This window comes from Enterococcus sp. ZQ21 (genome assembly GCF_030053755.1).
Lineage (GTDB): Bacteria > Bacillota > Bacilli > Lactobacillales > Enterococcaceae > Enterococcus_B > Enterococcus_B lactis.
Map to the genome: position 1 here is coordinate 1,276,889 of NZ_CP125658.1, position 57,671 is coordinate 1,334,559.

58 protein-coding genes, 2 pseudogenes and 1 riboswitch (2 of these 61 running past the window's edge) are annotated in these 57,671 nt (G+C 36.9%); of the genes and pseudogenes, 43 read left to right on the forward strand and 17 right to left on the reverse strand.

The features are described 5' to 3' along the window. The 8 genes from QK255_RS06190 to QK255_RS06225 all read left to right on the forward strand — a co-directional run. Positions 1-839: the 3' portion of a glycosyltransferase family 8 protein gene (locus tag QK255_RS06190; protein ID WP_002291262.1), read on the forward strand. Its footprint begins 64 nt before the window's first position; the window shows 839 of its 903 coding nt (coding positions 65-903); the start codon falls outside the window, past its left edge; the stop codon is at positions 837-839. A 32-nt stretch (positions 840-871) separates the two neighbouring features. Beyond that, on the forward strand, positions 872-1,222 hold the full coding sequence (locus QK255_RS06195; protein ID WP_002291264.1) for an iron-sulfur cluster biosynthesis family protein: 351 nt from the start codon (positions 872-874) through the stop codon (positions 1,220-1,222). Between the two features lie 48 nt (positions 1,223-1,270). Then, positions 1,271-2,194, forward strand: coding sequence for a magnesium transporter CorA family protein (locus QK255_RS06200; RefSeq protein WP_185953552.1), 924 nt, complete (start codon positions 1,271-1,273; stop codon positions 2,192-2,194). Between the two features lie 79 nt (positions 2,195-2,273). Beyond that, entirely contained in the window at positions 2,274-3,167 is an 894-nt protein-coding gene (locus QK255_RS06205) for an SDR family oxidoreductase (protein WP_002291266.1), read from the forward strand. A gap of 37 nt (positions 3,168-3,204) precedes the next feature. After that, the gene (amaP, locus tag QK255_RS06210; protein WP_002291268.1) at positions 3,205-3,768 is read left to right on the forward strand and encodes an alkaline shock response membrane anchor protein AmaP; all 564 of its coding nucleotides are present in this window, start codon (positions 3,205-3,207) and stop codon (positions 3,766-3,768) included. A gap of 13 nt (positions 3,769-3,781) precedes the next feature. Further along, positions 3,782-3,970, forward strand: coding sequence for a DUF2273 domain-containing protein (locus QK255_RS06215; RefSeq protein WP_002291274.1), 189 nt, complete (start codon positions 3,782-3,784; stop codon positions 3,968-3,970). A 12-nt stretch (positions 3,971-3,982) separates the two neighbouring features. Beyond that, positions 3,983-4,888, forward strand: a complete 906-nt coding sequence (locus QK255_RS06220) for an Asp23/Gls24 family envelope stress response protein (RefSeq protein ID WP_002291276.1) — start codon at positions 3,983-3,985, stop codon at positions 4,886-4,888. Between the two features lie 31 nt (positions 4,889-4,919). Next, complete coding sequence (locus QK255_RS06225) at positions 4,920-5,162, forward strand: GlsB/YeaQ/YmgE family stress response membrane protein (RefSeq protein ID WP_002291278.1); 243 nt, start codon at positions 4,920-4,922, stop codon at positions 5,160-5,162. Positions 5,163-5,425: 263 nt separating this feature from the next. Here the strand turns inward: QK255_RS06225 and QK255_RS06230 are convergent, their stop codons facing one another. Then, complete coding sequence (locus tag QK255_RS06230) at positions 5,426-5,797, reverse strand: hypothetical protein (RefSeq protein WP_002342189.1); 372 nt, start codon at positions 5,795-5,797, stop codon at positions 5,426-5,428. Between the two features lie 610 nt (positions 5,798-6,407). Here QK255_RS06230 and QK255_RS13425 point away from each other — a divergent pair. From QK255_RS13425 to QK255_RS06245, 4 genes are all read left to right on the forward strand, one after another. Next, positions 6,408-7,931 carry a hypothetical protein gene (locus QK255_RS13425; protein ID WP_002342190.1) on the forward strand — a complete coding sequence of 508 codons (1,524 nt, stop codon included), beginning with the start codon at positions 6,408-6,410 and terminating at the stop codon, positions 7,929-7,931. Next, positions 7,925-10,948 (forward strand): LPXTG cell wall anchor domain-containing protein, encoded by a 3,024-nt coding sequence (locus tag QK255_RS06235; RefSeq protein ID WP_193809834.1) that lies wholly within the window; start codon positions 7,925-7,927, stop codon positions 10,946-10,948. The genes QK255_RS13425 and QK255_RS06235 overlap by 7 nt, the downstream gene beginning before the upstream one ends. A gap of 168 nt (positions 10,949-11,116) precedes the next feature. Next, complete coding sequence (locus QK255_RS06240; protein WP_260651069.1) at positions 11,117-12,022, forward strand: helix-turn-helix domain-containing protein; 906 nt, start codon at positions 11,117-11,119, stop codon at positions 12,020-12,022. Next, a complete protein-coding gene (locus tag QK255_RS06245) occupies positions 11,998-12,579 on the forward strand; it encodes a hypothetical protein (RefSeq protein WP_258076337.1) in 582 nt (193 codons plus the stop codon). The genes QK255_RS06240 and QK255_RS06245 overlap by 25 nt, the downstream gene beginning before the upstream one ends. A 129-nt stretch (positions 12,580-12,708) precedes the next feature. Here the strand turns inward: QK255_RS06245 and QK255_RS06250 are convergent, their stop codons facing one another. Both QK255_RS06250 and QK255_RS06255 read right to left on the reverse strand, forming a co-directional pair. Then, positions 12,709-12,936, reverse strand: coding sequence for a helix-turn-helix domain-containing protein (locus QK255_RS06250; protein ID WP_002291287.1), 228 nt, complete (start codon positions 12,934-12,936; stop codon positions 12,709-12,711). 8 nt (positions 12,937-12,944) lie between these two features. Next, positions 12,945-13,418, reverse strand: a complete 474-nt coding sequence (locus QK255_RS06255; RefSeq protein WP_002306633.1) for a DUF2975 domain-containing protein — start codon at positions 13,416-13,418, stop codon at positions 12,945-12,947. Between the two features lie 309 nt (positions 13,419-13,727). On the opposite strand from QK255_RS06255, the gene QK255_RS06260 reads away from it, so the two are divergent. The 4 genes from QK255_RS06260 to QK255_RS06275 all read left to right on the forward strand — a co-directional run bounded on the left by QK255_RS06260 (position 13,728) and on the right by QK255_RS06275 (position 16,653). After that, entirely contained in the window at positions 13,728-15,005 is a 1,278-nt protein-coding gene (locus QK255_RS06260; protein ID WP_002342192.1) for a GHKL domain-containing protein, read from the forward strand. A gap of 7 nt (positions 15,006-15,012) precedes the next feature. Continuing rightward, positions 15,013-15,753, forward strand: coding sequence for a LytR/AlgR family response regulator transcription factor (locus tag QK255_RS06265; RefSeq protein ID WP_002291293.1), 741 nt, complete (start codon positions 15,013-15,015; stop codon positions 15,751-15,753). Positions 15,754-15,919: 166 nt separating this feature from the next. Then, positions 15,920-16,501 carry an accessory gene regulator B family protein gene (locus QK255_RS06270; RefSeq protein WP_002291295.1) on the forward strand — a complete coding sequence of 194 codons (582 nt, stop codon included), beginning with the start codon at positions 15,920-15,922 and terminating at the stop codon, positions 16,499-16,501. Then, a complete protein-coding gene (locus QK255_RS06275) occupies positions 16,498-16,653 on the forward strand; it encodes a cyclic lactone autoinducer peptide (RefSeq protein ID WP_002291297.1) in 156 nt (51 codons plus the stop codon). Before QK255_RS06270 ends, QK255_RS06275 begins: the two co-directional genes overlap by 4 nt. A gap of 76 nt (positions 16,654-16,729) precedes the next feature. Here the strand turns inward: QK255_RS06275 and QK255_RS06280 are convergent, their stop codons facing one another. Then, a complete protein-coding gene (locus QK255_RS06280; RefSeq protein WP_002291299.1) occupies positions 16,730-16,903 on the reverse strand; it encodes a hypothetical protein in 174 nt (57 codons plus the stop codon). Positions 16,904-16,934: 31 nt separating this feature from the next. Then, the gene (locus QK255_RS06285; RefSeq protein ID WP_002293280.1) at positions 16,935-17,894 is read right to left on the reverse strand and encodes an IS30-like element IS6770 family transposase; all 960 of its coding nucleotides are present in this window, start codon (positions 17,892-17,894) and stop codon (positions 16,935-16,937) included. Positions 17,895-18,388: 494 nt separating this feature from the next. On the opposite strand from QK255_RS06285, the gene amaP (QK255_RS06290) reads away from it, so the two are divergent. The 14 genes and pseudogenes from amaP (QK255_RS06290) (at position 18,389) to pbp4 (ending at position 30,291) form a co-directional block, all read left to right on the forward strand. Beyond that, entirely contained in the window at positions 18,389-18,955 is a 567-nt protein-coding gene (amaP, locus tag QK255_RS06290) for an alkaline shock response membrane anchor protein AmaP (RefSeq protein WP_002290680.1), read from the forward strand. Between the two features lie 12 nt (positions 18,956-18,967). Then, positions 18,968-19,156 carry a DUF2273 domain-containing protein gene (locus tag QK255_RS06295; RefSeq protein WP_002290682.1) on the forward strand — a complete coding sequence of 63 codons (189 nt, stop codon included), beginning with the start codon at positions 18,968-18,970 and terminating at the stop codon, positions 19,154-19,156. A 12-nt stretch (positions 19,157-19,168) separates the two neighbouring features. Further along, positions 19,169-19,726, forward strand: a complete 558-nt coding sequence (locus QK255_RS06300) for an Asp23/Gls24 family envelope stress response protein (RefSeq protein ID WP_002290684.1) — start codon at positions 19,169-19,171, stop codon at positions 19,724-19,726. A 31-nt stretch (positions 19,727-19,757) separates the two neighbouring features. Beyond that, the gene (locus QK255_RS06305; protein WP_002290686.1) at positions 19,758-20,000 is read left to right on the forward strand and encodes a GlsB/YeaQ/YmgE family stress response membrane protein; all 243 of its coding nucleotides are present in this window, start codon (positions 19,758-19,760) and stop codon (positions 19,998-20,000) included. Positions 20,001-20,340: 340 nt separating this feature from the next. Continuing rightward, positions 20,341-21,555 carry an ammonium transporter gene (locus QK255_RS06310; protein WP_047937253.1) on the forward strand — a complete coding sequence of 405 codons (1,215 nt, stop codon included), beginning with the start codon at positions 20,341-20,343 and terminating at the stop codon, positions 21,553-21,555. Between the two features lie 30 nt (positions 21,556-21,585). Next, complete coding sequence (locus tag QK255_RS13345; RefSeq protein ID WP_002290689.1) at positions 21,586-21,756, forward strand: hypothetical protein; 171 nt, start codon at positions 21,586-21,588, stop codon at positions 21,754-21,756. Beyond that, positions 21,729-23,144 (forward strand): annotated as a pseudogene (locus tag QK255_RS06315) (1-deoxy-D-xylulose-5-phosphate synthase); the annotation flags it as partial. The gene QK255_RS13345 and the pseudogene QK255_RS06315, both read left to right, overlap by 28 nt. An 85-nt stretch (positions 23,145-23,229) precedes the next feature. Beyond that, a complete protein-coding gene (locus QK255_RS06320; RefSeq protein WP_002290693.1) occupies positions 23,230-23,688 on the forward strand; it encodes an ASCH domain-containing protein in 459 nt (152 codons plus the stop codon). Between the two features lie 114 nt (positions 23,689-23,802). Continuing rightward, positions 23,803-24,486, forward strand: a complete 684-nt coding sequence (locus tag QK255_RS06325; RefSeq protein ID WP_002290694.1) for an N-acetylmannosamine-6-phosphate 2-epimerase — start codon at positions 23,803-23,805, stop codon at positions 24,484-24,486. A gap of 147 nt (positions 24,487-24,633) precedes the next feature. After that, the gene (locus tag QK255_RS06330) at positions 24,634-25,248 is read left to right on the forward strand and encodes a flavin reductase family protein (protein WP_002290695.1); all 615 of its coding nucleotides are present in this window, start codon (positions 24,634-24,636) and stop codon (positions 25,246-25,248) included. Between the two features lie 15 nt (positions 25,249-25,263). After that, the gene (locus QK255_RS06335; protein WP_002290696.1) at positions 25,264-25,470 is read left to right on the forward strand and encodes a DUF4649 family protein; all 207 of its coding nucleotides are present in this window, start codon (positions 25,264-25,266) and stop codon (positions 25,468-25,470) included. 222 nt (positions 25,471-25,692) lie between these two features. Then, positions 25,693-25,859, forward strand: a riboswitch (M-box (ykoK) riboswitch). A 124-nt stretch (positions 25,860-25,983) separates the two neighbouring features. After that, positions 25,984-27,147, forward strand: a complete 1,164-nt coding sequence (locus QK255_RS06340; RefSeq protein WP_002290697.1) for an FtsW/RodA/SpoVE family cell cycle protein — start codon at positions 25,984-25,986, stop codon at positions 27,145-27,147. A 92-nt stretch (positions 27,148-27,239) separates the two neighbouring features. Continuing rightward, positions 27,240-28,124 (forward strand): LCP family protein, encoded by an 885-nt coding sequence (locus QK255_RS06345; RefSeq protein ID WP_002290698.1) that lies wholly within the window; start codon positions 27,240-27,242, stop codon positions 28,122-28,124. A gap of 130 nt (positions 28,125-28,254) precedes the next feature. Then, the gene (gene pbp4, locus QK255_RS06350; RefSeq protein ID WP_086285992.1) at positions 28,255-30,291 is read left to right on the forward strand and encodes a penicillin-binding protein PBP4(5); all 2,037 of its coding nucleotides are present in this window, start codon (positions 28,255-28,257) and stop codon (positions 30,289-30,291) included. Positions 30,292-30,388: 97 nt separating this feature from the next. Here pbp4 and QK255_RS06355 read toward each other — a convergent pair whose 3' ends face one another. Next, positions 30,389-31,540: a cation:proton antiporter gene (locus QK255_RS06355; RefSeq protein ID WP_002319954.1), complete on the reverse strand. Its 1,152-nt coding sequence runs from the start codon at positions 31,538-31,540 to the stop codon at positions 30,389-30,391. A 211-nt stretch (positions 31,541-31,751) separates the two neighbouring features. On the opposite strand from QK255_RS06355, the gene QK255_RS06360 reads away from it, so the two are divergent. After that, positions 31,752-33,038, forward strand: a complete 1,287-nt coding sequence (locus QK255_RS06360) for a hypothetical protein (RefSeq protein ID WP_002290702.1) — start codon at positions 31,752-31,754, stop codon at positions 33,036-33,038. 303 nt (positions 33,039-33,341) lie between these two features. Here QK255_RS06360 and QK255_RS06365 read toward each other — a convergent pair whose 3' ends face one another. The 5 genes and pseudogenes from QK255_RS06365 to QK255_RS06385 form a co-directional block, all read right to left on the reverse strand. Continuing rightward, on the reverse strand, positions 33,342-33,863 hold the full coding sequence (locus QK255_RS06365) for an HdeD family acid-resistance protein (protein ID WP_002290703.1): 522 nt from the start codon (positions 33,861-33,863) through the stop codon (positions 33,342-33,344). 98 nt (positions 33,864-33,961) lie between these two features. Then, positions 33,962-34,311: pseudogene (locus tag QK255_RS06370) on the reverse strand (DUF2200 domain-containing protein). Between the two features lie 279 nt (positions 34,312-34,590). Next, positions 34,591-36,120 carry an alkyl hydroperoxide reductase subunit F gene (gene ahpF / locus QK255_RS06375; RefSeq protein ID WP_002290707.1) on the reverse strand — a complete coding sequence of 510 codons (1,530 nt, stop codon included), beginning with the start codon at positions 36,118-36,120 and terminating at the stop codon, positions 34,591-34,593. A 9-nt stretch (positions 36,121-36,129) separates the two neighbouring features. Next, a complete protein-coding gene (gene ahpC, locus QK255_RS06380; RefSeq protein ID WP_002290708.1) occupies positions 36,130-36,693 on the reverse strand; it encodes an alkyl hydroperoxide reductase subunit C in 564 nt (187 codons plus the stop codon). 144 nt (positions 36,694-36,837) lie between these two features. Then, the gene (locus tag QK255_RS06385) at positions 36,838-37,497 is read right to left on the reverse strand and encodes a GntR family transcriptional regulator (RefSeq protein ID WP_002290709.1); all 660 of its coding nucleotides are present in this window, start codon (positions 37,495-37,497) and stop codon (positions 36,838-36,840) included. Between the two features lie 183 nt (positions 37,498-37,680). Between QK255_RS06385 and QK255_RS06390 the strand changes: the two genes are divergently transcribed. After that, positions 37,681-39,318, forward strand: a complete 1,638-nt coding sequence (locus tag QK255_RS06390) for a mannitol dehydrogenase family protein (protein WP_283341513.1) — start codon at positions 37,681-37,683, stop codon at positions 39,316-39,318. Next, entirely contained in the window at positions 39,318-40,403 is a 1,086-nt protein-coding gene (gene uxuA, locus QK255_RS06395; RefSeq protein WP_002290711.1) for a mannonate dehydratase, read from the forward strand. Before QK255_RS06390 ends, uxuA begins: the two co-directional genes overlap by 1 nt. 110 nt (positions 40,404-40,513) lie before the next feature. Here the strand turns inward: uxuA and QK255_RS06400 are convergent, their stop codons facing one another. Continuing rightward, positions 40,514-42,067, reverse strand: a complete 1,554-nt coding sequence (locus QK255_RS06400; protein ID WP_002290713.1) for a helix-turn-helix domain-containing protein — start codon at positions 42,065-42,067, stop codon at positions 40,514-40,516. Between the two features lie 147 nt (positions 42,068-42,214). Here QK255_RS06400 and QK255_RS06405 point away from each other — a divergent pair, with 147 nt between their 5' ends. Next, positions 42,215-43,447 carry an LPXTG cell wall anchor domain-containing protein gene (locus tag QK255_RS06405; protein WP_283341514.1) on the forward strand — a complete coding sequence of 411 codons (1,233 nt, stop codon included), beginning with the start codon at positions 42,215-42,217 and terminating at the stop codon, positions 43,445-43,447. A 134-nt stretch (positions 43,448-43,581) separates the two neighbouring features. On the opposite strand, the gene QK255_RS06410 is transcribed toward QK255_RS06405, so the two are convergent. From QK255_RS06410 to QK255_RS06430, 5 genes are all read right to left on the reverse strand, one after another. After that, positions 43,582-44,619, reverse strand: coding sequence for an AI-2E family transporter (locus QK255_RS06410; RefSeq protein ID WP_002290717.1), 1,038 nt, complete (start codon positions 44,617-44,619; stop codon positions 43,582-43,584). Positions 44,620-44,768: 149 nt separating this feature from the next. Beyond that, on the reverse strand, positions 44,769-45,209 hold the full coding sequence (locus QK255_RS06415; protein WP_002290718.1) for a MarR family winged helix-turn-helix transcriptional regulator: 441 nt from the start codon (positions 45,207-45,209) through the stop codon (positions 44,769-44,771). 56 nt (positions 45,210-45,265) lie between these two features. Then, a complete protein-coding gene (locus tag QK255_RS06420; protein WP_002290719.1) occupies positions 45,266-45,676 on the reverse strand; it encodes an organic hydroperoxide resistance protein in 411 nt (136 codons plus the stop codon). Positions 45,677-45,852: 176 nt separating this feature from the next. Beyond that, a complete protein-coding gene (locus QK255_RS06425; protein WP_002290721.1) occupies positions 45,853-46,287 on the reverse strand; it encodes a VOC family protein in 435 nt (144 codons plus the stop codon). Positions 46,288-46,390: 103 nt separating this feature from the next. Beyond that, positions 46,391-47,239 (reverse strand): YitT family protein, encoded by an 849-nt coding sequence (locus tag QK255_RS06430; RefSeq protein ID WP_002290725.1) that lies wholly within the window; start codon positions 47,237-47,239, stop codon positions 46,391-46,393. A 406-nt stretch (positions 47,240-47,645) separates the two neighbouring features. Here QK255_RS06430 and QK255_RS06435 point away from each other — a divergent pair, with 406 nt between their 5' ends. From QK255_RS06435 to QK255_RS06475, 9 genes are all read left to right on the forward strand, one after another. After that, positions 47,646-49,412: a glycoside hydrolase family 13 protein gene (locus tag QK255_RS06435; protein WP_002290726.1), complete on the forward strand. Its 1,767-nt coding sequence runs from the start codon at positions 47,646-47,648 to the stop codon at positions 49,410-49,412. A 102-nt stretch (positions 49,413-49,514) separates the two neighbouring features. After that, positions 49,515-50,774, forward strand: coding sequence for an extracellular solute-binding protein (locus QK255_RS06440; protein WP_002290727.1), 1,260 nt, complete (start codon positions 49,515-49,517; stop codon positions 50,772-50,774). Between the two features lie 146 nt (positions 50,775-50,920). Next, the gene (locus tag QK255_RS06445) at positions 50,921-52,222 is read left to right on the forward strand and encodes a carbohydrate ABC transporter permease (protein WP_002290728.1); all 1,302 of its coding nucleotides are present in this window, start codon (positions 50,921-50,923) and stop codon (positions 52,220-52,222) included. Positions 52,223-52,225: 3 nt separating this feature from the next. Further along, positions 52,226-53,077, forward strand: a complete 852-nt coding sequence (locus tag QK255_RS06450; protein WP_002290731.1) for a sugar ABC transporter permease — start codon at positions 52,226-52,228, stop codon at positions 53,075-53,077. Between the two features lie 12 nt (positions 53,078-53,089). Continuing rightward, a complete protein-coding gene (locus QK255_RS06455; protein WP_002290733.1) occupies positions 53,090-53,905 on the forward strand; it encodes a maltodextrose utilization protein MalA in 816 nt (271 codons plus the stop codon). A 150-nt stretch (positions 53,906-54,055) separates the two neighbouring features. Next, positions 54,056-55,222: an SAM-dependent methyltransferase gene (locus QK255_RS06460; protein WP_002290735.1), complete on the forward strand. Its 1,167-nt coding sequence runs from the start codon at positions 54,056-54,058 to the stop codon at positions 55,220-55,222. Positions 55,223-55,455: 233 nt separating this feature from the next. Further along, positions 55,456-56,103 carry a PepSY domain-containing protein gene (locus tag QK255_RS06465; RefSeq protein WP_002290737.1) on the forward strand — a complete coding sequence of 216 codons (648 nt, stop codon included), beginning with the start codon at positions 55,456-55,458 and terminating at the stop codon, positions 56,101-56,103. Between the two features lie 83 nt (positions 56,104-56,186). Next, the gene (locus QK255_RS06470; protein ID WP_002290739.1) at positions 56,187-57,131 is read left to right on the forward strand and encodes a dihydroorotate oxidase; all 945 of its coding nucleotides are present in this window, start codon (positions 56,187-56,189) and stop codon (positions 57,129-57,131) included. Positions 57,132-57,266: 135 nt separating this feature from the next. After that, a protein-coding gene (locus QK255_RS06475) for an amidase (protein WP_002290740.1) crosses the window boundary here: on the forward strand, positions 57,267-57,671 show its start. The gene runs 1,047 nt beyond the window's last position; only the first 405 of its 1,452 coding nucleotides appear in the window; the start codon lies at positions 57,267-57,269; the stop codon falls past the right edge of the window.

Here is a 57,671-nt window from a genome sequence, read left to right on the forward strand (position 1 = left end):
CATTATTTGTCTCAGTATTAGATAATTGCAACCCGTCTAAGTTTGTTCGGTTCTATGTGATTGACGACGATATCGATTTTGAAAGCAAACAGCTTTTACGCTTCTCAGTGAAAAATGCACGAATGAATTCAGATGTAGAATTTTTGAAAATCAATAAAGAATTCTTTACAAATGTAGTAATCAGCGATCGTATTCCAGAAACAGCTTATTACCGCATAGCGATTCCAGAATTGTTCCGCGGCACGGAAGTCGAACGTATCTTATATATGGATTGCGACATGATCGCTTTACAAGATATCTCTAAATTATGGCGTCTTGACTTCGGTGATTCAATCGTAGCAGCTGTTGAAGACGCTGGGTTCCATCAAAGATTAGAAAAAATGGAGATTCCAGCTAAATCAATGCGTTACTTCAACTCAGGATTGATGCTGATCAATGTAAAAAAATGGTTAGATGAAAATATTACGCAAAAAGTATTAGACTTCATCGAACATAATCCAGAAAAATTAAGATTCCATGACCAAGATGCATTAAATGCAATCTTACATGATCGTTGGCTTCCGCTTCATCCGCGTTGGAATGCACAAGGCTATATCATGGCTAAAGCAAAGAAACATCCAACAGCAGCAGGTGAACGTGAATACGAAGAAACACGCAACAATCCTTATATTATCCATTTCTCAGGACATGTGAAACCTTGGAGCAAGGATTTTGAAGGACCAACGAAGAAATATTACGAAAAATATGCAGGGATGACGGCGTTCCGTTGTGTGGCTAAATTCCCTAAATATCCAAAATATGCAAAAGTTCAACAAAAAACAGACGTAGTTGTTAAATAATACAAGACTACAACTGAACAGGGGGAGTAGGAATGGAAATTACACTGTCTAAAAATGCAGTAGAGACGTTAATCGAAAAAGTGGGGGAAAATACAAAAATTGCACTCGCTCTCATCAATGATTCCGATCCATTTTTAAGGGATAAAGGTGCTTTTGCAAAAGGCAGCTTTTTCCAAATCATTCCTTTTGTTTCGGAATTCGGAGAGTATGCTACAAAAATCGAGCATCCTTTACTGGAAATCTATACATCTAAAGTAGAACAAAGTTATTTCGGTAAACGACTGAACATGGACTTTAATAAACAGCTTGACAGCTTCTCATTAGAAAATGAAAGTGCAGTACTCGATTATAATATCAAATTAAAGAACTGCTTCTTCAGCTAATCGTTTTTGAAAAGTCCAGAAAGGAGGTATACATTGAGATACTACTTTGTGGATGATGAAAAGAAAGTCACAGAAACAGATGAAAACAAATACAACTGGCTTATTCTCGATAATACAAAGCCAGAAGAGATCCAGCAGGCAATTAAAGAATTCGAGCTTCCAGATGACATTTTCGTAGGCACGGAATATCCGGAAGAAGTTTCTCGGATGGAACGCCTTTATGAGACCAAATTAGCGCATCCATTTTCTTTAGTTGTGATCAATCTGGATCAGTCAGATAATCGTATCGAAAAAAAATTGACACCAATATCTTTTGTACTTTCCGATAATCTCTTGATTACATGTATCGATAGAAAAACCGAGTTCGTGGATCGCTTACTGACAAAGCATGGAGATCATTTAAACTCGTTTGAAAAGATCATCACGTATACATTACTGGATATTTATACCCATTACGTGAAAGAACTAAGAGAAATGAAGCATAGAATTGATGCTTTGGATAAAGCAGCTCGTAAAACGACGGAGAATGAGGAATTGTATAAACAGGCAGATCTTGAAAGAGACATAGTGTATATCGATCATACCTTAAGAGATCAGCGAGAAACAATGAATCAATTATGGAATTCTGAAACGTTCATCAAACGGTTAGACGATGAACAGTTGCTTTATGATGTTCATTTGAGACAGCGACAAACAGAAAAAATGATCGAGATCTATCGAGACTTATTGGAGAGTATTGGTGATTTATTCAATGGGATGATGGATAATAACCTAAACCATATCATGAAGTACCTAGATTCAGCTGCACTGATCATCTCCGTACCTGCGTTGTTTGCAGGGATTTGGGGAATGAATACAGGAGGATTGCCGGGTAAAAGCTCTGCTTTAGGATTTATTCTCGTAGTATTCGGCTCTTTGATAGCAGCGGCGGTTTTAGGCTACCATCTATACCGAAAAGATTATACGAATTAAACAAACTATTTAAAACAGGTATCAAACAAAGAAATTTGTTTTGGCAATACAATTTAGAAAAACTAGGAGGAATACAGCAATGACAGAACCAAAATTAATCGATCCGCGAAATCTGTACCATACGGAGAAATTTCCTAAGCAAGATCAGGATACACCAGCTTTACAGCAGAACATGATTCCTGTTCCTGATTGCGGAGAAGAATCCTATGAGGGTAATAATCAGCTGGAAAACCGCCGTGTACTCATCACTGGTGGAGACTCAGGGATCGGTCGTGCAGCAGCGATTGCATTTGCTAGAGAAGGTGCAGATATCGCTCTTCAATTCTTCCCAGGAGAAGAAAAAGATGCAGAAGAAGTAGCTAAATACGTCAAAGATGCTGGACGTAAAATCGTCTTACTACCATTTGATCTTCGTGATGAACAAGCACCTAAAGAAATCATTGAAAAAGCAGTAAGTGAGCTTGGTGGGCTAGATACGATGGTATTGAATGCAGGACAGCAAATTTCTTGCCAGTCCATTACTGAACTGCCACTTGAACAAATCAAAGACACATTCATGGTCAACATCATCGCTATGTTTGCTTTAGTGAAAGAAGCTGTTCCGCATATCCCTGCAGGAGGAGCGATTGTTACAACAACTTCTGTCCAAGCCTTCAATCCAAGTGAACATTTGTTGGATTATGCAGCAACAAAAGCTTCAATTGCTAACTTTACGATTGGCTTAGCAAAACAACTTGCTCCTAAGGGAATCCGTGTAAATGGCGTAGCACCTGGGCCAATCTGGACACCGCTACAACTAGACGAAGGTCAGCCTTCTGATTCGATTCCTGAATTTGGTCAGCAAAGTTTACTAGAACGTGCAGGTCAACCAGGAGAATTAGCACCGGTCTATGTCTTCTTAGCATCGAATAAAGCAAGTTATGTCACAGCTCAAATTTACGGAGTAACTGGTGGAGAAGCGATCAACTTATAAAAAGTTGATCGTTTCACCCCTATGAGGAGGTGCGAAAATGAATAAAGGAGTAAAAACGCTTGGAGTGATCGGAACGTTACTTTTGCTATCTATACTCTTGTTTGCGATACTATTAAGTGCAGCCTATCCACTGCCTTTTCAATTAGAGAAGTTTCGATTCTTTTCCATCACTAATTCATATGTGCAACAATATGTATTCTGGCTTGCTGTTGCATTTGCTATTTTGACGATTATCACATTGCTTGTTTTCTTGTTTTATCCAAAAACGATCGGAACCTTTTTACTGAAACATGGTGATGGGGAGTTGACGTTGGATAAAAAAGCAATCGAAGGAATGGTTCGTTCTCACTTGCATGAAGATGAATTTATCCATTCACCAAAAGTAAATGTCAAAGCAACGAAAAACAAGATCGCCGTCAATGTAAAAGGGGAGTTGAAACGAACTTCAGCACTCATTGGTAAAACTGGAACATTGATGAAAGAAATCGAAAACGAAGTGCAACACATATTAGGCACAAAAGAGTCAGTGAAAGTATCGGTGAAATACACAGGCTTTGAAGAACCAGCTAAACGAAGCAATGACCGCAAACGAGTAGAATAGGGGGGGACCAAAAATGAAAGAACTATTTTCGACATACAAGCTCCCTATCATCTTTGGGGTACTTGGGTTGATACTAGCCGTTTTATGGATTACCGTCGGCTTTTTCAAGACTTTATTGATCTTGATCATGGCAGCTATCGGTGTCGCTATCGGTTTTTATTTGAAACAAACGAAAATTTTAGATCACTATTTTAAATCTTAGGAGGAAACATCCATGAATAACAATAACAAAAATAATAACAACAATAAAATGAACAACCAAAAACCAGTGTCTGCACATCCAGACCCAACGACACCAAACCAATCAAATGGTGTGAACGATGAAAAGAACAAAACAGCACCAGTATCTGCACATCCAGATCCAGTCGTGCCAAATGTTCAACAAGGTGTAGAAAAAAAGAAACATGACGCAGAAAAACATGCGCCTCATCATCCCGGCTCTCCAGAATCTAAAGTTCCAGAACAACATGATGCAATCGATCCTTCTAAACCATTAGAGGAACAAAAGCATCCTTCTGATCATGCGAAAGCACAAGAAAAACTTGGTTCTGAACACTCAAACGGACAAGGAAAACTTGGTTCACAACATACAAACGACCAAGAAAACCATGGCTCTGAGCAAGAAGATTCGATGCGCGGTGAGTTGAATTATGAAGATAAAGTGGTGCAAAAAATCATTGGAATCGCAATTGAACAAGTAGACGGCTTATTATCTGTAAACGGTGGTTTCTTCTCTAATGTGGCAGGAAAACTTGTGAATACAGATAATGTAACGGCTGGAATCGAAACAGAAGTCGGTAAAAAACAAGTAGCAGTTGACATGGATATCATTGTGGAATATGGCAAAGATATCGAAAAAATCTTTGAAGAAATGCAAGAAGTAATCGGCAAAGAAGTAAAAAATATGACACACTTAGATGTGATCGAAGTCAACGCTAACGTAGTGGACATCAAAACAAAAGAAGAATTTGAAAAAGATCAAGAAACGGTGCAAGACAAAGTAACTGACGCAGCGAAAAAAACCGGTGAATTTGCTTCCAATCAAACAGATAAAGTAAAATCAGCAGCTGGAAGCGGCGTTGAAAAAGTAAAAGAAAATACAGAACCACGCGTTCAGTAATAAGGAAGCAAAACATTAGGAGGAACGAAACATGGGATTTATTTGGTCACTTATCGTCGGAGGAATTATCGGAGCAATTGCAGGAGCAATCACGAATAAAGGTTCTTCGATGGGGATTATTGCAAATGTCGTAGCAGGTTTAGTTGGATCAGCACTTGGTCAAGCATTATTAGGTTCTTGGGGACCAAGTATTGCAGGAATGGCAATTGTGCCATCATTGATTGGGGCCATCATTTTAGTACTGATTGTCTCATTCTTTGCTAGAAAACTGTAAAAAGACTTTTAATAAAGAGGTCGTGAATAAGCTGTTCTGCCTCAAGTAATAAGAACAGCCAAACAAAAATAGTTCGACATGGTTTGCCGTTTATACGTGTTTAGAGCGTGAGACAAAAGTGTTCTTTACTTTTGTCTCACGCTCTATTTGTGTAGGCAAATTCCCAATTAGATTTTTAAAAGTTTTTAAGGGGAAACCAATATATTGACCAATTTTCCTTAAATGTGTCTTTATTGATACAGAGAAGCTTTCCCCACCTTTTTTTAACAAAACAATGTCTCCCTAAATTTTCTTGAGAGAGGAAAGGTGAACATACAGAATAGTACGACCACTTGAAAGACCCAGATGATCCACAAATGGATCGTATGATACTGATGAAGTAAAAAGCAATGGATCAGAAACTCAAAGAGATTGAAAAAGACAAGGAAGAAATAATATCTCTTTTTTACTCTTGTCTGTTTTAGCCAATAATAGCTCGTAAAGTAATCTAGACAAACAAATAGAAGTAAACAAAGTTTCGTTAGAGCAGTAATCGTATCATGTTGCTCTGCTAGACGATTGACGAGCAGGAAAAATGTAGGTAATGGGATATAGATCACGAGTAATGAAAGAAAAAAGTAAACGATGAATGGCATACTATTCCTCCTAAATGTGTGAGTTCGCCCTCATTTTAAAATAACGATATTTGTTTGTGAAGCTTTTTCGTGTCGTAACAAATGTTATCTAATATATTTTTAAATAAATAATCATTATTATCAAATTGACGATAAAAAGAAAAAAGAGTAGTGGATCGTTGTTATTCGAAATATTCTGTCAAAAACTCCATATTAAATGGGAAAAAGTGGCATTACATAATAGAAAGAACCCCTTTACAGTATAAATGTGGGAGTTTGCTCCCGCATAAAACCAAAAAGAAAGGAGTGGGAGACACCCAGTTACGATTATTGGGGAGAGAACTACATATTCAAAGATCGTAAGAGGGGGAACAGTAGCAATTCACGTACAATGCTGACCGTCAAGTTTGTCACAACAAATGATCGTTAGGTGTTTAGCAAAATCAATACTATTTGATCGATTCGATTTGTGACAAATGAGCAAAAGCTACGGAGGTTGGAAACAAGCAAAACTATTTTTTACACTATTTATTTATGTTTAAGACAAGAAAATAGCATACCTTCTTTGCTGACGGTTTAAAGCAGATCGCTTTTGATCTGTATAGGAAAAATAAAGGAGGTAAAACGTTCATTGAAAAAAATAAAAAAGCTATTAACTAGTACACTCTCCTTAGGACTGGTTCTAGGGAATATGGGCGGTACCGTAGTAGAAGCTACCTCTGCTTTACGCGACATGGAAGTCCCAGTATTGAGGCAGCTGGAAAAACAGAGCAAGAAAAAAGAAAAACTAGAAGAACAAACATTGAAAGAGAAGACAGAAGATAGTTTGTCTACTTCTGCATTAGGATTAGGACAAAGCGCTATGTTAACCGCGGGTGCAAGGATAAAAAAAATACAAGAAAATACTCCAGTATTGACTGATTATTCTAGTGCATTCGATTCTGCCGAAAGGAATAGAGAAGAAATTCGAATTGCTGTTGGAAATCAAATACAACGTAGTCTCGACCGAGCTATGTCAAATACATCAGCGTCCCAATTTAAGGATACCGAAATCACTTTCGAACGTATCACTCAGAGAGGATGGAATTTTGATTATGAGGATACGGATATTGCGCCTAGTGTGGGAGAATTTGTTCAGCATAACCTTCTTTTTCTTTATTCTGATCGTGATGGTTTGGGCTCGGGGTTGTGGTCGGTTACAACAGATTCAACTTGTGGAAACTGGCGTTTAAGAGTATATGCCGCAAGAGAAGGGACCTCCGTTGACCACATATTTGCTAGGATTACAAGAGTGAGATGGGGAAGTCTAAATACAACGAAAGTAGACTTTAATTTACCGATATTGCTTTCTTACGGTGAATGGTTTAGCTCTCCACCATATTTCAGAGATGTTACGCTAAGTGGTACTACACGTCCAATCAGTATCGAGATTCCGGGGACTTTACAATCACATGGGGTAATTACAGCTACTGCAAAAACTAGCCCGCATGTGATTACTCAAAATGATACATTACCTGCCCCTTCAACATATATCACTACAGGGAATACTGTAGGACGTGTCACGATTGACTGGAAAGATGGAAAAGTCCCAAATACGTCATCAGTAGGACAGATAAATGGGGAGATAACAGTCACTGATGAGACGGGACGAACGGCTAATGTGTCAGTGCCGATTACTGTTCAACCAGCACCTCTACAAGTGACACCAAAAGCTGGGACGAATGAAATCTATCAATATTCAAAGTTACCAACACCAGAAGATTATTTTGAAGTAATAAATTTTCATGGTACGCATAGGCTTGAGTGGATTGAGGCAAGTACGCAAGTACCTGGTACTTATACGTGGCGAGTAAAAGCTACGACGAGCGATGGAAGAGAAGCAACCAGTTCAACTACCATGGAAGTCTTGCCACATTCAGGAATAGAACTAAAATTAAAAGATATAGAAGATCGCAATCTTGGTATGAATTATGATTCATTAGCAAGTAATTTCAGAGAATATATCGAAGAAGCGTCCATGTTTGGTGAAGCAATTGACTTTGATCAATTAGAATTTGTTGCGGCGGAATCAACAGAGCCAGACTATTCTACAGTCGGCAAACAAAAGGTGAGAATAACAGTGCAAAAAAACATCCAGATAGTGATGTCATGGTAAAAGGTACTGCCGAAACGTCCATCAACATCCGTTGGGGCGACACGTTCTTATTGAAAGCCCATGATGGACGATCAGCGGGCGCATACGCCTTCCAGTTGAGAAATGGGAATAATGCTCGAATCGTGGCAACTCGAGGATTAGATTCTCCTCTTGATGAACGGATTGGTCTGGAAGATTCGTTGTATTACTCTATTGAGGTGCTACGAAATGACCAACAAGCTTATTACCATGAAGTGCCGGGGAGAGCTACTCTACAGCAAGTAATCACGACATTCGGAAATGGAAATGGATACCTTGATGTACAGTTGGGCGATATCATTAATATTCACCATCCGCAAAGGAGTGCAGGAAGCTCAGTTTTGATGGTGGAAGAAAAAGAGCAGGATTTCACTTACGGGACAGATAATGCCTATTATCGTGTCACGGCTTTTGGATTTGAACCACTTCCTGTACTACCTGATCCGGCAATCCAGCTGAAATTGAAGCCAATGGAAGACCGTACATTAGGAGAAACTTCTGCGTCACTTGCAAGTACGTTTAAAAATTACATCGAAGAAGCCACTTTTGAAGGGGAATCGGTTGCGATCGATGATCTAGAATTCGTCGCAGCAGAATCGACAGAGCCGACGAATACAATCGCTGGCAAACAAGATATTCGAATCACGGTACAAGCGAAACACCCGATTTCAGGGGAGACGATCAAAGGAACAGCCGAAACATCAGTCAATTATCTTTGGGGAGATACGTTCATGATCAAGTCAAGCGAAGGTGGTTCAGCAGGAGCTTATTCCCTGCATCTGAGAAGTGGGAATGCAGCTAGATTAACCGTTACCAGTGGGTTGCCTTCAGCATTAGATGAACGGGTCGGTACGGAAGAATCGATGCACGCCTTGTATTACTCTTTGGAAGTCCTGAGAAACAATCAGTCGGTTTACAATTATGAAGTGCTTGGTAGGGATACCTTAAGACAAGTGATCGCTAACTTTGGGAACGGGAATGGTTACTATGATGTACGATTGGATGATGTGATCAAGATCTATCATCCGCAGAAATCGCCAAACAGTTCAATTGTCATGATTGATGAAGAAGAACGGGATTTCACTTATGATTCCGAATATGCTTATTACAGAGTAACTGCATTCGGACTAGAACCGATTCCAGTGATGGAAGCAGAAGGGACTTCGCAAATGTTCTCTTTGATGGATGACGTCAGCACATTAGATGTCAAAGAACTAGTCAAAGATGTCACGATCAATCATCAAAGTATCTCAGAGGATCGTTACACGATTGAACAATTGTCAGAGATTGACACAAGTACAACTGGAAAACGAACGACAAAAGTAAAGATTACGATGAATGATGGGTTAGCTGAAACCGAAATCGAAGTGCCTTATGAAGTACAGTGGGGAAGTACATTCGTTCTTCGAGGACTGGAAGAAATGACCGTCGGTGCGTTTAGTTTATTAAAAGAAGGCGATCAGTTAGCAATCCATGCTTCTCCTGGTTCAAGTAACACGGACTTGAATCGTCCAGTGAACAATCCGTTCGGCAGAGGAATCTATTATGCTATCGAAGTACTGGAAAACGACACGCGAAAATACAACTATGAAGTGACAGGGAATACCTTGATCCGTCAAGCAGTGAATGGATTCAACAGTGGGCAGCCGTTAGCAGTCAATGTAGGAGATACCATCAAAGTCTATCATGCGGAGACACAAGGAAGAAATCTTCTGATGATGGATGAAATGGTCAGAGATTACACTGGGGGTTCTAATTATGCCTATTATAAAGTAACAGAAGAAGGGTTTGAGCCGTTTACAGATATCAAGGCAGATCCGATTTCACAAGAACTGCTGTTAGGGCATGAGACGAATACAGTGAACCCGGCAGAATTGATCCAAAATGTGACTTTCAACGGACGTCCGCTAACGAGTGATCTTTATACGGTGGAACAATTGTCTAACTTTGATACAACAACTGTGGGAGAAAAAGGGGTTCGTGTGAGAGTAAGCACGACTGATGGTACTGGATTCACAGAAGTGAAGATCCCTTATGTAGTGAAATGGGGAAGCACGATCCGAGTCAAAAACAATGATGGAGCAACGATTGGCGCATTCAGTCTAATTAAACAGACAAATCCGAACACTCAGAATACACAAATGATCATCCGAGCATCTCAAGGTGTGGCAAATACAGAGTTGTCCAAAGTAGTGCATGATTATTCCGATCGCTCGATTTATTATCAATTCGATGTGATGAACAAAGATAATACCACTAGCAGATTCACATATGATGTAACAGGAAACCGGACGATCGAACAAGCATTGTCTCGATTCAATAGTGGACAGCCATTGAATGTCAACATAGGAGACATTGTCAGGATCTATCATACGAAAGAGTTTAGACGAAATATGTTGATGGAAGATGAGCAGGAGAAGAACTTCACTTACGGTTCTCAATATGCTTATTATGAAGTCACAGAATATGGGTTCGAACCAAGCGGGAAAATTGATGTAGAAGCTAATAAAGTAGAAATCCCACGAGGTGCAACGGATCTCGATCTTAAATCATTTATCAAAAATGTAAAAGTAAATGACAAGGTCATTCCAGAAAATCTTTATACAGTCTCTTTAAATTCTGAAATCGACACATCGACTCCTGGTCGGAACAATGCCGCAGTCAACGTGACGACTGACAGTTCTTATGGCGGTTTTTCAACAGAATTGAATATGCCGTATGAAGTACGTGATCACACAACGAATTCCAGTACGAATGAATCACAAAATAATCATACAAATAATGAAGATACAAGCGGCAGTACGGAACGAAATGAAGGAACGACGCCAAGCATCCAAGATGATCCAACAACAAGTGCAGATAATGAATCTTCACTGAATATGCCACAAACCAATGCAACTAGGAATACTGCATGGACATTGATTGGTATCGCGTTAGTAGCAGGCATAGGGGCGATTGTTATGAGAAGAAAAACAAAAGAGAAAGCTGAAAATCAATAACCGATTTTTGCTTAAGTAAGAAAAAATAGTTCTCAAAGCTCCAATTTCCAAAGCAGATACACGATATAATATAATCACAAGCACTCAATAAGGGAAACCGACATTGAGTGCTTTTACATTTATCTATCAGGATGTATCAAAAGACTTTTGTTAGAAAGGGGTGAAAACATGTTGAATCTTCTCTCAAAAAAATTACAACGTCAGTTGAATCTGTTAGAAATACTATTCGAGGGGGAACGTTGCCGTCTTAGTCAATTAGAAAAAAGATTGGCAAGTTCTGGAAAAACATTGCGGAACGATTTTATAGAAATCAATACATATTCTTCCGATATCCAAATCGTCACTGATCGGGATGCTGGTGTGACAGCTATATTTTCACCTGCCTTCACAAAAGATCATATTTATCAGATCGTAATCTCTCAATCTACTGAATATAAATATTTAGAAACCATACTGCTACATCCAAAAGAGAATTATTTAGAATTAGCAGAGTATCTGTTTATTTCAGAAAGTACATTGCGAAGAATCGTAAAGAAAATCCAATCAAAAATAAAAAAATACGATTTGAGGATCAAAGGGTTGACACGGATTGTCGGAGAGGGTCAGGTGATCGACGGTCTTACAGCTCGTTTGTTGATGGAAAAATATCCTTCTCCTGCTAGTATTTTTAATCGTTCTTTTAGCGAGGCAATTTATGATGCGGTTATCCTATTTTTAAAAGAAAATCAACTATATGAGGTAGCAAAAAATGATCCGAAAACCTTATGTTTTTTACATTTTTTTATTGCTTGTCGTATACAACGATTCAACAAAAATAAAATGGGAATGGAGCAAAAGAAAATCAGCTGTTTCACCTTTTCATTCTTGGAGAAAAATCACTTGAGCCATTTTTCTTTGCCACGGGAAGAAAAAATCTGGCAGTGGATATTTGATACAGAAGTCATTTATACTGCTTTGAAAATAAGGAATGCAAGCGAGCAAAGAGAGTATCATTTTTGTATCAGTAATTGTTTAATGACATGGATGGATTGCTTGGAAAAAAATATCAGTTGGAATGTGAGAACAAAGATCTGATCGTTCAACGATGTAAAGAGATACTGACACAACCACGATTCCCAGAATATATCCTAAATGATCCAAGCCAGACAACGATAGTCGATCCGTCGATTTTAGCCTGTTTATATGAAGAATTGAAGGGAAGGATGGTAGAGGACTGCAGAGAAAAAGGATACGTCATTCCTGAACTTGATTCATTTGTTCGCCATGCTATCTTAGAAATTCTTATCGACTGGCCATTATTGTTACCATATATTGAAGGGAAAGAAAATAAATTAAAAGCAGTGATAGTCACAAATTCAAGAAAAAAACAGGCGGAATACATAGCAAAAAGATTGCAAGAAAAATTGGGAGATTATTATCAATTTTGTGTTCTCCCAAACTTTTATCAGAAAGAAAGGAAATTATACTATCCAGATATCGATTGTATCCTTACGAATGCGAGGATGGATGAGGAGACAAACATTCCGGTCTTCGGTATTTCTCTATTTCCAAATCAACGTGAGATCCAAAATCTTCTCCATTTTTATCAGGAGAAGTACCAAGTAGTAGAAGAAAAGTCTCTCTACGTGTAAATATGTATCTATAGACAACAGGATATTCCATCAAAATAAAAAATATCTGAATAATAGATGTAATGACCGCTAAAGGTCTCATACATCTATTATTCAGATTATTTTTTTACTGATTGTTATGCTTTATATTCATTTTTTTGGTATAGGATCGGGGTCTTTTTGATAACTTAACAAATCTCCCGGTTGACACTCTAATACTTCACAGATTTTTTCGAGGGTGGAAAAACGGATAGCTTTTGCTTTTCCGGTTTTTAGAATAGAGATATTTGCCATCGTAATACCCACTTTTTCACTCAATTCTGTTACACTCATCTTTTTTTGAGCCAATACTACATCTAGATTAACGATAATAGCCATGTCGCACCTCACACTGTCAAATCATGATCTGTCTTAAGTAAAATCGCGTGTTCGAGCAGATTTTCCAACACGCTTGTCAAAGTGTATACGGCAAAAGGAATGAATACGACAGCAATTCCTACCAACATCAAACCAGGAGCATCATCTAAATCTGCTACTTTCAAAAATTTAGGAAGCAAGCCGAAAAAGGCGAAACCAATAATCAAAATCGTTCGTTCGATTTTTTTTAGAATGTCTAAGCTTTGATTAGAAAAGGCCTGGTTTTCTTCGATTTGTTTCAACAGTCTCAATAAGAAATAAGCAATAATAATCCCTAAGAGAAGGGCGAAGTAGATGACAGAAACAAATAAAGTCGTCTGCCAATCAAAAGTGAATCCTTTTTCGCTTGTAGCAATCTGAGTATAAAAAAGTATACCGAATAAAATAAATACGGCACTTATACCTAAAACAACAAACTTTAATAATAATGTTTTTAATTTCATTGTTATCCCTCTTTTATCTTTGATAGCTAAAATATAGCAGAATAATTATTGAAAAGCAATTACTTTTTATCGAAAAACAATAAATTTTTGCCGTTTTTAGCAAATGTGGTTTTATAGTATTTGAGAGTTTTAATTGAAGTAAGCATTTGATTCTTTTTGATTTATAAGGAAACTTTTAAATATGTTATTTACAAATAGTTAGTAAACTATGTTACAATTTTTATGGGGAAAACTTAAAAAATAAATTTTTTTATTCATAATTGCTGTTTATTTTGTTATGTAAAACATGCATAAAGTGAGGTTCTAAAATTGAATATTTTACAGTTAAGTTATTCTCTACTCATATCAGGACAGCTGATGACGATGTTTGTTGGATTGGGCTATTTGAACAAGAAACTAAGAAATAAAAAGTATGCTTTATTATCAATCTTGGTTATCCTATTGATATCGGTACTTTATCAATGGATAAATGTAATTGCCACTGGTTTGGTATGGCTAGTCATGTGTGCTCTCGTGATTTATCATGAAGAGACGCTTCAATCAGCTTTATTCTATGCTTCGTTATCTATTATCCTACTTATTTTTTCTAATTATCTGATTTACGTTATCTTAAAATCATTATCTATAACGATGAATGATTTGGGTATGTGTTTTTTATCAATTATTTTATATTTATGTTTCGCATTTTATTTAAGGAATCATATATTGAAAAAAGTACCCCTTGAATCGATGGTATATGATATTAGTAAGTATACTGTTATTGCTACGTTTTTGATTTATTTCATTTTTCTTATGATTGAACGCTTTTCAGATTTAGACTGTTTCATGAAGGGTGCTCATGGGATTTTTATGCTGGCATATAGCCTTTTTGCTATTCTTATCAGCTTTTTAGCTGTTTATATAAAAAAGGCAGAATATAAAAGTAAAGAAGAAAAGAATCGAATGGAATATCTTATCGAATATAGTGAGCAAATCGAAAAAAGTTATATGGAAATACGCAAGTTCAAGCACGACTACAAAAACATACTAGTTTCTATGGAAAATTACATCCAAAGTAATGATATAGATGGGATGAAACATTTTTTTTACTCCCATATCAAGGAAACTGGAACTCTTTTTGATCAGGAATTATTAGAAATGTCACCGATAAGAAATCTTGAAGTCAAGGAAATAAAAAGCATTGTGTTGAGCAAGTTGTATCTAGCTCATGAAAAAGGAATAGAAATAGACGTAAATGTGCCACAAAAATTGGATGCTTTCCCCGTTCCTTCTATCATGCTAGTACGGATGCTGGGGATCATTCTAGATAATGCAGTTGAAGAATCTTCTATTATAGATAAGCCGAAAATCTTGTTTGCCGGATTGAGACAAGAAGAAGCGATAACCTTTATTATTGCCAATAAATGTCGTTCTGATATACCTGATTTACATGTATTAAAGAAAAAATCTTATTCATCAAAAGGGAAAGAACGTGGGATTGGTCTAAGCAATCTTGATGAATTAGTGCAGTTGAATAAAAATGTGTACTTAGATACTAAAATCGAAGAAGGACAGTTTATTCAAATACTGACAATTTGGGAGGGGTAGAATCTTTATGTTGAAAATTTTTGTTTGCGAAGATGACGGAGCATTTAGATTGAAATTAGCAAAGATGATCCAAAATTATTTAATGATGCAAGATTATGACATCAAATTTCAAATGGATACCTCGGACCCTGAAGTGCTGCTTTCATATATACGTTCAAATAAAACAGAAGGCATCTATTTTTTAGATATTGACTTAAGTTCCAATATGAATGGAATCAATCTAGCCGCTACGATTAGAGAATACGATCCACTAGCAAAAATTATTTTTGTGACCAGTTACACAGATTTAGCTTATCTCACTTTTTTGTATAAAGTAGAAGCAATGGATTATATTGTGAAGGGGAACGATACACTGCTGCAAGAAAGCGTGACAAAATGTATCGATGTGGCTAACCAAAGATATCTTGATACAATTTTACCTACAAGAGAACAGATTCGTATTAAGAGTGGACCAATCAACACAAAATTGTTCGTAGACGAAATCTTGTTTTTTGAATCCAGTCCTGTTCCTCACAAAGTGATTGTTCATCTTAAAAACCGAATGTTAGAATATAATGGAAAAATCAAAGAGATTGAATCGTTTAGCCCGAGCTTTTACCGTTGCCATCAATCGTTTGTTGTAAATGTAGATAATATTTGTTCCATCAACAAGAAGGAAAGAACGATCCTTATGTCTAACGGAGAAAAGTGTCTTGTTTCCACACGAAGTTTAAAAAAATTATTGATTGCATTTAGCAAAGGAGCGTGACGAATGTCACGTTCTTTTTTTATAGAATATTTTTAGCTCTAAAGAATATAAGGGGGTTATTAAGAAAGATAACACTGCAGTTATGTAAAAAAACGCGCACTTTTGACTTTTTAATATATGCATCCTTATTTTTAGTATAATCAAAAGTGAGAAAGGGGTGAACGATATGCCAAATGAATATCTGTCTCTTGAAGAGAAGCTGTCAAGCAAGATGAGCAGAAAACTCGGAGAGAAATATGGGTTAACAGAACTGGATGAAGCAAAAGTCAACTATGGATTAGCGATCCTGTTCATTAATCTTTTCAAGTTCATGCTTATTTACGTATCAGCGTTTTTCTTACATAGCATTCTTGCTGTGATCACCACTCATTTGTCTTTTATTGCTGTACGAAGATACGCAAAAGGATATCATGCAAGCCGAAGCATGGCCTGCACGCTCTATAGTATGGGATTATTGGTGGCGCTACCTGTTTTGGCTAATCATTACCATTTGGAACTTACACGCTACGAATATTTCATCGGAGCAGCTATTCTTAGTATGGTTTTAGGAATCATTAGTTCCTTTATCGCACAAGACCAACAAAAAAGGAGAAGCGTAAGAAACAAGCTAGTTATAACAGGAATAAGCCTCACGCTGATCGGTTCAGTGATTCCAGCAGATGATTCAAGAGTCATGATATTACTGGGTATGTTGATCGCAATCTTACTTGTATTCATTCCAAAAAAAGAAAGGAAGATCATCAAATGAAACACACACAAACTAAATTTAGTCTCTCACATGCAATCACAACAATTGCTATCAGCGTTGCCGAAAAGGCTGTAATAAGCGGAAGTACCTGTATTGGTTTAGTTTATGAACCAAAAGTACCAGAGGCATTAAAAAAAGAAGTAGAAAAATAAGTAAAAATAAAATGGATTGCCGAATAAAAAGTACCGTAAGTCCTAAAAACTGTGCCAACAGATCGTTGGCACAGTTTTATTTTTTTCGATAGTTTTGTAACAAAAATACAAAGATGAAAAAGAATAAAGATTCCCATAGTGTAGTAGTCCAGCTGAATTCTTTACTGATACCAAATACCATATTTCCAAGATTCGATACAATCAAATAGCCAATCGTTATGATCAATGAATAATACAATCTTTTCATCATAGGACATACCTCGTTTTTATTTTATGATTTGTCAAATTAAGCTAGAATAAAATGCTTCTTGTACATAGCTCAAAAATATTTCGATTGGTGTTCTGTAATTCAATGATTTTCTTGGAATATGATTACGTTGATTGCTGACACTGGAAATAAATGTCTGATTCACTTCTCTAAAATCCATTGATTTCGGCAGTCCATTACGACGCAGAATCCCGTTAGAATTCTCGTTTAATGGGCGTTGAGAAGGTGTTCCAGGGTCCGCAAAATATATATCAATATCATGTTGGTTACTAATGGCTTTCCAGTTAGAAAATTCTTTTCCACAGTCAAACGTAATAGATTTAAAGAAGTTTTTAGGGAAGCGAGAAAACCATTGATTAAGGGCAGTTTCAATATCTAATGCCTTACGGCCGTTGGGTTTAATCGTGATAATGACTTTAGATAATCTTTCAACTAAAGTAATGACGGCACTTTTATGATGAATGCCAACGATCGTATCACCTTCAAGGTGACCAAACTCAGAATTGAAATCAGGATAATTATCAGGTCGATCATGGATTGAGCGCTGATACTGTTGTTTTCCCCGTTTTTCCTGATGGCCATTGGGTTTTCTTTTACCTTTCATCGGTAGTGTGTCAATATCAAATATTCCTTTAGAAAATAAACGATAAAGTGTTCTCATACCGCATGAAACAGGCCTTTCTTTTCGCCCGATAATGACGTCAGGCGTCCAACCAAGAGTGACTTTCTCTTTAATGTAATCTACTTCATGAGCAGGTAATTGAATGACTTTTCTACCACATTTTTTCTTATTTTCTTTATACTGGTGCCAATAATCAAGAGCAGTCTTGCCTTGCTTGAACTTATTGACTACATTATAAATAGTTTGTATAGCACGTCCCATTCGGTTAGCGATTTCAACCGGCTTATTATGTTGAAGATAATATGATTCTATCATTGTCAGTTCGTCTATGGTAAGATGTTTGTAGGTCATTTATGGTTACACTCCTTTGTTTTCTTTCGTCGGAAATACAATTTGAGTGTACCATAAATGCCTTTTTATTTTTCTAACTTAATTTTACAATTCGCGTTTATAAGAATAGTATAAACCAAAGAAGAAAATAAGAAAAATGATAATAGAAAAATAAAGTAAAAACGCAATAAAGTAACTTAAGTTATTTTATTGCGTTTTTTTCTTCACTGGAAAATTTTAATAAATAAATAGAATTTTGTAATAATAACTGAGCATAATCTTTGCAATTTTTAATCTTGAATAATATCCTTTAAGTATAGCCAGCAATCAAAAAGAAATAGAGAATAAGTGATTAGTTGTTATTTCAGTATCAGAATGACAATAAAACGCCGTTATGATCCAATATCGTTTGGTAGCGCTTTATTTATTGGTGCTAAACTAACTATTTGCTCTCTATACTGTGATTGTCGGTAGAGTTATTTACAGGGTAAAAATAAGTTTATAGGAGGTGGAAAATGAATAAGGGGTTAAAAATAATCGGTGTTATCATGAGTTTGCTGCTACTTTCAGTGTTTCTAGCAATTGCGTTAATCAATGCGCCGTATATTATGCCTGAACAATTGGAACAATTTCGCTTCTTTACCTTAACGAATTACTACATGCAACAATATATTTTCTGGGCAGCTGTAGTATTTGCCGTTCTTGCTATTATCATCTTGCTAGTCGTTCTTTTCTATCCAAAATCAAGAGGAACTTTCGTTATGAAACGGGAAGATGGCAAATTGACGATCGACAAAAAAGCGATCGAAGGGCTGGTACGTTCCCATTTACACGAAGAAGAGTTCATTCATTCACCTAAAGTACGGATACGTTCAACGAAAAATCGAATCCATATCCATGTCAACGGAGACTTGAAGCGAACTTCTTCATTAGTAGGGAAAACAGGTGTACTGATGCAAGACATCGAAGAAGAAGTGACTAGAGTACTTGGAACAAAAGAAACAGTCAAAGTAGCAGTCACATACAGCGGTTATGAAGAACAAGAAGATACAAGAGACTACAAGCACTCTCGAGTGGAATAGGAGGGCCAAATAATGAAAGAACTATTTTCAGCATACAAGCTCCCTATTATCTTTGGGGGTCTTGGACTACTGCTAGCTGTTTTATGGTTAACAATTGGATTTTTCAAAACATTGTTAATCATCATTATGACAGCAATTGGCGCAGGAATCGGATTTTATTTGAAACAGACAGGAATAGTGGATCAATTTTTTAAATCATAGGAGGAAACAAAGATGGAAAACAAAAACATGAACACAACAAATGGATCAGTTTTAGCAAATGAAAAAGGGGAAAACCGTATGATGAATGGTGAATTGACTTATGAAGACAAAGTTATCCAAAAAATCATCGGCTATGCATTGAAAGATGTAGACGGTCTATTGACATTAGATGGCGGATTCTTTTCAAATATGGCTGAAAAATTAGTCAACACAGATAATGTAACAGCAGGTATCAATACAGAAGTAGGGAAGAAACAAGTAGCTGTGGATTTAGACGTGATTGTAGAATACGGTAAAGACATCGAAGACATCTACAACCAAATCAAAGAATTGATCAGTACTGAAGTAAACAATATGACACATTTAGATGTTATCGAAGTGAATGTGAATGTTGCAGACATCAAAACACAAGAAGAATACCAAAAAGATCAAGAAACAGTACAAGACAAAGTAACAGAAGCAGCAAAATCAACAGGACAATTTGCTTCACGCCAAACAGATAAAGCAAAAGCTGCTGTAGGCAAAGGTGCACAAAAAGTCAAAGAAAATAACGAACCACGTGTACAATAAGAAGTAAAAATTCAGTTAGGAGGAATTTAAAATGGGATTTATTTGGGCATTAATCGTCGGAGGTATCATCGGAGCAATTGCAGGAGCAATCACGAATAAAGGATCATCAATGGGAATCATCGCAAACATCATTGCTGGTTTAGTAGGTTCAGCCATTGGACAAGCTTTATTAGGAACTTGGGGACCAACAATTGCAGGAATGGCTATCATTCCATCATTAATCGGTGCAATCATTTTAGTATTAGTCGTTTCATTCTTTGCACGTAAATTATAAGCAAATTGAAGAAAAACTTATGTTGAAATGAAGAACAAATTTGAGAACTGTAGTGAAACTTGCTGCAGTTCTTTTTTAATATATTTTTATATGAAGTATTCTTTATTCCTTATGAAAAAATAGCTTGAAAAATAAAAAAAGACGAAAATAAACGGTTTTCTATAAAAGAAGATCGTTTATTTTTTTGTCTTTATTTGGTCAAAACGATAAAAAAGCATAGCACACCAAGCTTTTATTGATTGTCTGTCTTTTATAAATACAAGAATGTATTCAAAAAAACAGAAGAAAAATACAAGTAGATTTTCTTTTATACTCGTAAACGTAGAAAGGAGGCGAAAAAATGAATACATTACCTATCAATACAGGAGATACAGCATTCATGATTTTATGTACAGCGATGGTTTGCTTGATGACTCCTGGTTTAGCATTTTTTTACGGCGGACTGGCACGGAAGAATAATATACTGACGATCATGACTCAATCTTTTCTCTCAGTTGGGATAACAACGATCATGTGGGTATTCGGTGGATTCGGATTGGCATTTGGACGAGATATCGGCGGTATGATTGGAAATCCGGCAGATTTCTTTTTGATGAGACATGTTACAAGCTTCCCCAACATGTTCCATGGAGCGACGATCCCATTTTTGATGTTCTTTCTTTACCAACTGATGTTTATCGTGATTACTGTTCCTTTGATGACAGGAGCTTTTGCAGGGAGACTGAATTTAAAAGGCTATATTATCCTTGTTGTTTGTTGGAACCTGCTGATTTACTTCCCTGTTTGCCATTGGATATGGGGCGGCGGATTTTTGGATCAGATGGGATTTAGAGATTTCGCTGGCGGTGCAGTCATCCACACGACAGCTGGATTCGGTTCATTGGCATGTATCCTCACACTTGGACAAAGAAAGATTCCTATGGGCGAAAGAACTCAGCATAACAGTCTTATGGCAGCTGCTATCGGTACAGGTCTACTTTGGTTTGGCTGGTTCGGTTTTAACTCCGGTGGTGCACTTCGAGCAGATGATCAAGCAGTCAACGCATTTGGTTCAACATTCATCGCTCTTGCATTTGCGATGGTTACTTGGTTGATTATTGCAAAAGTAAAAGGAAATGGCTTTGATTTTGTCGACGTACTAACAGGATCCGTTGCTGGATTGGCAGCCATTACGCCTTGTGCTGGTTATGTAGAAGCAAAAAGTGCCATGTTGATCGGAATCATTGCTGGAATCGTCTGTCATGCTGCTGTTGATTTTCGTAAAAAGAAACAATGGGACGATGCACTTGATGTGTGGGGTGTCCATGGAATGGGCGGATTCACAGGGACGATTCTGATCGGAATTTTTGCAACTAACAGCCATTTATTAACAAATCCAAGCAGCTGGTACTTCTTAGGAATCCAAGTGATTGGTGTCATCATTACTGCCGTGTATGCCTATGTGCTGACAACAGCGATTCTAAAATCAGCCATGCATTTCACAACGATCACTACTACAAAAGAAGAGCAGGAAGAAGGATTAGACTTTTTCTTCTTCGGTAACAAACGCAATTGAAACAAAATCAAATAGAAAAGAGGAAGATTCATGCAACAAAGCAAAACGAAAATTCCTGCAAAGAAATTAACGTTCTTCGGCTTTTTGGCCATGACGATCTCAATGGTCGTTTCACTATATGAATATCCCACATTTGCGACCTCTGGCTTCAGTTTAGTATTTTTCTTGTTATTAGGCACACATCTACATCTATCAGTTTAGCTACTGGGTTGGCTAAAGCCAGAGATCTGAAGAAAGAATCAGGAAATGTGGTAGCATTTATTGGAGATGGCTCACTAAGTGGCGGCTTAGCTTTTGAAGGGCTGAACAACGGTGGCGCTTTACAGACCAATTTAATCGTATTAGTAAACGATAATGAGATGTCTATTGATGAGAACCACGGTAGCTTATATCAGAACTTAGCAGAGCTTCGTCAAACTCACGGTGAAAGCAGTAATAACCTATTTAAAGCTATGGGATTTGATTATCGCTATGTGGATAATGGAAACGACCTAGAAACGGTGCTCCGTTTATTTGAAGAAGTAAAAGATATTGATCATCCAATCGTACTTCACGTACATACGGAAAAAGGCCGCGGTTATCAGCCAGCAATCGATAATAAAATGAAATATCATTGGCACGTCCCATTTGATCTGTCTACAGGAGAAGCAAAACAGGCAGCTTCTGGAGAAACATTCAATACGATCATCATGGATTATCTGGATAAAAAAGTGCAAACAAGTACAGCACCTATTGCCGCAGTCAATGCAGCAATACCAGGCGCCTTTGGACTGAAAACATTCCAAGAAAAACATCCAGATCATTATTTTGATGTGGGGATCGCCGAGCAGCATTCCATCACGTTTGCATCTGCTTTGGCTTCTCAGGGAGTACGTCCAGTCGTCTTCCAATCGAGCACTTTCCTGCAACGGGCATATGATCAATTATCACATGATTTAGCAATCAACGAGAATCCAGTCATCATTTTAGTTGGTGGCGGAACGATCTCTGCTAGTGATCGAACACACCAAGGAACATTTGACATTCCTTATTTATCCAGTATTCCGAACATCAAATATCTTGCTCCAGCAACAAAAGAAGATATGATCTCTATACTAGATTGGGCTTTTGAGCAAACAGAACAGCCTGTAGCTATTCGAATCCCTACTCATGGTGTGGAACATGGTAAAGCTATCGCAAATGATTACAGTATTCCAACCTATCAGACAGTGAATAAAGGCGAAAAAGTGGCAATTTTAGCTTTAGGTGGTTTTCTTGGACTAGGAAAAGAAACAGTGGAAGCTTTTAGAGAAAAAGGAATAGAAGCAACATTGATCAATCCAGGAACAATCACAGAAAATGATGTAGAAACATTAGATAAATTAAAAGAAGCCCATGAATTAGTCATCACATTAGAAGATGGTAGTTTATCAGGCGGATTTGGCGAAAAAATCAGTCGTTATTATGGTGATTCTTCAATGCATGTGCTGAATTTCGGTGCAAAGAAAGAATTCACAGATAGTGTTCCAACAGTTAAACTTTATGAACGTTATCATTTGACACCAAGCCAAATCGTTGAGGATAGTCTACGTGTCTTAAATATTCAATAATACATCGTATTTTCCATCCAGATAATCGTTTATACTAGTATCTGGATGGTTTTTTATTATACGAAACAAAGGAGTAGATGCTCTTATGTATCAAAAAGTAGAAGAATATTTCAAAAAGTTTCAAGAAGAATATCCTAGGTATCAATCAGAAAAACTAAGCTTTTTTTCATTTGGGAATACAGAAGAAATGGCAGATGAATTGAGTGAGTTAGTTGTAAAAAAAATAAAAACCGGTACATCAAGCGGATACGATTTATACAAAAAAGAGAAGGAACCTTTACCAAAAGTGGGCCAGTTAGATGTGGTTCTGAATGGAAAAAATGAACCAGTTTGTATCATCAAAAATATAAATGTGACTATCTTGCCTTTTAGTGAAATCACGGAAGAACATGCTTGGAAAGAAGGAGAAGGAGATCGAACGTTAGCTTATTGGCGGAAAGTCCATACTGACTTTTTCAAGCATGTCTACAAAGAAGCACTGAACACGGCATTTACAGAAGAGAAGCTAATCGTATATGAAGAGTTTGAAGTAATTTTCTTTTAACAAGAAAGGCTTGCTAAAAGAAAAAGGATAGCTACTTTATTGACTCCTAGATAGAAAAGGGTTACATTTTTATAAGAAGATGTATTTCTAGAGAACGTCATTGGAGGAGATAGTGTGGATGTACTGAAAAAAATAAAAGGTGGGGTTGTCGTTTCTTGTCAAGCTTTGGAAAATGAGCCATTACACAGTTCTTTTATCATGGGGAGAATGGCTTTGGCTGCAAAAGAAGGCGGAGCAGTTGGTATTCGCGCAAATACAACAGAAGATATCAATGAAATCAAGCGAATCGTTGATTTGCCAGTCATAGGGATCATTAAAAGAGATTACGATGGGTCAGAAGTATTTATTACTGCGACAGAAAAAGAAGTGAAAGAACTTTTGGAGACGCAAGCTGAGATCATTGCACTCGATGCAACTTCTCGTAAACGTCCGACAGAAAAAACAACAGCTGAGCTTGTCCAAATGATCCACGATCACAGTCGATTAGCCATGGCAGATATTTCGACTTTTGAGGAAGCGCTTCAAGCGCAAGAAGATGGTTTTGATCTCTTGTCTACGACATTAGCAGGATATACAGAATATTCTCGAAAGACACAGACGCCTGATTTTGATTTGTTGAATCAGATCATAGAACAAGTCAATATACCAGTAGTCATGGAAGGCCATACTGACTCTCCAGAACAAGTAGAGAAAGCCTATGAATTAGGTGCTTTTTCAGTCGTCATTGGATCCATCATCACCCGTCCGCAATTCATCACTAAAAGATATGTCGAAGCCGCGAATAAAGCAAAGAACTAAAAAACACGTACGGCACAGATTCTTGACAAAAAAGAAAAATTAATAGATAGTTTAAAGCAGATTCTAAGAAGAAGAGGAAAGCGTTGCTTTTCCTTTTGTCTTCGCAGATCTGCTTTTTAGCGAATTTTATAGAAAGAAGGCGAGACCATGTTTGAACGAAGTCCTTCAGAATTGACAGAACGTGAAAATTACAAGTTGCTGATTGGTTCAGTTATCCCTAGGCCAGTTGCAGTAGTAACGACTAAGTCCGTAAATAATATAGTGAATATCGCACCCTTCAGTTACTTCAATATCGTCAGTTCGAATCCACCGATTTTATCCTTGGCGATCCAGAGAAAACAAGATACAGTAAAAGACACAGCAAAAAACATTCTTGAGACAAGAGAAGCGGTCATTCATATCCTTGATGAGGACAACGTAGAAGAAGCAAATAAAACAGCAGCTAATCTGCCTAATGAGGAAAGCGAACTACACTTGACTGAATTGACTTTAACGGATTCAGCAATCATTTCAGTACCAGCATTGACAGAAGCAAAAGTTCGTTTTGAGACAACCTTATATGAACATGTCGAGATACGGAATAAAAATAAAGTAACAGCTGATTTATTTTTGCTAGAAGTACAGAAATATCATTTGAATGAAACAGTTTATGATGAAAAGACGGGAAGGATCGACCCAAGAAAGTTGAATGCTGTAAGCCGCTTGGCAGGAAATGATTATGCAGCAATAGGAGAAATTTTCACGATCGCACGTCCCCAATAAGAAGGAGTAATAGTTATGTTAAAAATAAGTTATAAACCCTCAGCAGATTCAAAAGAAATGGAAAAAGAATACGAGACAGTGGATGATTTTCTGCAAGGGCAGTATTTAGAAGTTCCGCCATTGCAAGATCATTTTGTCGTCACCAAAGTTACTTTAGATGGCAAAGAAATAAGATTAACAGACCACACGATTAGCGGGTTATTCAATTACTTCAACAAATAAACATTTATTCCGAAAAGTGGAAATCACATAAAAAAACACCAAAAATAAAAAAATTATCAAGGAATCCTGGCACAAACGAACGAAACTGCGCTGGGATTCTTTTACGTTATTTGTTATTTTTTCCTAAAAATATTAAAGATTGTTAAATTTCACTATTTCATTTCAAATTCCATTGCCTAATACTTAGGAAAAGTCTATTATGGACTCGTAAATAGAATATAGTAATAACCTTGTTAGGTGAGGCTCCTATACAAACATAGGCTATTGCCCAGAAACGTCGAAAGTCGCCAATGGGTAAAACAGAAACTGTCGGATTAAGGCTTTTTCCAATAGCTAAGAATGTTTTCTTTACGTTGTATAGTGCTAAAACTCGGACGATGAGATGATGCTAGGTCAGAATTCTTGTTCGAAAAGGTTTCTGACCTTTTCTTTATATTTTCAAGACTGACTTATTTGATGAGACAAACTCGCTCCTCACCTGACAAGTGGTTTACTGTGTGAGGAGGAGATGCGGTGAAAAAAAGAAAAAAGATCGATTGGTGGATTTTGGGTCCTTATTTGACTTTGTCCATGATCGGTCTTTTAGAAGTATACAGTGCTAGTTCTTATCGCTTATTGCAAGCAGATGAAAATACAAAAAGTCTATTATTGCGCCAACTGATTTTCATATTTTTGAGTTGGGGCGTAATCTTCTTAGCTCGTTCAATCAAACTGCACTATTTACTTCACCCTAAAATAGCAGGATATGGTTTAGCTTTATCGATTTTCTTTTTGATCTTAGTACGAGTAGGGATATTCGGTGTCACTGTTAATGGCGCGCAACGTTGGATTTCTCTGTTTGGCATTCAATTTCAGCCTTCAGAATTAGCAAATCTTTTTCTGATTTTTTATCTAAGCTGGTTTTTTCGTGACGGAAATAATCCGCCAAAAGACCTAAAAAAACCTTTCCTGATTACAGTAGGCATAACTTTGCTGATTTTATTCCAGCCAAAGATTGCTGGAGCATTGATGATTCTTTCGATTGCGTGGGTCATTTTTTGGGCAGCAGCAGTTCCATTTAAAAAAGGAATCTATCTGATTGTTACTTTTTCTGCCTTATTGATTGGAGCAGCCGGCGGAGTATTATATTTAGGAAACAAAGGCTGGCTTCCCCAGATGTTCAATCATGCTTATGAAAGGATTGCGACTTTAAGAGATCCTTTCATAGATAGTCATGGTGCGGGCTATCAAATGACTCATTCGTTTTATGCACTATACAATGGTGGCATATGGGGGAGAGGATTAGGAAACAGTATCACAAAAAAGGGATATCTTCCAGAGACAGAAACAGATTTTATTTTTTCGATCATTACAGAAGAGCTTGGGTTAATTGGTGCATTGTGTGTACTTTTCTTATTATTCTCATTATGCATGAGAATCTTTTGTTTAAGCAGTCGTTGTAAAAATCAGCAAGCTGGGTTGTTTCTTTTAGGATTCGGAACTTTGCTATTCGTTCAGACGATAATGAATGTGGGAAGTATCGCAGGGCTTATGCCAATGACTGGCGTGCCATTACCATTTGTTAGTTATGGAGGAACAAGTTATCTGATCCTTTCTTTAGGAATCGGGATCACGTTGAATATTTCTTCGAAGATACAGGCCGAAGAGTTGCCGCTCTATCGACCTGAAAAACAATAAAGAGAAACTGAGAATCTCTCAGTTTGAATTATCATAAAGGACTATCTTTTATTTTTCAAGCGAGAGATTCTTTTTAGAAAGAGGAATTCGCAATGAAAGTATTTCAAAAAATCATATTATCTGTTTTGTTACTGCTTACACTAGTAGTCGGCTTTTTTTCGATTGAATTTGTCCATGGATTTTCGTCTGCAAAACAGACCTCAACTGTTAAAAAGGTAGCGCCGAAAAGTGTTCCTACCACACTAAACGTGGCTTTGATTGGTTCAGATGCCCGTTCGAAAGATGAAAATGGTCGCTCAGATTCACTTATGGTTGCACAATACGACCAGAAAACACAACAAGCAAAACTAATCTCTATCATGAGAGACTCATACGTCGATATACCAGGTTACGGAATGGATAAAATCAATGCAGCGTACTCTTACGGAGGAGTTGATTTATTGAACCAAACATTAAAGGAAAATTTCAAATTTGAAGCCCCGTATTATGCAAGTATCACATTTCAAGATTTTATCGATTGCGTCAATGAACTGTTTCCTGATGGAGTAGAGATTGATGCAGAAAAATCTTTAGATTTAGATGGCGTATATATAAAAAAAGGGAAGCAAGTAATGGATGGCAATACGTTACTGCAGTATGCTCGATTCCGTGAAGACGAAGAAGGAGACTTTGGGAGGATTAGAAGACAGCAACAAGTGATTAAAGCTATCTCTCAGCAGCTGAAAGACGTCACTTCGATATTTAAATTACCGAAAGCAGTGGGAAAACTACTTGGCAGTATCCAAACGAACCTTCCTGAGAGTGTGCTACTGGATTGCGGTATGGATTTCCTCAAAGACGATAATAAAAAGATCGATACATTATCCGTACCAGTAGACGGCAGTTGGGACTTCAACGACAATACGCCTTCCGGAAGTGTTCTGGAATTAGATTTGACCAAAAACCAAGAAGCAATCAAAAAATTTCTGAATAATTAAGTAAAGAAAAGAAAATAAAAGAAGTTAGAAATAACAATTTATGTTATGTTCTGACTTCTTTTATTATGTTAGAATAAACAGGTATAAATAGTGAAAATAAAGGAATAGCAAGCAAAAGAAGGAGGAAAAAATGAAAAGAAGCGACAAGCACGGCAAAAATCGAACAGGCGCTTATATTGCCGGCGCAGTGATTTTAATAGCAGCTGCAGGTGGCGGTTATTTTTACTACCGGCACTACCAAGAAACCCAAGCAGTAGAAGCTGGAGAAAAGACGGTTGAGCAATTTGTCCAAGCTTTAAACAAAGGAGATTATAACAAAGCTGCAGGAATGGCATCGAAAAAGGCAACAAATAAAAGTGCATTATCTGAAAAAGAGATCTTAGAAAAATACCAAAATATATACGGCGCTGCCGATGTCAAAGGACTTGAGATATCAAATCTAAAAGTAGATAAAAAAGATGATTCTACTTATAGCTTTTCATATAAAGCAAAGATGAATACCTCATTAGGTGAATTGAAAGATCTTTCTTATAAAGGAACATTAGACAGAAATGATGGTCAAACCACGATCAACTGGCAGCCTAACTTGGTTTTTCCAGAAATGGAAGGAAATGACAAAGTAAGCCTGACCACGCAAGAAGCAACAAGAGGGAACATTTTAGATCGAAATGGGGAACCATTAGCAACAACCGGCAAACTAAAACAATTAGGAGTCGTTCCAAGCAAACTTGGAGATGGGGACGAAAAAACGGCCAATATCAAAGCCATTGCTTCCGCATTCGACTTAACAGAAGATGCTATCAATCAAGCTATTTCACAAAGCTGGGTACAACCCGATTATTTTGTCCCATTGAAAATCATTGATGGAGCAACGCCAGAACTTCCAGCTGGAGCTACCATCCAAGAAGTAGACGGCAGATATTATCCTTTGGGTGAAGCAGCTGCTCAACTGATTGGTTACGTAGGAGATATCACAGCAGAAGATATTGATAAAAATCCAGAATTAAGCAGTAATGGAAAAATCGGACGATCTGGTTTGGAAATGGCTTTTGATAAGGAGCTTCGTGGGACTACAGGTGGAAAATTAAGCATCACGGATGCAGACGGTGTCGAGAAAAAGGTTCTGATCGAGCATGAAGTCCAAAACGGCAAAGATATCAAATTGACAATCGATGCGAAGGCACAAAAAACAGCTTTCGACAGTCTAGGAGGAAAAGCTGGATCGACTGTTGCGACAACGCCAAAAACCGGTGATCTTCTTGCGCTTGCTAGCTCTCCAAGCTATGATCCAAACAAAATGACAAACGGGATCTCACAAGAAGACTACAAAGCTTATGAAGAAAATCCTGAACAACCATTCATCAGCCGATTTGCGACAGGTTATGCTCCTGGATCTACGTTTAAAATGATCACAGCAGCAATCGGTCTCGACAACGGCACTATCGATCCAAATGAAGTGTTGACGATCAACGGGCTTAAATGGCAAAAAGACAGTTCTTGGGGATCATATCAAGTAACTCGTGTTAGTGATGTGTCACAAGTAGACTTAAAAACTGCTTTGATTTATTCCGATAATATATATATGGCACAAGAAACGTTGAAAATGGGGGAAAAGAATTTCCGTGCAGGTTTGGATAAATTCATTTTTGGTGAAGACCTTGATTTGCCAATCAGTATGAATCCAGCACAAATTTCTAATGAAGAGAGCTTTAATTCAGATATCTTGCTAGCTGATACTGGATATGGACAAGGCGAACTTCTAATTAATCCTATCCAGCAAGCAGCAATGTATTCTGTTTTTGCCAACAATGGCACACTTGTCTATCCTAAATTGATTGCAGATAAAGAGACAAAAGATAAGAAGAATGTCATCGGCGAAACAGCGGTACAGACGATCGTGCCAGATCTGAGAGAAGTTGTGCAAGATGTAAATGGTACAGCACATTCTCTTTCTGCTTTAGGGATTCCGTTGGCAGCGAAAACTGGTACAGCGGAAATCAAAGAAAAACAGGATGAAAAAGGGAAAGAGAACAGTTTCTTGTTTGCTTTCAACCCTGATAACCAAGGTTATATGATGGTTAGCATGTTGGAAAATAAAGAAGATGATGATTCAGCAACTAAACGAGCACCCGAACTATTACAATACCTCAACCAAAATTATCAATAAAGAACGACTTCTTAACTATAGTAAAAGGACTGTGACGGGATCGTCACAGTCCTTTTTTTCGAATAAACGACAGGTTCACGACCGCTTTCTGGGTCACTCACACTTCATAAACTTTTTTTGTAAAATATTTCAGAACAAGTGGAGAAATAAGTGTACTTAATAAAATCACGATTACTAAAGGTGAATAGTACTGTGGTTCGATCAATTGACTTTGCTGTCCAATTTGCAAAATGATCAAAGCCATTTCTCCACGCGAAATCATACCAGCACCGACCATCAATGAACTATGTTGAGAAAAACCGGCAATCTGAGCACCAAAATACCCTCCAAGCAATTTGGTCAAAATCGCTACAAGCGTCAATATAGAAATAAAGAGCAGCTGCTCACCAAAGTCAGAAAAATCAACTTCTAATCCTACACTGACAAAAAATACTGGTATAAATACTGCATATCCTAAGGCTTCAACATTGTGGTATACTTCTTCTTTGACCTTTGTCTGACTGACTGCTATCCCAGCAAAAAAAGCACCAATGACAGAACTAAGACCTACAAGATCCGCTACGTAAGACATACCTAAACAAATAACTAGCGATACGATGATAATAGAAGAATTTGCGTACACTTTTTCTGCAAATGAAAGCAAGAAGGGTGCAATCCATTTGACTAATAAGAAAATAAAAACAAAGTAAACGAGCTGTTCAATCAAAACAAGCGGTAAAGAAGCATTGCTAGAAGCTTCTCCAGTGAGAAAAGATAGACTGAAACTTAGGACTAAAACGACCAAAATGTCATCTACAACTGAAGCGCCTAAAATAGTTGAGCCTTCTTTCGTATTCACCACGTTTAGTTCCTTTAATACTTCAACTGAAATACTGACAGAAGTTGCTGCAAGAATAATCCCAAAGAAAATCGCTTCATTTCCCGAAACTTGGAATGCTTCGCCTGTTAGCCAACCAAAAACAACAGGGAAGATGATTCCAAGTAAAGCAACGAACATGCCTGGTCGGAAATATTTTTTCAAAAGAGATAAATCACTTTCCAGTCCAGCTAAAAACATCAATAAGATTACACCAATCTCCGAGAAGTCATGGACTAGAATATCCGGTTTGACCCAATTCAATCCAGCTTGTCCTAGCAAAACACCAACAAGTAATTGTCCGATTACTGCTGGAATACCTAATCTCCTAGAGATATGTGAGCCAATCGTTGTTGAAATCAATATCAGGCATAAAATACCAATAAATTCCATTCTCATCATTCCTTTGTATAAAATATAGCCCGAACTTAGCATAACATATATTATTAATTTTTTCGGACAATATACTTGTAAACAAATCTTATAGTCACAATTTTTTCTTTTAATAGAAAAAAATAGTTTTTATACTAAAATTATGGATTGGATAAATATGTTAAGATGACTTATCAGAACGTTTAAATATTTATCACAGTGGAGGAAGCTTATGGGCGAGCATAAATTAATACAAGAAATAGATAACGAAAGATTAGCACGTATCGAAAATGATCAATGGGTTAACAATATTGCTAATGCCTTTGCTCAGCAATATCATTTTAAAGCAAGCGATATCAATCGCTTTAATAAAACAAATTTTATTTCAGATTTGACCCCTTTATTTATTAACTTAGTTGATTTAAGTGAAGATGAATTTAAAATAGATACAAAAAATATGAAAGAATCTCTTGTAAGAAGTACTTATGCGCTTGAAAATGCTGAATTATTTCGCAAATATACCAATGAATTGGTTGTTAATGATTCCAGTAGTTTTATTATGATACCTCTTTCTTTCAAAACTGAAAAAAGTTCACATCTTGTAACAGCATCCATCCAAAAAAAAGCTGGTTTTTTTCAGATAGAAATTTTTGATAAAGCTGGAATAGCTCCTCCTGAAAGATCAGAGAAATCTTTAGTTGTTAAAAATAGGGAACAGATGAAGAGGAAAGTAAGTTACATTTATGAAATAAAAGACACAGAAAAAAATTTTGCAGAGATGATTTATGCCCTTGAGAACGGCAGAGGAGAATTCAATATTCCTTTGGATATCAATAATAAAAAACTAAATTATAAAGAGTATATTCCTTTAAGACTCCTCAGTAAAGTAGCAACCAAGGAATATTATGGTGATAAGATCAGAAGTGCGCAAATTATAGGAAATTGTTGCGTAAAATCATGGACAGGAGCATTGAAAGATAAATTGGAACAGTTTCGTATAGAACAAAGTAAGCCGAGTAATGAGTCATTGAATAAAATACTTACAGAAATTGCCTGTCGTCAATTAGAAAAAGCAGGTTATGGTCCCAAAACAATCTATCATTTTAGAGAATTGAACAGCTTATACAGTTATAATAAAATAGAGAGAAAAGATATGAATAATAAATTTTCAAAAAAACAGGAAAATAGTAGGTTGTTCAATCAATATTTTACTGAAACTAAAAATAAGCTTCCGCTTGATCGGATTGCTTTACCTATGTTAAATGCCTCTCTTAAACATAACCATACTGGAACTAAATATAATAAATTAAAAAAACTTTTGGGTAAAAATAAAACAAATGACTCTACTAGTATTTATTTTTTAACAGATTTAGATAAGCAAAAGATTATCGAGAATGTTGGAACTATCGTTTCTCATCATGAAATAAAAAAAACAATGGATACTATAAAAAAGGAAGTCCAAAGGTGCCAGCAGAATAGATTACAGCTCAGAACTGTTCAGGCATATAGCGAAAGATAGGGAGTTGTTCATTTTCTTTTATTATAAAAAGAAAAATTCTGAGATTTTTTTATCTTTGTGAATTAAGACCTCCAGTGTGAACTGGAGGTTTTCTTTTCATCAGAAATCCACTTCAACTTAATAGTTTAACGAGTTTTTTTACTACCACGCGGGAAACTCTCTGCAGACCTTAGCATAACTAGGGTTTTCATAACATACAAACAGAGACCGAAGAATCAATTCTGATTCATCAGTCCCGTAATTATAAAATAAGGTCTTCTTGTGTATACTACAGTCAATGGAATTGTTTTTAAAGCATAAAACTCAATACATTCTTCTTATTCTGATAAAATTGATGATCTCCTGGATGCCCATGAAAATCAAGATGAAACCGAATATTTGGAATAGAACCATCAAGCTTTTGAATGGATTGAACAATAAGACGAATCCGCCAATCAACAACAGAATACTATAAACACTCCAACTTTTAGCTTTTGTATTCATGCTGAAGAACAACTGGAACAAGCTGTTGATGATAACAGCTAATCCAAGAAGAATCGGCAGGATAGAAACGATTGCAGGTGCAAAAGCATAAACGATCAGCGCGCAGATCAGGAAAAAAAGACCACTAAACAGACCGATACTCCAAGAACCTGTTTTCCTTTTAAAACGGTAAGCCTCAAAAAGATTCAACAACCCAAGCAAAACAAGATAGGCAGTGATCAGATAACCGATAAAATGAAAAACAGCAGAAGGGTTTAGCACAATCGCAATCCCAGAAATAATATAAACAGCAGCTCTTAATAAGGCGTATTTTTGAATATTTTGTTTAATCGTCTCAAACATATAAGAAAACCTCCTTTGACTTATTTTAACGTGAACTAGTCATTTTACCAAATCAAACGTTACAAAATGAGTGAAGGAGAAGAGCTTCTTAAGGAAGATCATTTTCTGAGGATCTTTTCCATTTTTTGCCTTTTGCTAGCTCATCGATCATTTTATCTAAATAACGAATTTCTTTCATCAAGTTATCCTCGATGTCTTCTACTCGCACACCACAAACAACACCTGTAATCAAAGAACGAGAAGGATTGGGGGCAGGGGCTTCCGCAAAAAACTGTTCGAAAGTCACTTGTTTTTGTAGTTGATCTTCTAGTTCTGTTTGGGAATAACCTGTCAGCCAGCAAATGATTTCATCTACTTCCTCTTTTGTACGATCTTTTCTCTCTGCTTTTGCTACATACATAGGATAAACGCTTGCAAAACTTGTCTTAAAAATACGATTTTGCGCCATAATCAGTCACCTTTCTTCTTTCAAACTATTTACTACTTATAGTATATAAGAAAAAGAGAAGAAAAAGTGATTTTTCAAAAAAAAGACAAAAAGGATTGTGACAAAATTCTTGTCACAATCCCTTTTTTCCGAATAAACGGTGTTCTCCTGCCTACTCCTCGGTCCCAAGTCACAATATTCAACAAACACGAGAAACTGTTTATTGAAATTGTTCCTTGTGACTCGGAGCTGAACGGTAGGCTCACAACCTCTATCTGACTTTTTTACAATCTTCATCGCTCAAGTGCACATCAGATAATCGAAGGCTCCTAAAGCTGCAGTAGCTCCTGAACCCATTGAAACGATGATTTGTTTGTATGGACTATCTGTACAATCACCAGCTGCGAAAACGCCGGGGATATTCGTTGCGCCATTTTTCTCGGTCACTATTTCATTTCTTGGGTTCATTTCGATCGTTCCATCTAGCCAATCCGTATTAGGAAGTAAGCCGACTAGAATGAATACACCTGAAACAGCTAGTGTATGCATCTCCATCGTACGGCGATCGATATAGGAGAGAGATTCTACCTGATTCGTACCGCTGATTTCTTTCGTCGCTGCATGTTTGATAACAGTGACATTCGCAAGAGAGACTAGTTTATCCTGTAAGATTTGATCTGCCTTTAATTCTGGTAAGAATTCTAGAACATATACATGTTTTGCTAACCCAGCCAAATCGATTGCTGCTTCAACACCAGAATTACCACCACCGATAACAGCAATCTCTTTTCCTTTAAATAGAGGGCCGTCACAGTGTGGACAATAAGCAATTCCTTTATTTTTAAACTCTTTTTCTCCAGGTACATTGATAGAACGCCAGTGCGCACCTGTCGCAATAATTGCCGTTTTTGCTTGAAGTGATATGCCGTTAGCCAAGCCGATAGTGATAAAATCTTGCTCTTTATTTAAGGAAACAGCCTGTTGATTGATCATAATATCGATAGGGTAACTACGCACATGATTTTCTACTTGTTGCATTAATTTTGGCCCTTCCGTGTAAGGGGTACCAATCATATTTTCAATTCCCAGTGTTTCAACGACTTGTCCACCGAAGGAGTCAGCAACAATCCCTGTGCGGATTCCTTTACGTGCTGCATAGATAGCTGCACTACTAGCTGCTGGTCCTCCACCGACCACTAATACATCATAAGGTTTTTTTTCAACTAATTCTTCTTCAACCAAAGGACCAGTGATTTTTTCAACGATTTGTTCGATCGTCATGCGTCCGCTACTAAATTCTTCACCATTTAAAAAAACTGTTGGCACTGCCATGATTTGTTTATCATCGATTTCTTTTTGGAACATACCGCCTTCAATCATCGTATGAGTAATATTTGGATTTAATACAGCTAATATATTCAATGCCTGTACAACGTCGGGGCAATTATGACAAGTCAAGCTGACATAACTGTCAAAATGCAGCGTTTGTTTGATTTGTTTGATTTTGAGACTCAAAGATTCACTGATTTTCGGTGCCCGTCCACTAATTTGCAACAGTGCTAGTAAAAAAGAAGCAAATTCATGACCGAGGGGGATACCAGCAAAAACAATTCCACTTTCTTTGCCAAGAGGGCTGATAGAAAAACTAGGTGTCCGCGTCAACTCTTTTTTTTCCCAAGAGATTTTAGGAGACATTTCTGATATTTCCTTCGTAAATTCTGCTAATTTTTGACTATTTTCACTAGTATCCAAACTAACAGAAAAAACAATAGGAGATTCAATCAGTGCTAAATATTGTTCGAGGTTTTGTTTAGTTTCTTTGTCTAACATGTCGACCACCTAAATTTTTCCAACAAGATCAAAACTTGGTTTCAATGTTTCGCCACTTTCTTTCCATTTTGCCGGACAAACTTCACCTGGGTGAGTACGTACATATTGAGCAGCCCGTATCTTATCAATCAGTGCACTAGCATCACGACCAATTCCATCTGCATTGATTTCCATAGCTTGAACGATGCCGTCTGGATCAATAATAAATGTTCCTCGTTGAGCTAATCCTTGTTCTTCATCTAACACATCAAAAATACGAGAAATCCGATGCGAAGGATCGCCAATCATCGTGTATTCGATTTTACCGATAGCATCTGATGTATCATGCCATGCTTTGTGAGTAAAATGGGTATCTGTAGAGCAAGAAAAGACTTCAACGCCCAAAGATTTCAAGGTGCTGTATTGTTCTTGTAAGTCTTCTAGTTCAGTGGGACAAACAAAAGTGAAATCTGCTGGGTAGAAACATAGGATACTCCAATTCCCCATAAGGTCTTTCTCGCTAATTTCTAAAAATTCTCCTTGATGATAAGCTTGAGCGTTAAATTCTTCGATTTTTTTCCCAATCAATGACATAGTAAAACCTCCAATAATAATTATTTATTTATAATTATTGTAATTTAGCTGGAGTTAGAAAGTCAATGAATATTTTGTTATTTAATAAAGATTACTCAAAAACGCTGGTTAATTATAAAATGGAAGAGGCATAAGAAAATACAACTACTTGAAATACTCAGGATAACGTTGAGTGACAGTTTCTTGTTCTTTCAGCATCATGTGCAAGTGCAATCCCGTTTGAAAACGAGCTTCTTCTGGTTTTTTATCGACTAATGCTCTGAATAAATCTTCATGTTGTTCCATGATCGTTTCCCATGGAAGCCCTTGTATGGTCACTCTTAACCAACGAAAACGTTCTAAATGGGTATTGTGGTCATCTAACCAGTTCCAAACTTCTTTTCTGCCAGCAATTTCGAAACAAGCTTCATGAAATAAATTATCTGCACGAAAAAACGCACGTTCATCCTTTATTTTAGCTGCTTTTTCTTGTTCTTCTAAAATCGTTTCTAACACTATTCGTGTTTGATTGTCCAATTTGGAACAGCATTCGATCATGATCTGCTGTTCTAATTGCTCTCGAACAAATCGAGCATTTTCTGCAGAATAGAGATTGATTCTTGAAACATACGTACCACTTTGAGGAACTGTGTACACGAGTTCTTGTTGACGTAGTTGAATCAATGCTTCGCGAATGGGGGTTCGGCCGATAGAAAGATGTTCCTCCAACACCTTTTCAGATATTTTCCTTCCAGGTTCTAGGTCCGCATAGATGATTTGTTTACGAATCGCTTGATAAGCTTGAGATTGCAAGCTACTTTTCATTTTTATACCTCCAAAATCATTTCTATGAACGTAGTATAACAGAAGAGATCTGAAAAACAATCTGATATGTCACTTAAACTAGTAAATTTGTATAAAAAGTAAAATTTTGATTGACACAGCGGTTTTTATTACATAAAATTCATTTGAAGGCAAAAACTGATATGTTAGTTTAGGAGGGGAAAAATGATTGATTTAAACAACTGGAAGAACTTTATTCCTGAATTATCTCAAAAAGAAGTAGAAATACCTCATTTTGACCGTGCATCATTAAGAGAAACTGGACAAAGAAATCCTGTCTGGATCCATTTTGGTGGCGGAAATCTTTATCGAGGATTTCATGCAGAAATCGCTCAACGTTTAGCGGATCAAGGCGAATTGCCCACTGGTGTCATTGTTTGTGAAACATTCGATGAAGAAATAATTGAAAAGGCTTACCGAGATTTTGATGATTTGATTCTTGAAGTGGTCATGCCAAGCAGTGGAAAATTTGTCAAACGTATATTAGCTGCGACAGCTGACAGTCTGTATTGTCATCCAGATTGCTCGGAACACTTTTCTAAGATGATTGGGCACTTTGAAAATCCGAGTTTACAATTAGTTACTTTTGCTATTACTGAAAAAGGTTATCAATTGAAAGATACAAGTAATAAATATATAGGACCGATTGCAGTTGATATAAAAAATGGTCCGAAAAAGCCATCACATACGATGAGTATTCTTACTGCACTACTTTATAGACGGTTTTTATCGGGAGCTTGGCCGATTGCACTTGTCTCTACAGATAATTTTTCACAAAACGGCAGTCAATTACGTACTTCGTTGCTAGCGATCGCAAAAGAATGGCAAAAGGAAGGTTATGTACCAGAAACATTTATCCAATACTTATCGAATGAAGAAATCGTTGCGTTTCCATGGACAATGATTGACCGTATCACTCCGAATCCTTCCATATCAGTTAGCAGAATGTTGGCAGAAGAAGGCTTTTCAAATATGTCGATCTTGCAAACCGCAAAGGGAACCAATATTGCGCCATTCGTCAATACAGAAGACATCCATTATTTAATCATGGAAGATCATTTCCCAAACGGACGTCCGAGATTCGAAAAAGCTGGAGTGTTCTTGACTGATCGTGCAACGGTAGATAAAGCAGATACGATGAAAGTGACGACTTGTCTTAATCCTTTGCATACGGCTTTAGCTATTATGGGTTGTTTACTGGGTTATAGGAGTATAGCTGAGGAGATGAATGATCCAGATTTGTCGCTGTTAGTTTCTGAAATCGGGTACAATGAAGGTCTTCCAGTCGTAGAATCGCCTGGAATCATTGATCCAAAGACCTTTCTTGAAGAAGTAGTCACTGTGCGATTTCCTAATCCAAATATTCCTGACATGCCTCAGCGAATCGCCACGGATACCTCTCAAAAGGTGGCGATTCGTTACGGTGAGACGATTAAAAAATATATGGAAATAGAAAATAAGGACCCGCAGACTCTTGTGTTCATCCCATTGATTCTCGCTGCTTGGCTTCGATACCTTATTGGCCTTGATGATCAAGGAAAACCATTCACACCGAGTCCAGATCCTTTGCTGATAGAACTTCAGCAAAGGCTTTCTGACATTCAATTGGGTACGCAAGATATCTCACATACCCAAGAGAAAATTGCTCCTATTTTGTCAAATAAAGAAATTTTTGGTGTAGATCTTTATCAAGCTGAGATTGGCAGAAAAATAGAAGGAATGTTCATCAAAATGTTGGCAGGACCCAATGCCGTACGAAAAACATTACAGAATTACTTACAAGAACATGGAGGAACTTTATAATGGAAATGACTTTTAGATGGTACGGTTCACAAGAGGAAAAGATTACTTTAGATGAAATCAGACAAATACCTGCAGTCAAAGGTATTGTAGGCACATTGATGGATATACCAGTAGGAGAAGTGTGGCCTAGGGAACGGATCAAAGAATTAAAAGAAGAAATTGAGTCTCGTGGATTGACACTAAAGGTTATCGAAAGCGTCAATGTGCATGATGCCATTAAAATTGGATTACCGTCCCGTGAGCAGTATATCGAAAACTATAAGCAGACGATTCGAAACTTGGCAGAATATGGAATAGAAGTCATCTGCTATAATTTTATGCCTGTATTTGATTGGGTCAAATCTGATCTTGATTACCGCTTAGAAGATGGCTCATCTACGTTAGCTTTTATATCTGCTGATATTCCAGATGATCCAAAAGAAATCGTCGAACGCATCGAACAGTCCAGCAATGAATTCGAGTTGCCGGGGTGGGAACCTGAACGCTTAGCTCATATCAAATCTTTGCTTGAAGCGTATGCATCAGTAGACGAAGAAAAACTTCGAGGAAATTTTGCTTATTTTCTTCAATCGATCATCCCGACATGTGAAGAGGTAGGGGTCAAAATGGCTGTACACCCAGATGACCCGCCGTACTCGATTTTTGGATTACCTCGAATCGTAAAGAATCGAGAAGATCTAGATTGGTTGTGCCGAGTAGTAGACAGTCCTTCTAACGGAATCACTCTTTGTACAGGAAGTATTGCAGAAGATCCAGAAAATGATGTGTATGAAATTTTAGCAGAATTTTGCCAAAGAGATCGGATCCCATTTGCTCACGTTCGAAATATCAAGTTTTTAGATAATCGAGATTTCTATGAAGCACCGCATAAATCAGAATACGGTTCATTAGACATGTACCGTATTCTAAAAACAATGTATGACAACGGATTTGACGGATACATCCGCCCTGATCATGGCAGAATGATTTGGAATGAGACAGGAAGACCAGGATATGGCTTATATGATCGAGCATTAGGTGCGGTATATCTAAATGGATTATGGGAAGCAATTGAAAAAGGAAATGAACGTAAAGAAAATCAGTAAATAATTTATAATTTTATTATGTAAATGAAAAAGATATTCAAACTTTTGTGACATAAATCCGTATGCTTTTTAACAGTATACGGATTTATGTCACTTCTTTGGTCTAGGAACTAGAGGTTATCTTGATTTTCTTTTTCTGATTGGTTCATAAGAGCCTCTTCTTTTAATTCAAAAATATATTCTGAAATCCTCATAATCACTTTTTTCCAATCTTCTGGTGTGATGATTCCCTTTAAAATATATATTTTTTTGATGTGGGAAGGCAATTGTTTCAAAGGGCAGTCACTGATAACGATGTTACAGTTCTCCATAAAATCGTTTTGTATTTTGATCGATTCATTTGAAAAAATTTGTTCTATCTTAACAATCAAATCTTTACTGATATAAAAATCACGCGTATAGTTCACACCAATCACGATCAGCGGTTGTTTTTTGTAACGATCATATAAATGTACTAGATCTTCGACCATCCATAGCACATTTTCTTTTTCTAAAATATCTGGCAGCATATGTTGATTTTGTTCTCTGAAATCCATGTAAAATCGTTCGATAGCTGTTTGGATTTCTTTCAATACGTTGTGCTCTTGATAAAGCATAAAAGTAGGAAGAGGCGTATTTGGTTGATTGAAGTTAAGAAATCCATTATAAAGTTTATTTCGTGCGAACGCCAACGAGTAAAGAATCTTTTCTTTTTCAGGTATAAACAAATCAAATACTGTACAAAAGGATTCCACCATTTTTCTTGAATAAAGAATATGAGGAACATTTGCTTTTCTTAAAAGTTCGTATTGCTCCAAACTTGTTTTTTCTGATTCGATTTTCGTGATAGAGAGCCGAGCTAAAATATTCACTAAGATGCGTTGTTCGCGACAAATTGGCAGATTGGGGCGCAAAATATCGACAGAGGGATCAATAAAAAAGTCAATATATTCATACTCTTCAAATTCTCTTTGTACACCTTTCACAGAAGTAGCCGGAAAATTCTCTTTACATATTTTCAACAGCAAATATAATTTATCCATCATACCGCTATTCAGTCGGTCAAGTACCTCTTTTTTAAAAAAAGTATTCATCATAAAAGCAACTACCTGTGGTTCTTCATCATAAAAATCTGTAGCAGTACTTGAAAAGATATTCCAATAAATATCTAATGCTGCATATTGGATTTGTACTTCTTTTCCAGAAAAGGACTTTCTTCCATTATTAGAAAAGGAGACAGACAAACCATACAATGCTAAAAATGCATTGATTTTTTTCATTTTCGTATACAGATAAGAGGCACTATAGTTCGTTTGCTGACTTAAACTGATAATCGAATTTGTCTGACAACTGAACAAAGAAGTCAAGATCTGATAACTGACCGATTCGTTGCAGTATCTTCCAAATAGACGATAGTAGCAATAAGCCGGATCAATTCCTTCAAAATTCAACTTCAAAAAAGGTTTTTGTTTATCAATATGCAGTTTTGTTAGATTGAGACGCTCAAAATCTTGTTCTAATTCTTTGATGTATAATAGAAAATTTGATTCAGACATATGGAAATGATCTGCTAAATATTGTGTAGTAATAAAGAAACGATGTTCAGACAGGAAAAGAAAAATATCTAATTTTGTATTGCTTTTTTTCTTCAAAAGATACGTTTTTATCGCTTCTTGGGTTTGCATGAAGGGCGCTCCTTTTTAGTTAAATTGTTAAAACTTGAAAATATTACTGTTTTTTTCATGAAACTAGACAAAAAGACAGTAAACATATAGGCACAATCTCTACTATCTTATTTCTTGCATACAAAAAAATCAAGGAGTGAGAGAGTTATGAGATATCCAATCATCTTAATCTCAACATTTACAGCCTTAAGCTTATCGCTTACTATAAATCAGACAGTGCATACAGAGGAGATAGGAACAGCAAATTGGGCAGAAACCAAATGGGCCAATGTCAATCGAATTACTTTCCAAGATGAATTTTCTTTCTTCAATTCAGGTGTCACAAAATTAAAAAAAGGACAAACAGCGACCATCAAAGCAACAGTTGATTATTCGGGAGACTTAGCACCGATACGACAATCAGCTGTTACATTTGAGAATGTTGACCCTGCTTTATTGATCAGTTACGACGAGAATACTTTGTCTATCCAACACAAGCAAGCAACATTTACTTTCACCGTCACACTAAATCAGGACTTGCTAAAACCAGCACTGTTTACTGTCAAAGTATCAGATGGCTTACCGAACGATCTTCATTATCTGACGCCGTATAGTCAACGGCAGACAGTTGAGCAAGATTCATCGATCGACTCAGGAGGAGGAGATCTTGTTGGGGAACCAACGGATAAACCAGAAAATGAAAACAAGCCTGATATACCGCCTACAGAAAATCCAGACGGAGAACAACAACCGGAAATAGAACCTGGTGAAGAGCCTGATACAGAAATGAAGCCAGAGCCAGACAATGAATCAAAACCTGAAACAACTCCCGAAGAAAAACCAGATGTCAGTCCAGAACCAGATACAGACTCTGGAAACGAAACAATACCGGAAACAAAACCAGGCACAGATAATGAAACCGAGAATCCAGAGAAACCAGATGTGACTCCAGAACCAGATACGGACTCTAGCAACGAAGCAAGACCAGAAGAAAAACCAGACACGGATAATGAAACCGAGAATCCAGAAACACCAAATGGGTTTCCAGAAGAAAAGCCGGATGTGGCCCCAGAAATGCCAGAAAAAACACCTGAAACAAATATAACGGCAAAAGAGATAAGCACCCAAAAGGATGAAAAGAAAGAGAGTCAAAAAATAAATACAACCATTCGACAAATAAATGAAGAAAAGCAGAATACACACACACAACGATTTGATAGACCTCACCTAGCTGAGACTTTAAAAAGTAGCAAAGATACAATCTTTGCTAGTCCTGATACGAAAAATAAACAGCTGCCAAAATCTGGAGAAGCACAAAATAAAGTCATACTGTGGAGCGGAATCATTCTTTTAAGTATAACAACAATGTTTTCTGTAAAAAGATTTAAACAAAATAGATGACACTGACATTTGAAGAATGTCGGAGAACACATTTTTACAAACGAAAAAGTAATATTAATAAAACGACCCTGAATAACAGATTCTAAATCTGATATTTAGGGTCGTTCTAATTTTTATCTTTCTTCATTTTTAATTTAAAGGAGATCTGTTTCTCTTGGTGAATGATTCGGAATCTTTTTCACTTTCAGCACATCTAAAAAGAAGGTGAAAATCGGGATGCCGACAATCAATCCCCAAACGCCAAAGAATCGTTCACTAACAAGCAAGACCACGAATGTATAAAAAATCGGCAAGTCTGTTTTGCTAGACATTAATTTTGGGTTCAGTACATAAGATTCGATCAGATGCACAACCAAAATCGTCATCAGGATATAAACAACATCTCTGATTCCTCCTTGGGAATAAGCAATGAAAGATAGAGGAATACAAGAAATAATAACGCCTGCTACAGGGATCAGACTTAGAATGAATATCATAATTGCTAAGCTCAGCAGTTGGTGAAAGCCAAATGCGGCCAAGGCAATAGTTGTGAGTAGAGTGTTTAAAAGAGCAATAATAAATTGAGCTTCTAATACTAAACCAAATGTATTGACAAACTTATCGGCGAAATAATATAGATCTTGAAAGAACCAAGAAAATTCACTTTTTAGAAATAACCGTGAGAATAAAATCGTTTTTTGCTTTTCAATCATAAAAAAGAAACTTAAGATGAACGACATAGCGAACGCCACGGCCAGTTTTCCTATATCTTGTAAATAGCCAAGCGCAATTGACGCACCATTTTGAAGCTGTTCAAAGAAATCGTTCCGTTCGATATAATTGTGGATGTATTGTAAAACTGGATCCGCATCTTTTGGTTGATGCTCGTAAAAATCAATAACAGATTGAATCATATCGAATGTTTGATGAATAAGCATCGGGATATACTTTGTGAATGCCAGATAGATAAGATAAACGATCAATGTATAAATCATGATGGCTAAAATACCTGTAGGGATTCGGACAAATCGCTGAATGATCTGAACAAGGTGGATCATCAAGTAAGTAAAGATAAATGTGAGTAAAATGGTTGTAATCATACTTCTTACTAAGAAAAGTACAAAAATGACAGATAATAAAACCGTGAGGCGGCGTATTTTTTCATTCGCCAAAAAACGCTGATAAACGGACAATTTGACAACCTCCAAATAACAAAAATAAACACGTTATTCATTATATGATGGAATACGAAAATAAGAAAGGGAAAGAGCAAAAAGAAAAACCGCTAAATGACGTTATCTTATGAGTTGGTTTTCCTCATAAAATCGTTCATCTAGCAGTTTCAGCCCTTTTTCTGGTCTTGATGAAAATTATCTAGCATTTTTCGGGTCAGATGTTGCAGTGTATCCAATTCTTCCTGTTCAAGTGGAAGATAAGACTTGATCTTTTGTGGAATACCTTCTGCTTGTTTTTGCAACGCAACTCCTTGAGAAGTGAGCGTAACATTTACGATTCTTTCATCATCCGTTTCACGCTGACGCTTGATATAATTTTTTTCTGCTAACTTCTTCAGTAAGGGGGTTAGCGTACCAGAATCCAGACACAAATCATTTCCTAGCTCTTTCACTGTAGTCTTTTTCTTTTCCCATAAAACTAGCATCACAAGATACTGGGTATAGGTAAGATCCAGCGGTTTGAGAAGGGGAGTGTAGTGCCTGATGATCTCCTTAGAGGCGGCATATAAAGGAAAACATACTTGATTAGCTAAATATAGATCTTCCATTTTTCCACCTCCGCTGTTTCACTATAGTGTATCATAGCGGATTTACACAAAAAAGTCTATTCACTAACAGCTTTCAGAGTAACTTCGATATTTCCAGCTGTCGCTTTTGAATAGGGGCACACTTTATGTGCAGCTTCTAATAATTCTTGGGTTTCTTCTAGAGAAAGGCCTTCGATAGATCCTTCAATCTCTACGCCTAAGACAAAGCTCATTTCACTTTCGGAATAAAGAGAAACTTGTGCGCTGACAGTAGAAGCGCCAGAAATATTTTTTTGTTGTTTAATCAACTCCAATGCACTGTTGAAACAGGCACTGAAACCAGCTGCAAACAATTGTTCAGGATTTGTTGCGTTTTCAACACGTTTACCAGGAGCTGCAATATTTAATTCGAATGTGTGATCAGGATTATGGACTTCTCCAGAACGTCCGCCTGTGTTGATCATTTTTGTAGAATACATTTTTTTCATAAGATTACCACCTTTTATTATATTTGATACAATTAGATTGTACACAATTTAATTATGAAAAGCAAAGAAATTGATTATTCAAGAAAAAAGAGAAAGCACATGGAACAAACTTGCTTCCTCTAATAAGAACATTTACAAAAAAATATCAGTGACAAGAACTAATCTCATCATAAACTTTACATATATTTTTCAAAAAGTTGTTTTCTTTCTTCAAAACTTACTTCACGATGAACCTGATGAAGCATCCATAAATAACCAAAAGGATCCCTGAACATCGAATTGGTCACACCAAAGTCCATCATTTCTGTCATTTCTTGGATCTCTACACAGCCATTTCGTAATGCTTTATTATGTGTGTCCTTAATGTCAGAGACGATGATATTGAACCAGATCGTATTTGGATGTTCAGCAGTAGGGGCAGTCAGACCAAGGGGCGGATTTTCATCCAGCATATGGAACCGCGTGCCATACAAGGAAAAAATGACTTCATTATTGCCTCTAGGATAGTCTGTTGCCTCAATCAGTTCTATTTCATCAAAGATCGTTTGATAAAGTTTTAGAGCTTTCAAACTGTCATTTAATACAAAATCGATTTCTGTTCCTTTATGCATAAAATTCTCCTCTCTTTTTCAATCGAACATTTACTTACTTCTTCTATTATTATACCAGTTAAAGAAAACGCATTCAAAACAATGGTATTGATTACTTACCAACTCATTCGATTGGATGATAAGTAAATCCGCGTCCCATTACTTCTGCTACGCTGTTGACAATGACAAAGGCGCTGGGATCAATTTCTTCTATCAGAGGTTTCATTCGAGAGAATTCATGATCGGTCACAACGATCAATAACACTTCTTTTGACTTTCGGTTATAGCCGCCTTTTGCCTCTAGCAAGGTAAGCCCGCGTCCGATTTCAGCACTTAAGCGAAGGCGAATGTCTTCCAAAGAATGTTCGCTCATGACCATGACGGATTTCTTCCGATTGATCCCTGTTTCGATATAGGTCATGACAATTGAAGTGATTGCAATAGATAAGATAGCGTAAAGAAATTCTTCTATTCCAAAAACAAACAGATTGAGAGAAACGACGAAAGCATCTGTAAGAAATAGGCCGATCGAAGTGTTCAAGTGGAAATATTTTTTAAAAACGAGGGGAGGGATCGTCGTGCCGCCACTGGAAGAGTTATTTTTATATAAGATGGCCACTCCTAAAGCAAAAATCGCACTTCCAAAAATGACCGATAACAACCGATCTGAAGTAATCATCATCTCTGGTACTACCGCGATGATCAAAGGAAAAACTAAACTTCCAAAAAGCACTTTGAAAAAAGGTTTTTTACCTAAAAACAGAAGAGCTAGCACTAACATAACGATATTCAATACTAAAATGACTATAGCACGGTCAAAACCGAAAGCAGCTTCCAATAATATTCCTAATCCGCTGACACCACCAGCAGCGATATGATGAGGCCCTAAAAACATATTGATAGCGACTCCTAATATAAAGAGGGCAAAAATAATCTTGGCATATGTCCATATAAATTGTCTTGTTTCTTTCATTTATCCACTTCCTTTAGTTGATTAATAGTATTCTTATCTTATTATAACTTATTTTTCACTATAAGTTAACTTCGATTAATAAAAAAATTAGGCTTGGCTAATTTGGGGTACTTAACTTATCTGAAATCACTTGATCAAACAAAAACTCTTAAAAAACTTTTTTAATTAGGAGGATCGAATATAGCGAGCAGAGAAACAGAGAAACTAAGATAACTATAGAACTCGAAATAGGTAGGAAATAGCTTTAAAAACTTTTAAAAGTTTTAGGACTATCTGTTGAATTCGCTTAAAAAGTAATAGAAAAGTGTCAAAAAACTGTTACCGATAACATTTTTTGAAAGCGTTGTCTTTTCTATTTCTATCACTTATAGTGAGGACGTAATATTAAATCGCAAGGAGGAAATCAATGGATACAGCTGCAATTTATCATCGACCGGAAAGTGAATATGCATTTCTATATACGAATACAAAATTCCGTATCCGGCTTCGTACTCGGAAGAATGATATCAAAAAAGTATATGTGTTAAGCGGAGATCCGTATACCATAACAACTGAAAAATGGTATCAAAAAGAACGATCAATGAAAAAATGTCTAAGTACAAATGTTCATGATTATTGGGAAGTTGAATTGACAAGTGAAACAAGACGATTACAATACGCGTTCCATGTTATTGGAGAAGACAGCACGGATTGTTTCTATGGGGATCAAGGTGTTTTTCCTTATCGAAAAAATGTGATTGCTGAACCAAATTTTTATTTTCGAATGCCTTATTTCCATCAAATTGATCGCTTCGTTGTACCAGAATGGGTGAAAGAAACAGTATGGTATCAAATTTTTCCTGAAAGATTTGCAAATGGGGATAAAGCAAATGATCCCGATCATACTTTGGCTTGGGGAAGCAAAGATCCAGATCGTGAAGATTTTTTTGGCGGGGATTTACAAGGTGTGATGGATCATCTGGATTATTTGACAGACCTTGGTATCAATGGAATATACTTTTGTCCCATATTTAAAGCTACATCCAATCACAAGTACGATACGATCGACTATTATGAAGTCGATCCCGCGTTTGGAAATAAAAAACTTTTAAAAAACTTAATTGATGAAGCGCATAAACGAGGGATACGTATCATGTTTGATGCTGTATTCAATCATATGGGGATCCATTCGCCCCAATGGCAAGATGTACTCGAAAACGGAGAAAATTCAATCTATAAAGACTGGTTCCATATCCGCTTTTTCCCAGTAGATTCCTATCAGATGACTGATGTGCCAGAAACTGCTGAAAATATTCCATACGATACTTTTGCTTTTACTCCATTCATGCCCAAACTAAATACAGCAAATCCAGAGGTTCAAAAATATTTACTAGATATTGCCACCTATTGGATAAAAGAATTCGATATTGATGGATGGCGACTAGATGTTGCTAACGAAGTGGATCATCATTTTTGGAAAAAATTTAGAGAAGAAGTTACAGCCATCAAACCTGATATCTATATCCTGGGAGAGATCTGGCATTCCTCACAAGCTTGGCTACAAGGGGATGAATTCCACGCAGTAATGAATTACGCATTTACAGATTCAATTAAAGATTATTTTGCAAAAAAGAAAATTACAGCTTCGCAAATGGTCAGTGGAATGAATCATCAGCAAATGCTTTACAGAGATCAGGTGAACGAAGGGACATTTAACTTATTAGATTCTCATGATACTGCAAGGATCTTAACTCTTTGTAATGGGAACAAGGAATTGATGAAATCTGTGATGACTTTTATGTTTCTTCAAAAAGGATCTCCTTGTATCTATTATGGGACAGAAGTAGGGATGACTGGTGGAGAAGACCCAGATTGTCGAAAATGTATGATCTGGGAAAAAGAAAAACAAGATCTAGAACTGTTCGGTTTTATAAAAGAACTCGTTTCTCTTAGGAAACAGTTGTCTAAGATTCTTTCTGAAGGGGCTACCCAATGGTTAATAGTAAATGATCGTGAAGATAAGCTCTATTTTGTACGTGAACTAGAGGGGCAGATTATCCATATTTACTTCAATCAGTCAGAAGAACCTTGGATAGTAGAACAGGAAAATGAGGTTATTCTTAGTCAAAATTGTCAGTTATTAGAAGATGGGAAAGCAGAGATACAGCAATACGGATTTTTGATTATGTGTTGAAAAACTGTTACCGGTAACAATAAGAAAGCGTTTGCAAATGAAGGTTTGTGCCCATTATAATAATGGTGTAACAGCACGTTGAATACACAGGAGGAAATGAAGATGAAAAAACGAAACGCGAAAAAATTAGGTTTAGGGTTAGTCTCTTTAGGAATCTTAGGCGGATTAGCGGCTTGTGGCAATGGTAATTCTTCAGCAGAAGGGGACACGGAAGAAGGAAAAACGTTAACAGTCTCCGTTGATTCTGGATATAAAGATTATATAAACGAAATAAAAGATACATTCGAAAAAGAAAACGATGTGAAGATCAAGCTGGTAGAAAAGGACATGTTCGATCAGTTAGAATCATTAGCGTTAGATGGTCCTGCTGGAAAGGGACCTGACGTTATGATGGCAGCATATGACCGGATCGGTGCGTTAGGACAGCAAGGACATCTGGCGGAAGTAAAACTGGGAAATGAATCAGCTTACGATGAAACAGACAAGGCCCAAGTGACTTATGATGGAAAAATCTATGGAGAGCCTGCAGTAATCGAGACCCTTGTTTTGTACTATAACAAAGATTTAGTCGATACAGCACCAGCGACGTTTAAAGATTTGGAAAATCTATCCAAAGACAGTCGTTTTGCTTTTGAGTCAGAAGCAGGAAAAAATACAGGATTTTTAGCTAAATGGACTGACTTTTATTATTCCTATGGTTTGATTGCAGGTTACGGTGGCTATGTATTCGGTGATGATGGTACAGATCCTTCTGATATCGGTTTGAATAATGCAGGTGCTGTAGAAGGAATTTCTTATGCAACAGATTGGTTCCAAAATGTTTGGCCTAAGGGAATGCAAGACATAAAAAGTGCAGGAGACTTCGCCAGCCAGCAATTCATGTCCAATAAAACTGCAGCAATTATTGACGGCCCATGGCAAGCGCAAACATACAAAGAAAACAATATCAATTATGGTGTTGCAAAAATTCCTACTCTAAACAATGGACAGCCTTATCAACCATTTGGCGGAGGAAAAGGATGGGTAGTCAGCAATTACGCTAAAAACAAAGATCTCTCTCAAAAATGGCTCGATTATGTAACGAATCAGGAGAATCAAGAGAAATTCTTTGAAATGGTAAATGAAATCCCAGCAAACCAACAAGCTCGGGAAACAGCAAAGGCTAAAAACGATGAATTAACAACAGCTGTGATCGAACAATATGAAACAGCTCAAGCAATGCCAAACATACCAGAAATGGGTGAAGTTTGGACAGGTGCAGAAAACTTGATGTTCGATGCAGCATCAGGTTCAAAAACACCAAAAGAATCCGCAGATGAAGCAGTGAAAACAATCAGTGAAGCCATAGAACAAAAATACTGATTAAAATGATAACCGTCCATTTTTATAAAAAATGGAACAGGTGCTTCAGATAGAGGTGGCAAGAGCGAGATGGAAAATTATCTTGCTCTTGTTGCCATTATCTTAAAAGTAGTTTGCGGTTCAGCAAGTTTAGAGGGGGCATTCAGATGCAGCAAGATAAAACAAGCCAGATCAACGAAAAAAAAATCACGCTTTGTTCACTTATTCCGGGGATGGGGCAGTTTGTAAATGGCCAAACTTTTAAAGGTATCGTTTTTTTCGCCATATTCGTCCTATTCATTGGTCAGATGTTCTTGGGCGGATTTCATGCATTGATAGGATTGGTTACTTTGGGAAGTATACCAATGGAAGATCATTCATTATTTATTTTGATTGAAGGCACTTTGCAATTCATCATTACGATCATTTTCTTGATTTTTTACGCTTTGAATCTTTTAGACGCCTATCGAGTAGCAAGGATGCGTAAAGAGGGCAAAAAAATCAATCGGACGATGAAGGAAGTCATACATAATATAGGTGATGAAGGTTTTCCTTATCTATTGACACTTCCCGCGTATCTTCTCATGATTTTTACTATCATTTTCCCAGTCTTAGTCACATTATTTACTGCATTTACCAATTATGACTTTAATCATATTCCACCAGCTAGTTTGATTGATTGGGTAGGGGCTAAAAACTTTTTTAGCATCTTCTTCTTGAGTTCATATCGCAATACTTTTTTTGCAGTCTTTTCATGGACCGTGATCTGGACGTTATGTGCAACAACTTTGCAAATCACCCTTGGTATTCTCACAGCGGTTGTTGCTCACCAGAAATTTATTAAATTCAAACGTATTTTCGGTATCATTTTCTTATTACCATGGGCGGTCCCAGCTTTTATTACTATCATGAGTTTTTCGAATATATTCAACGATAGCGTAGGTGCCATCAATACTCAAGTGATTCCTTTCATAAACCAGCTTCCTTTTGTAGATATCAGTGCAATCTCTTGGAAAACGGACCCGAACTGGACGAAAGTGGCAATCATCTTAGTTCAAGGATGGTTAGGATTTCCCTATATCTATGTGATGGTTACAGGGATTTTACAGTCGATTTCTGAAGATTTGTATGAAGCAGCAAAAATCGATGGAGCAAATGCATGGCAACGTTTCTCAAATATCACACTTCCAGCTGTATTTCTAGTTGCAGCACCAACGTTTATTACCCAATATACTGGGAATTTCAATAATTTTTCTATGATCTACCTATTTAACAATGGAGGCCCCGGAAGCGTGGGTGGAGGAGCTGGTTCTACTGATATCCTGATTTCATGGATTTATAAACTTACGACTGGAACTTCTCCGCAGTATTCTATGGCTTCAGCCATCACGTTGATTATCTCCATCATCGTTATCTGCGTATCTTTGCTAGTGTTCAAAAAGACAAATGCGTTCAATATGGGGGATTAAACAATGAAAAAATTTCATTCGAGTGCACGATTCCAAAAACGGCTTTCTCACTTTTTTACTTACTTTTTTCTTTTGCTGTTATCAGTCATTATTATCTATCCGCTTTTGATCACAGCAAGTACTGCCTTCAAGTCAGGAAACATTGCGGCTTTCAGTTTGGATTTTTCAAGCGACTGGACTTTAGGGAATTTCACGCGGCTGTTCAGTGAAACACTTTACGGGACTTGGTATAAAAACACGTTAATCATCTCTGTCCTAACGATGATCGTACAAGTAACTGTAGTAACTTTAGCCGGATATACGTATAGCCGTTATCGTTTTATCGGCCGCAAATCAAGTTTGATGTTCTTTTTAGTGATTCAGATGGTACCGACTATGGCAGCACTGACTGCCTTTTATGTCATGGCTTTCTTATTAGAGGCGCTAGATAAGTATTGGTTCTTGACGATGATCTATATAGGCGGTGGGATTCCAATGAATACTTGGCTGATGAAAGGATACTTTGACACAGTACCAATAGATTTAGATGAATCTGCTAAACTTGATGGGGCAGGACATTTCAGGATTTTTTTCCAGATTGTATTACCTCTTGTCAAACCAATGCTCGCCGTTCAAGCATTATGGGCATTCATGGGACCTTTTGGCGACTTCATGTTAGCGAAGTTCTTGCTTCGAACACCTGAAAATCAGACTGTTGCTGTCGGCCTGCAAACATTTATTTCTGATGTGACAAATCAAAGGGTCTCCCTCTTTGCTGCTGGAGCAATTTTGATTGCTTTACCGATTTGTCTATTATTCTTCTTTTTACAAAAGAACTTTGTTACCGGCCTGACATCTGGCGGAACAAAAGGATAGGAGCAAAGGATCATGCAAACATTTCCGTTAAATTATTTTTCCACTTTACGTACGCCAACTCAAGTGTTTGCGGGACGCAAACTATTATCCTGGCCAAAATTTTTCTTGATATTTGTATTTTTAGTTTCCTTGATGGTCATGCCTGTGACTCTTTTTTATGCCAATCAGATCCAAGCGATTCCATTAGAACAATTTCTATCTGTTCATTCGTTGATCGATGAACAAGGAACCAAAAAATTTTCTGAACTTGAATTATCTGAAACTGGGTTACAATCATCGCAACAAACGATAGCTGTGACCCCTGAAATTTTGGTAGGTGTGTCTTTATCTGAGAAACAACAAGCCGATCATGGAACTTTTATTGATTTTGAGAAGGAACAATGGGTGATCCAGCAAAAGGATAAATCTGGTATACGCCGCTATACGATGAATTATAGTCCATCTTTCCAACCAGATTCTGTACGTACGCCCGAAGATTTCCAACGATTTTTAGAAAGAGAATTTTATGCCAGTAATCGTCCAACAATCATTTTATCTTATAGTTTAAGTCTTGGTCTTGTCCTATTTGTCATGACGAGTCTCATTTTATTCGGGGCTTCCTTTTTCTTGTGGATGACAAGAAAAAGCCAACTTTCATCCATTCATACATTCAAAGAGAGTGCAAATTTGATGCTGAATGTGATGGGGATAGGATCCATGGTAGCAGCAGTTGTAGGGTTTATCCACTTTGACTTTATCTTGATGCTAAGTGTCCAAACAATGATAACTGTCTTGCTGCTTCTATGGGTTTTTGCTAAGACAAAATTCAAAGATAAGCGTGTCGAATGACAAGTTTAAGCGATTTGTGCGACAATGAATGTGAAAAAAATGAAAAATAAAGTAGTTTTTGAAAAATTTCTGAAAAAATTAAACTTCTTAGTTGATTCTTTTCTTTTTTAGTATTAACGTAATAGGGTAGTTTTTTTAAGGAGGAAAATCATGTTAGAGAAAACTTTATACAATCAATTATTTTCACGTTCTTTCTCGCTCCCTGTCGAAGTAAATTATTGGGACGGTACAACGAAACAATACGGAGATACGGACACTCCTCCCCAAATCAAAATCAATATCCATGAAGAAATCCCAATGAAAGAGATTACAAGCAACGCTTCTTTGGCACTAGGAGAAGCCTATATGGATCATCGAATCGAGATCGAGGGAAGTATCCAAGCATTGATCAACGATGCTTATCAGCAAGCAAACAGTTTTTTACGAGGAAAAGATTATCTAAAATGGCTGCCAAAGAAAGAAAAACATACAAAACAAAAAAACAAAGAAGATATCCATGCGCATTATGACTTAGGTAACGACTTTTATAAACTTTGGCTAGACCCAACTTTGACTTATTCTTGTGCCTATTTCAACACACCTGAAGATACGTTGGAACAAGCACAAATCAATAAAGTCCATCATATTTTAGACAAACTCTTTATCAAAGAAGGCGAAACGTTGCTTGATATCGGTTGTGGCTGGGGAACATTGATGTTCACTGCTGCCAAAGAATATAACGTCAAAGCAACTGGGATCACTCTAAGTGAAGAACAATACGATTTGATCACCAAAAAAATCAAAGAAGAACATTTAGAAGATAAATGCCGTGTATTATTAATGGATTACCGTGAACTAAAAGGCGAAACGTTTGATCATATCACAAGCGTAGGTATGTTCGAACATGTAGGCTCTGAAAATCTTGAAGGTTATTTCAAAGTCGTAAAAGATTTATTGAAACCAAAAGGAACAGCTTTGATCCATGGAATCAGCCGACAACAAGGCGGTGCGACAAATGCTTGGATCAATAAATATATTTTTCCTGGCGGTTATGTTCCTGGTGTTACTGAGTTAGTTGATAATATTACAAAAAACGATTTGCAATTGATCGATTTAGAAAGTTTGCGTCGTGACTATCAATTGACATTAGAGCATTGGACAAAAAATTTCCATCAAGTCCAAGATCAAGTCACGAAAGAAATGGGTGATTCCTTCTATCGAATGTGGGATTTATATTTACAAGCTTGTGCAGCTTCATTTGAGTCAAGCAATATCGATGTAATTCAATATCTGCTTGTTCAACCTGGAAATAATGATATCCCAATGCATCGTGCATAATTGATATAAATGGGCAGTTTAAAAGCTATTTAATTATTTAATAAATGGAAGCTAAGTGTTATGATGCTCCCGAAGTGAGATGTTAGTCTAACTTCTAGGGTTGTCTCTAAAACTTAGTTTCTTTTTTATTTTCATAATAATAACGTTGTTCTTTAATTTTTATACATGACAGAAATTTTTTTCTTCGTTATACTTGTATAGAATACTATTTTATAATAAAGGAGATAAAATCAATGAAGAAAACTGTTATTTATACTAGTTTATTTGCGGCTTTGTTTTTAGCTGCTTGTCAATCAAACACCAATCAAGGAACATCTGGGAATACATCTTCCAGCAGTGAACAACGCTCTTCTCAGGTATCGGAATCCTCAACAAACGCAAGTACATCTTCATCTAGTCAAACAAAGAATTCGAGTGAGGCAATGGGCCAGTCAGCTATCAAAGTGTCTGCAGCTCGTGCGATTGAATTGTTTAAAGATAAGTATCCAGATACTGCTATTACTAGTTTGGAACTAGATAGTGATTGGGGATCTTACTTCTACAAGATAGAAGGTGTCGATGATCAAAAAGAATATGAAGCAAGAATCGATGCTCAGAATGAAAAAATGGAAACAGAGAATCCAGAAACGCTAGATCGAGAGGATCAAAATGGTCAAAAGAAAAAAGAAGATGGTCTAGCTGTTGATAAATTGATCACGATTGAGGAAGCAGCAAAGATTGCTGTCGATAAAGTAGGAAGCGGTACAGCAACCGATTGGGATCTGGATAAAGATCTAGGTACTACTTATTGGGAAGTCAAAGTAAAAGATGGCAATCAAAGTATGTCAGTCAAGATCAATAGTGAAACAGGGGAAGTACTATCAACCGAACAGGATGATTAAGAAATTCGTTGAAAAACAAGAGTTGATTTTTCTTTTAGTCATGATACACTAGATAAAATAACTTGTTTGAAGGAGCGATTTACTTGAGTTTAGAAACGACCTTTGCCAATCATACCTTTGCCAACCCTTTTATGAATGCATCTGGTGTACACTGCATGACTACCCAGGAATTAGACGAGCTGGCTCATTCAGAAGCAGGAGCATTTATCACTAAGAGCTGTACAATCAATGAACGAAAAGGAAATCCCGAACCACGCTATTTTGATGTTCCTTTAGGCAGTATCAATTCGATGGGGCTTCCCAACTTAGGCTTTTCTTATTATCTAGAGTATGCTCTTGCGTATGAAAAAGCACAGAAAAACCCAAATCAACCATTATTTTTTTCGATCGCCGGGATGAGTATCCAAGAAAACTTGGAAATGCTTGGGGAAATAGAAAAAAGTGGATTCAAGGGGATTACTGAACTAAATTTATCTTGTCCAAATGTGCCTGGTAAACCACAACTAGCTTACGATTTTGAGGCCACTTATGAAACACTGAAAGAAGTATTCAGCATCTTTTCTAAGCCGCTAGGAATCAAATTGCCTCCTTATTTTGATTTTGCTCATTTTGATCAGATGGCAGATATCTTGAATCAGTTCCCGTTGACATATGTCAATGCTATCAACAGTGTGGGCAATGGGTTGTATATCGATACAGACAAAGAAGCAGTGGTCATCAAACCAAAAGAAGGGTTCGGCGGCATTGGCGGAGAGTATATCAAGCCGACTGCTTTAGCAAATGTCCGCGCTTTTTATACGCGTTTGAAACCAGAAATCCAAATCATCGGTACAGGTGGGATTCGGACAGGACAAGATGCATTTGAACATCTGCTATGCGGTGCAAGCATGTTGCAGATTGGTACCGAGCTTCACAAAGAAGGCCCGGAAATCTTTTCTAGAATCACAAATGAATTAACTCAGATTATGTCAGAAAAAGGATATGCGTCTATTGACGAATTTAAGGGTAAATTACGCACTATTTCTTAGTAAAAAGACGAAGATCGATCATGATCTTCGTCTTTTTTTATAAAAAACACTTGTCTGTTCATTTCTGTGCAAGCGTACTCATTGTATGTTAGACGAACTTGTGGGAAAATAACAGGGGCAAAAAAGGAGGATAATATGAAAGATGCAATAGAATTAGCGAAAGGACTTAAAGAAAAAGAATTTAGTTTTCAAGAATTAGCTGCTGATGTACAGAAAAAAATAAAGAAACAAAATCATGAATTGAATGCGTTTGTTGCACTTGAACCATTCGAGAATAGTTCCACTGAACGATTGATTCCCCAGTCAGAAAAAGGACCATTGGCAGGTATTCCATTCCCTTTAAAAATGCTCGGTCAAGAAAAAAAGGGATGGCTAGCTACTTCAGGATCTCGTTTATTTGAAACACATCGAGCTTCTCATACATCCAATTATGTACAGCAAGCAGAAGCGATAGGGCTAGTTCCTTTTGGACAAACCAATGCGCCAGAGTTTGGTTTCAAAAATATTACAGACCCCGTCATCTATGGCCCAGCAAGAAAC

Excerpts from the sequence above, each read along its gene's own strand:
- QK255_RS06195 (WP_002291264.1), top strand. The coding sequence starts at position 872 with ATGGAAATTACACTGTCTAAAAATGCAGTAGAGACGTTAATCGAAAAA.
- QK255_RS06205 (WP_002291266.1), top strand. The coding sequence starts at position 2,274 with ATGACAGAACCAAAATTAATCGATCCGCGAAATCTGTACCATACGGAG.
- amaP (WP_002291268.1), top strand. The coding sequence starts at position 3,205 with ATGAATAAAGGAGTAAAAACGCTTGGAGTGATCGGAACGTTACTTTTG.
- QK255_RS06215 (WP_002291274.1), top strand. The coding sequence starts at position 3,782 with ATGAAAGAACTATTTTCGACATACAAGCTCCCTATCATCTTTGGGGTA.
- QK255_RS06220 (WP_002291276.1), top strand. The coding sequence starts at position 3,983 with ATGAATAACAATAACAAAAATAATAACAACAATAAAATGAACAACCAA.
- QK255_RS06225 (WP_002291278.1), top strand. The coding sequence starts at position 4,920 with ATGGGATTTATTTGGTCACTTATCGTCGGAGGAATTATCGGAGCAATT.
- QK255_RS06230 (WP_002342189.1), bottom strand. The coding sequence starts at position 5,797 with ATGCCATTCATCGTTTACTTTTTTCTTTCATTACTCGTGATCTATATC.
- QK255_RS06235 (WP_193809834.1), top strand. The coding sequence starts at position 7,925 with ATGGTAAAAGGTACTGCCGAAACGTCCATCAACATCCGTTGGGGCGAC.
- QK255_RS06240 (WP_260651069.1), top strand. The coding sequence starts at position 11,117 with ATGTTGAATCTTCTCTCAAAAAAATTACAACGTCAGTTGAATCTGTTA.
- QK255_RS06250 (WP_002291287.1), bottom strand. The coding sequence starts at position 12,936 with ATGGCTATTATCGTTAATCTAGATGTAGTATTGGCTCAAAAAAAGATG.
- QK255_RS06255 (WP_002306633.1), bottom strand. The coding sequence starts at position 13,418 with ATGAAATTAAAAACATTATTATTAAAGTTTGTTGTTTTAGGTATAAGT.
- QK255_RS06265 (WP_002291293.1), top strand. The coding sequence starts at position 15,013 with ATGTTGAAAATTTTTGTTTGCGAAGATGACGGAGCATTTAGATTGAAA.
- QK255_RS06270 (WP_002291295.1), top strand. The coding sequence starts at position 15,920 with ATGCCAAATGAATATCTGTCTCTTGAAGAGAAGCTGTCAAGCAAGATG.
- QK255_RS06275 (WP_002291297.1), top strand. The coding sequence starts at position 16,498 with ATGAAACACACACAAACTAAATTTAGTCTCTCACATGCAATCACAACA.
- QK255_RS06280 (WP_002291299.1), bottom strand. The coding sequence starts at position 16,903 with ATGATGAAAAGATTGTATTATTCATTGATCATAACGATTGGCTATTTG.
- QK255_RS06285 (WP_002293280.1), bottom strand. The coding sequence starts at position 17,894 with ATGACCTACAAACATCTTACCATAGACGAACTGACAATGATAGAATCA.
- amaP (WP_002290680.1), top strand. The coding sequence starts at position 18,389 with ATGAATAAGGGGTTAAAAATAATCGGTGTTATCATGAGTTTGCTGCTA.
- QK255_RS06295 (WP_002290682.1), top strand. The coding sequence starts at position 18,968 with ATGAAAGAACTATTTTCAGCATACAAGCTCCCTATTATCTTTGGGGGT.
- QK255_RS06300 (WP_002290684.1), top strand. The coding sequence starts at position 19,169 with ATGGAAAACAAAAACATGAACACAACAAATGGATCAGTTTTAGCAAAT.
- QK255_RS06305 (WP_002290686.1), top strand. The coding sequence starts at position 19,758 with ATGGGATTTATTTGGGCATTAATCGTCGGAGGTATCATCGGAGCAATT.
- QK255_RS06310 (WP_047937253.1), top strand. The coding sequence starts at position 20,341 with ATGAATACATTACCTATCAATACAGGAGATACAGCATTCATGATTTTA.
- QK255_RS13345 (WP_002290689.1), top strand. The coding sequence starts at position 21,586 with ATGCAACAAAGCAAAACGAAAATTCCTGCAAAGAAATTAACGTTCTTC.
- QK255_RS06320 (WP_002290693.1), top strand. The coding sequence starts at position 23,230 with ATGTATCAAAAAGTAGAAGAATATTTCAAAAAGTTTCAAGAAGAATAT.
- QK255_RS06330 (WP_002290695.1), top strand. The coding sequence starts at position 24,634 with ATGTTTGAACGAAGTCCTTCAGAATTGACAGAACGTGAAAATTACAAG.
- QK255_RS06335 (WP_002290696.1), top strand. The coding sequence starts at position 25,264 with ATGTTAAAAATAAGTTATAAACCCTCAGCAGATTCAAAAGAAATGGAA.
- QK255_RS06345 (WP_002290698.1), top strand. The coding sequence starts at position 27,240 with ATGAAAGTATTTCAAAAAATCATATTATCTGTTTTGTTACTGCTTACA.
- pbp4 (WP_086285992.1), top strand. The coding sequence starts at position 28,255 with ATGAAAAGAAGCGACAAGCACGGCAAAAATCGAACAGGCGCTTATATT.
- QK255_RS06355 (WP_002319954.1), bottom strand. The coding sequence starts at position 31,540 with ATGGAATTTATTGGTATTTTATGCCTGATATTGATTTCAACAACGATT.
- QK255_RS06360 (WP_002290702.1), top strand. The coding sequence starts at position 31,752 with ATGGGCGAGCATAAATTAATACAAGAAATAGATAACGAAAGATTAGCA.
- QK255_RS06365 (WP_002290703.1), bottom strand. The coding sequence starts at position 33,863 with ATGTTTGAGACGATTAAACAAAATATTCAAAAATACGCCTTATTAAGA.
- ahpF (WP_002290707.1), bottom strand. The coding sequence starts at position 36,120 with ATGTTAGACAAAGAAACTAAACAAAACCTCGAACAATATTTAGCACTG.
- ahpC (WP_002290708.1), bottom strand. The coding sequence starts at position 36,693 with ATGTCATTGATTGGGAAAAAAATCGAAGAATTTAACGCTCAAGCTTAT.
- QK255_RS06385 (WP_002290709.1), bottom strand. The coding sequence starts at position 37,497 with ATGAAAAGTAGCTTGCAATCTCAAGCTTATCAAGCGATTCGTAAACAA.
- QK255_RS06390 (WP_283341513.1), top strand. The coding sequence starts at position 37,681 with ATGATTGATTTAAACAACTGGAAGAACTTTATTCCTGAATTATCTCAA.
- uxuA (WP_002290711.1), top strand. The coding sequence starts at position 39,318 with ATGGAAATGACTTTTAGATGGTACGGTTCACAAGAGGAAAAGATTACT.
- QK255_RS06400 (WP_002290713.1), bottom strand. The coding sequence starts at position 42,067 with ATGCAAACCCAAGAAGCGATAAAAACGTATCTTTTGAAGAAAAAAAGC.
- QK255_RS06405 (WP_283341514.1), top strand. The coding sequence starts at position 42,215 with ATGAGATATCCAATCATCTTAATCTCAACATTTACAGCCTTAAGCTTA.
- QK255_RS06415 (WP_002290718.1), bottom strand. The coding sequence starts at position 45,209 with ATGGAAGATCTATATTTAGCTAATCAAGTATGTTTTCCTTTATATGCC.
- QK255_RS06420 (WP_002290719.1), bottom strand. The coding sequence starts at position 45,676 with ATGAAAAAAATGTATTCTACAAAAATGATCAACACAGGCGGACGTTCT.
- QK255_RS06425 (WP_002290721.1), bottom strand. The coding sequence starts at position 46,287 with ATGCATAAAGGAACAGAAATCGATTTTGTATTAAATGACAGTTTGAAA.
- QK255_RS06430 (WP_002290725.1), bottom strand. The coding sequence starts at position 47,239 with ATGAAAGAAACAAGACAATTTATATGGACATATGCCAAGATTATTTTT.
- QK255_RS06435 (WP_002290726.1), top strand. The coding sequence starts at position 47,646 with ATGGATACAGCTGCAATTTATCATCGACCGGAAAGTGAATATGCATTT.
- QK255_RS06440 (WP_002290727.1), top strand. The coding sequence starts at position 49,515 with ATGAAAAAACGAAACGCGAAAAAATTAGGTTTAGGGTTAGTCTCTTTA.
- QK255_RS06445 (WP_002290728.1), top strand. The coding sequence starts at position 50,921 with ATGCAGCAAGATAAAACAAGCCAGATCAACGAAAAAAAAATCACGCTT.
- QK255_RS06450 (WP_002290731.1), top strand. The coding sequence starts at position 52,226 with ATGAAAAAATTTCATTCGAGTGCACGATTCCAAAAACGGCTTTCTCAC.
- QK255_RS06455 (WP_002290733.1), top strand. The coding sequence starts at position 53,090 with ATGCAAACATTTCCGTTAAATTATTTTTCCACTTTACGTACGCCAACT.
- QK255_RS06460 (WP_002290735.1), top strand. The coding sequence starts at position 54,056 with ATGTTAGAGAAAACTTTATACAATCAATTATTTTCACGTTCTTTCTCG.
- QK255_RS06465 (WP_002290737.1), top strand. The coding sequence starts at position 55,456 with ATGAAGAAAACTGTTATTTATACTAGTTTATTTGCGGCTTTGTTTTTA.